The organism is Pseudomonas sp. GW821-FHT09A09, assembly GCF_059418405.1.
The window spans coordinates 57,672-104,932 of sequence record NZ_JBWKPU010000023.1 but is presented as its reverse complement, the minus strand read 5'-3'; the positions used below and the strand labels follow the sequence as shown (position 1 = coordinate 104,932).

Genomic DNA, 47,261 nt, shown 5'->3' with positions numbered 1-47,261 from the left:
CTCCTCGGTGTCGAGGACGGTCACTGGGCTTTAGCCTACGAGTACGACAACCAAAACCGCCTCACCGCCGAACACCAAGGGTGGGGCACCTTGCGTTATGGCTACGACGCCTGTGGCCAACTCCAGCACCTGCGCCTGCCCGACAACAACCGCCTGGTCTTCAATCATGCCAAAGGCGGCCACCTCGCCACCGTCGAACTCAATGGTGAAGTCCTCACCTCCCACCTGTTCAAAGCCGGCCAGGAACACCAACGCCAACAAGGCCAGCTCCTCAGCCACTACCACTACGACGACCAACAGCGCCTGCACGCCCACACCATCACCCAGCAGGAGCACCAGCTCTACGGACGCCACTACACCTACGACAAGTCCAGCAACCTCACCCGCCTGCTCGACACCCGCAAGGGCCAGCACGACTACACCTACGACCCACTGAACCGCCTCACCCGCGCCGACCACTCCCAGGACCTGCAAGAACGCTTCGCCCACGACCCGGCCGGCAACCTGCTCATGCAAAACCGCCCCGGCCCGGACATCGTCGCCGGTAACCGCTTGATGATCCAAGGCGACCGGCATTACGACTACGACGCCTTCGGGAACCTGATCCGTGAGCGACGTGGACGTGGGCACGCACTGGTCACTGAATACCGCTATGACTGCCAGCACCGGCTGATCGGAATCACGCAACCCAACGGGCAGACTGCTAGCTATCGCTATGACCCGTTTGGGAGGCGGATCAGCAAAACCGTTGACGGTATAACCACAGAGTTTTTCTGGCAGGGCGACAAGCTGATTGCCGAGCATCACAAAGACCGCCATCGCAGCTACCTCTACGAACCCGGTAGCTTCAGGCCCTTGGCTTTACTGGAAGGCTTTGGCCCCAAACAAACCAAGCCCTACCACTACCAACTCGACCACCTGGGCACCCCACAAGAACTCACCGCTCCCAACGGCGAAATCGTTTGGTCCGCCCATTACCGCGCCTACGGCGAAATCAGCCGCCTGGACGTCGGAAAAATCGACAACCCGCTGCGCTTCCAGGGCCAGTACTTCGATCAGGAAAGCGGGCTGCACTACAACCGGCATCGCTACTACAATCCGGATCTGGGTCGTTACCTGACACCGGACCCGGTGAAGCTGGCGGGTGGGATCAACGCGTACCAGTACGTGCCCAATCCTACGGGGTGGGTGGATCCGCTAGGTTTAAGCACATGTCCTGGAGGCGATGGCTGCAAGCCAAGCACCACAAATCAACCACCCACGGAAAGTGTTAATCACGGAGAACCTGCGCTACCGCAACTGACGCGTGGGCAGCGACAGGCAAGAATTGATGAGCTTGCTGAGGCTAACGCCTATAGGCGTCTAGACGAGCTTGAAAAGGCCACACCTGGTGCACACTTCTTGGAAAAACATGGTGCGCAAACAACACTCGAATCTCAGTACGAAAGGTTGCTGACAGCAAAAAACCCGACGACTGGAATTGTCGAGGTATACACCTCAGGCCCACATATAGGGGAGCCTAAATACCCACCTTCCGCAACTCATTACCTTAGCCATAGAGATCAATTAAATGCAATATACCGAGCACAGCTAATTTTTAGGAGAAAGGGCCATGTAGCGTCATTAAAACCAATGGACATGGGAAAAATTATTGGCGAAGGGTATTCCAAAGATGGAATGGAATACAGTCAACAGCGTAAAGCAAGAGTCATACTTAACAGCCACGGCAAACCTAAAACAGCCTATACAGAGCTATGAAAATGAAAGAAAAACCTAGTATGTCAATAATCCGCGGCCTACTGTTCACATATGACATAGAAAACACTGACGATCTAGAAAGAGAACGCTGCATATCCTCAAAAAACATAAATTCCGAAGCAGAGCTTATAGAGCTTTTCGACGAATTGACAAAACCGGAGTTTCTGTTGTACACAGAACCAGAGCAAGAATGGTTCATCGAATCAATCGAACATTTTTTGTCAACTGACAACAGCTTCGATGCAGTTTTCAAAACGATGACGACGTATTTTAGTGAGCCTGTAATTGACCAGAAAAAGTTCATGCAGACTCTTCTGAGTCGACTGAGACATTACAAAAGCTCTTGTTAGTTGAAAGAAAACGAGGTAAGCCCCTTTGGAATTGCAGTGTAGAATTCGAAGCCATTGCTCGCAACATGCATAGACCGCATATAACAACGCAAAACCCGTCAACGTGTTTGAGCACATCGAACAACGCTATATTATCGATGGGCACCATCGAGCTTCGGCAGCGAGACAAACGCACACCCCAGTCACTATAAAGCTGATCGAAAACTTGAAATCTTATAAAAGCTCGTATAACAGCGCTCAAGATGTCATAGACGAATCAAATGCAGTTGGACTCGACAGACTGGACAGGCCAAGAAGATGAAAAATAGAACGCTAGAAGACTTGATAAACGAATACATAAAACAAGTACAACAGGCAGCCGAGTTACTTGAGCATTCATTTGAAACTAAAGACATCCTAAAATTATGGTGGGCAAATAAAATCCCACGATGTGGCGTGCTTACTGATGGAGTGGAATACGAACTGCACGGAGTTGGCTGTAGCGTTTATCTTTCTGATATATGCATCGATTTCGACTATGGTCCTGGCGGGCGAGTTGATGGCTTCGACCCTTGGAGACTCTATATGTATGCATGCGAAACTCCACAACAGCATGAAAAATACACTGACATAAAGTTCCTAGAGCATGAGTTCAATGAATATCTAGAAAAGGGAAAGGTCAGAAAAATTGAAGGCTCCATGTCCAACTTGTATTTCATACAGCCTTGATTAAAAAACAACGCCCCATGATATTCCGTCTAGAAAAACAAAAAGATCTGACTCTTTCAGTATTGAGCGGCCCTGTGACAAGCAAACTCACCCGGCACAGAGCCACTCACCTAAATCAAATCCCCGCCAACGCCAAATCCATCGCAAAATACGTAAAAATCAAATCCGCCCCCGCGCGCTTGATCGATCCCAACGTCTCGCGCACCACCCGCGCTTCGTCAATCGCGCCCGCCTGGGCGCCGAACTTGATCATCGCGTACTCGCCGCTCACCTGGTACGCCGCCACCGGCAGGTGTGAGGCTTCGCGGATGTCGCGGATGATGTCGAGGTAGGCGCCGGCCGGCTTGACCATCAGTGCGTCCGCGCCTTCCTGTTCGTCCAGCAGCGATTCGCGCACGGCTTCGCGGCGGTTCATCGGGTTCATCTGGTAGCTTTTGCGATCGCCCTTGAGGGCGCTGCCGCCAGCTTCGCGGAACGGGCCGTAGAGGGCCGAGGCGAATTTGGTGGAGTAGGCCATGATCGGGATGTGGGTGAAGCCGGCGTCATCCAGTGCGCGGCGGATCGCCTGGACCTGGCCGTCCATGGCGGCGGACGGTGCGATGACATCGGCACCGGCGCGAGCGGCCGCCACGGCTTGTTTGCCGAGGTTGACCAGGGTTGCATCGTTGTCGACGTGGACGCCGTGCATCACGCCACAATGGCCGTGGTCGGTGTATTCGCAGAAGCAGGTGTCGGACATCACGACCATTTCCGGTACGGCGTCCTTGATGATCGAGGACATGCGTGAGACCAGGCCGCGTTCTTTCCAGGTGTCGCTGCCGCTGGCGTCCAGGTGGTGGGACACGCCGAAGGTCATGACCGACTTGATGCCGGCACGGGCATAACGCTCGATTTCGGCGGCGAGTTTTTTCTCAGGGATGCGCTGCACGCCCGGCATGCTGGTGATCGGTACGAAGTCGTCGATTTCTTCTTCGACGAAGATCGGCAGCACCAGGTCGTTCAGGGTGAACTCGGTTTCCTGGAACAAGCCACGCAGCTCCGGGGAGCGGCGCAGGCGGCGTGGGCGGGCTTGGGGGAACTGGCTGGTCATGGCTTTCCTGGCTTCCAAAACGGTAAAGGCATACATATTTGGGGCGAAAGCTTATGCCCCTAGGCCCCCACGGCACAAACGCGCGGGGACCAACAGTGTATTGCGAGGCCTGTAACAATGTATTGATCTAGAGCTGCAGGCGCCCGTCGATGCACACCGCAACCGCACCGCCCACCCATATTTCAGGGCCGTGGCGCTCGATGCGAATGCGCCCCGCCCGCCCCATTGCCGTGCCCTGGCTGACGACATAGCGCTCAGGCGCCAGGCCCTCCCCCAGCAGCCATTGGGCAACGCCCGCGTTCAGGCTGCCGGTGGCCGGGTCTTCCTGGGCGCCGTCACCGGCAATAAAGGCGCGCACTTCGAATTGCGCATCCACGGCATCGCGCACAGGGTCGCAGGCGGCGATCACGCCCACTGCCAGGCCCAGCAGTTGCGAGTAGTCTGGCTGTAAACCCAGCACCTGCTCGCGATCAGCCAGCATCAGCGCCAGCCAACCCGCGCCATTGTCGACCCACTGGCTGCGCAGGATCACTTCGGGCGCCAAACCCAACCCCAGGCGTACGCGCTCCAGCAACGGCGCCTCCACCGCGCCGGAACGTATCAGCGGCGGCGCGATAAAGGCCAGTTCATCCCCTTGGCGGCGGATACGCACCAGGCCGATTTCGCATTCCTGGATGATCTCTTCACCTTTGGGGATGCCCCCCGCCTGCAGCCACGCGTGGCAACTGCCCAGTGTGGGGTGGCCGGCGAACGGCAGCTCCTTGAGGGTGGTGAAAATTCGCACCCGGTAGTCGGCCTTCGGGTCACGCGGGGTCAGCAAAAACGTGGTTTCGCTGAGGTTGGTCCACTTGGCGAAATCGGCCATCTGTTGGTCAGTGAGGCTGTCGGCCCACAGCACCACCGCCAGCGGGTTGCCCTTGAGCGCGATGCGGCTAAAGACATCCAGCTGCTTGAAATCGAAGGTCGGCATGCGTCAACTCGGAATGTTCAGGCCACGGATCACGGCCGGGCGTGCGACAAAACCGTCCAGCGCACGCAGCACGTTGGGGAAATCAGCGATGCCCACCAAGTCGCCAGACTCATAGAAGCCGATCAGGTTGCGGATCCACGGGAAGGTGGCAATGTCGGCGATGCTGTAGTCATCACCCATGATCCAGGTGCGGCCCAGCAGGCGTTTTTCCAGCACATCCAGCAGGCGTCGGGATTCGGCGGCGTAGCGGTCGCGGGGGCGCTTGTCTTCGTAGGCCTTGCCGGCGAATTTGTTGAAAAAGCCCAATTGGCCAAACATCGGGCCGATACCGCCCATCTGGAACATCAGCCACTGGAGGGTTTCGTAGCGGGTGGCCGGGTCTTCGGACAGCAGTTGGCTGGTTTTTTCCGCCAGGTAAATCAGGATCGCGCCGGACTCGAACAGCGCCAACGGCTGCCCGCTCGGGCCATTGGGGTCGATGATCGCCGGGATCTTGTTGTTGGGGTTCAGGGACAGGAACTCGGGTGACAGTTGGTCCTGGGTCTCGAAACTGACTTTGTGCGCTTCATAGGGCAGGCCCAGTTCCTCGAGCATGATCGACACCTTGACGCCGTTGGGCGTGGGCAACGAATACAGCTGCAAACGTTCTGGGTGCTGGGCCGGCCATTTGCTGTTGATCGGGAAAGCGGCGAGTGCGTTCATCGGGAAATCCCTGGGCAGAAAGCCCCCATGATAGTCACCTGAGCGCCACTGTGCATGGGTCATCAATGCGCAACATACCCACGCTAATCTGCGGCGCAGGCGAACCAAAGCGTCAATGCGGACTCATACGTGCGCCCACACGGTGAAAGGAGACACCTCGTACAACGACAAGGAAAACCACAGCGGGCCCATCCGCCTTAATCCGAAGCACGAAGACTCGAACCTACAATGACAATCAAGCCTCTGTGCCTTGCGCAACGCCTCAAACGCTATACCTACATCTTGCCGTCGCTGCTGTTGCTGGGCGGCGCCATCGGGCTGACGCTCGAATCCCCGTTGAGCAAGGCCGAACAGGTGGACGGCGTGCAAACCCTGGTCTTCCTGCGCCACGGTGAAAAACCCAGCGGCGGCCTCGGCCAGCTCAACTGCCAGGGCCTGAACCGCGCGATGAACCTGGCCACCGTATTGCCGGAAAAATTCGGCAAGGCCAATTTCGTGTTTGCCGCCAACCCGACGCGCAATGTCGAGGAAGGCGAGAAGGACAATTCATACAGCTATATTCGCCCCCTGATGACCATCAGCCCCAGCGCCATCAAGCTGGGCCTGCCGGTGAACATCAAGTTCTCGGCAAATGACACCAGTGCCCTGGCCGACGAACTGGTGGAAGACAAGTATCACAACGCGATCATTTACACCGCCTGGTCACACGGCTACCTGCCGGAGCTGATCAACAAGGTGGCCAGTGAAGCCTCGGGCGAAAAGCACACGATTACCCAGGATTGGTCGGGCAGCGACTACGATACGCTGTACGTACTGACATTGACCTGGCACAACGGCAAGGCTTCGCTGCTGAGCCGCAACTACAAGCAAGGCCTGGACAACGGCGGCCAGAATTGCCCTGAACCCACCCAGGTCAGCGCCGAATTGTAATGGGCCGCACACTGAAAACGCCGCATTCTGACCAGCAGAATGCGGCGTTTTTTTATTGGCGGGCGGCGAGCAAGCGCTTGTGGCGGTTGCGTCGTGCGATGTTCAGGCACTCGATCACGGCGGAGAACGCCATGGCGGCATACACGTAGCCTTTTGGCACATGGGCGCCGAAGCCTTCGGCGATCAGCGTCATGCCGATCATGATCAAAAAGCCCAGGGCCAGCATGACCACGGTCGGGTTGTCGTTGATGAACTTGGCCAACGGCTCGGCCGCCACCAGCATCACGATCACCGACGTCACCACGGCAATGATCATGATCGGCAAGTGTTCGGTCATGCCAACAGCCGTGATGATGCTGTCGATGGAGAACACCAGGTCGAGCAACAGGATCTGCCCGATGGCCGCAGCAAAGCCGATCGCCACGACGTTGCCAGCACTGGTTTCTTTCTCTTCCGGCTCCGGGTCCATGCTGTGATGGATTTCGGTGGTCGCCTTCCAGACCAGGAACAGGCCACCGGCGATCAGGATCATGTCTTTCCACGAAAACGCCTGGCCGAAGATCTCGAACACCGGCGCCGTCAGTTGCACGATGAACGCGATGGTACTCAACAGGCCCAGGCGCAAGACCAACGCCATGCTGATACCGATGCGCCGGGCCTTGGCCCGATGCTTTTCCGGCAATTTGTTGGTGAGAATCGAGATAAAGATCAGGTTATCGATGCCCAGTACGATTTCCATGACGATCAAGGTCGCCAGTGCAACCCAGGCGGTGGGGCTGGCGGCCAGTTGTAAAAGGTAGTCCATAGGTCAGTCCTGACGTGGTAATGCTGGGGAATTAGGTTTCTTTGGTGTCGGAAGCGTCTTCGGCTTCTTTTTCCGGCTTCTCAGGCTTGATCAGCCCCTGGGTTGCTTCACTCAACGCCTGCTCGGCAGCCTTGTGGGTATCGTCGATCGCTTGCTTGGCCGATTCGGTCGCCTTGCCCAGCACTTGCTGGGCGCTCTTCTCAACCTGATCACAACCACTGACCACTACCAATGAAAGCGCAAGCAACGACGCGGCGCCCAGGGAATTGAGTTTCATGAAGTATTCCTCGTTAGAACCATTGGGTCCAAGTAGTGGCCCCTCGATAGCGAGGCATTCTATGCAGGCGAACACTTCAGGAAAATTCGTATTTTTCTCGCGTATACTTCGGTTTTCACGAAGTGATTGCCATCGTGCTCAATTACCGACAACTGCATTACTTCTGGGTCGTGGCCAAGACCGGCAGCATCGTGCGCGCCTGTGAGCAACTGAACCTCACGCCCCAGACCATCAGCGGGCAGATCAGCCTGCTCGAGCAAACCTTTGGCGTTGCATTGTTCCAACGTGTCGGCCGCCAGCTTGAACTGACCGAGGCCGGGCGCCAGGCCCTGCCCTACGCAGAGCAAATGTTCCAGACCGGCAACGAGCTGGAGGCGATGTTGCGCGCCCAGCCCAATGAACAGCAGATCCTGTTTCGCGTCGGCGTGGCGGATGTGGTGCCCAAATCCATCGTCTACCGGCTGATCGCCCCGACCATGGAGCTCAGTGAACCGATCCGCATCACCTGTCGTGAGGACAAACTCGAACGCTTGTTGGCCGACCTGGCGATCCAGCGCCTGGACCTGGTGATTTCCGACAGCCCCATGCCCTCTCACTTGGACATCAAGGGTTACAGCCAGAAACTGGGGGAATGCGGCATCAGCTTTTTCGCCACCCAGGCGTTGGCTGACCGGTACGGCGGCGATTTCCCACACTGTCTGCAGGGTGCGCCGCTGTTGATTCCTGGCGCAGAGACGGTAGTGCGCAGCCGTTTGCAGCGCTGGTTTGCAGAGCAGCAAATCCAGCCGAAGATCATCGGTGAATTCGACGACAGCGCGTTGATGCAGGCTTTCGGCCAATCCGGCAGCGGGATATTCATCGCCCCCAGCGTGATTGCCGATGAGGTAGTGCGCCAATACGGCGTGGCGCTGATTGGCCAGACCGACGCGGTGACCGAGTCGTTCTACGCGATCTCGGTGGAGCGCAAGGTCAAGCACCCCGGCATCGTGGCGATTACCGAAGGTGCTCGACGGGAGCTGTTTACCGCCCTGCCCTGACTACTCAGGCGCCCGCGGTGTCTGGTTGCCTGGCGGTCATCAGCCACAGGGCCAGCAGGATCGATACGAAGATAAACCCGGACGCCGCAAACCCCAGGCTACCCAGGCCCAGGTTGTCGATCACATGCCCGCCAACCATGGCGCCCAAGCCAATCCCCAGGTTGCCCCCGGCAATGTTCAACGACGCGGCAAACGCCGGCGCGTGGGGCGCGGCCTTCATCAAGCGCACGTGGCTGACCAGAAACATCGCGGCCTGGGTCACGCCCCACACCGCCATCGCAGCGGCCAGACCAAGGGTGGAGTGAATCGCGGGCACCAGCGCCACCATACCGGCAATCATGAACGCGCAGAACACCATCGACGCAATCAGAGGGTGACGATCCACCGCACGGCCGCCCAGCGCATTGCCGATCAGCCCGACAGCGCCAAAACCCATCAGGCACCAGCCCACCAGCGAGCCGTCGAACCCGGCCAGGCGCTCGAGGATGTCCGCCAGGTAGGTATAGGCGGTGAACATGCCACAGAACACCAGGATCGACAGCAGGATATGCCCCTGCATCAGCGGGCTGCGCAGGATCTTGAACTGCGCGCGCAAGGTCACTTGGTCGTTCTTCGGTTTCGTCACCGGCAGGTAGATGAACAGCAGCAAGGCCTTGGCCAAGGCCACCACGGCGAGGATCGCAAATGCGCTGCGCCAGCCGAACATGTCGGAAATCAGCGTGCCCACGGGAATGCCGAACACCGTGGCGCAGACAATGCCAAAACCGATCTTCTCGATGGCTCGCCCGGCGTATTCGGGACCGACGATGTCCACCGCCGTTTCACTGGCCAAGGCCCAGAACACTGGCAACCCCAGGGCCGGGATCAACCGCGCCAATGCCATTACCCAGATATTCGGCGCCAGCGCCGCCACGGTATTGGCTATGCCAAACAGGACCAGGATGACGATAAACAGTCGCTTGCGCTGGAATCGCGCGAAATACGCCGTGAGAAACGGGCCGAATGCCGCGACGGTAAACGCGAATAACGTCACCAGCAGCCCCGCCTGGGGCACGCTGACGTTCAGGTCCCGCGCAATAGAGGGCAGCAGGCCGACAATCACAAACTCTGTGGTCAGCACGGTAAAACCGGCAGCCGACAACAGCAGGATAGGGAACAACATGAAAACTCCAGAAACGACAACATCAACGACAACCCGAGGGTTCGCTGAAAGATAGAGTGATAAAGGGATGTCGAATCTTAACAGAGTGTGTCGAATGCAGCCCATGAAAAAGCCCGGTGGTGCCTGCTGGCACACACCGGGCTTCGACGCATCAAGGCTTAGAACGCGCCCATGTAGTCGCGTTTGCCCACTTCCACACCGTTGTGACGCAGCAAGGCGTACGCGGTGGTGACGTGGAAGAAGAACTGCGGCAGGCCGTAGGTCAGCAGGTAGGACTGGCCGCTGAAGCGCTTCTCTTTAGGAGTGCCTGGGCGGGTGATGATTTCGATGCCTTCCTTGCCGTCGATTTGCTCAGGCTGGATAGTGTCGACAAACGACAGCACCTTGGCGATCAGCGCCTGCAGGTCGGCGAAGGTCACTTCGCTGTCATCGTATTTAGGCACTTCGATCTCGGCCAGGCGCGCCGAAACGCCCTTGGCGAAGTCGACGGCGATCTGTACCTGGCGCACCAGCTGGAACATGTCCGGGAACAGACGCGCTTGCAGCAGGGCATTGGGCTCGATGTTCTTGGCAGTGGCGTGGGCTTCAGCTTTGGTCAACACACCGCTCAGGGCGGTGAGCATTTGCTTGAAGACCGGAATGGAAGCGGCGTACAGGGAAATAGTCATGGCAGTCTCATGGGTGATGGCACGGTTTGAACAGGCGACGATTATAGACCGGCCCGTCGCTTGTCTTTTATTTTTTCCGGCTTACGCTAGGCACTTCACTGCATAGGGAAAGCGCGATGACCGCCGAGCACGACACCGACACCCCTGAGCCGCGCCTGAACAGCACGGAAATCCGCATCCTGGGCTGCCTGATCGAGAAACAGGCGACCAACCCGGAAACCTACCCCCTGACCCTCAACGCCCTGGTGCTGGCCTGCAACCAGAAAACCAGCCGCGAGCCCGTGACCAACCTCAGCCAGGGCCAGGTCGGCCAGAGCCTGCGGGCGCTGGAAGGCCTGGGTTTTACCCGCTTGGTAATGGGCAGCCGTGCCGATCGCTGGGAGCATCGCGTGGACAAGGCGCTGGAACTGGTGCCGGCCCAGGTGATCCTGATCGGGCTGCTGTTCCTGCGCGGGCCGCAAACCGTCAACGAACTGCTGACCCGCAGCGGGCGCATGCATGACTTTGAAGATGCCGAGCAGGTGGTGCACCAGCTTGAGCGCTTGATTGCACGCGGGCTGGCGCTGCTGGTGCCGCGTCAGGCCGGGCAGCGGGAAGATCGCTACACCCATGCGCTGGGGGATCCGGCGGATATCGAGGCGATACTGTCTGCACGGGGGAATCCGGTGGAGCGTGGGACGGGGGGTGTTTCGGTCGAGCGCATCGAAGAGCTGGAAGCGCGGATTGCAGCGCTGGAAGAGCGCCTGGCCCAGCTGGAACAGGCCTGACGCTATCCAAAATGTAGGAGCTGGCTTGCCTGCGATAGCGGTGTTTCAGTCATAGATATCTAACCTGTTATATCGCTATCGCTGGCAAGCCAGCTCCCACAGGGGCTCTCCAGTGCCCGTTAACCTCGGGCAAAATCCACTGCCGCCTGGAACTGCTCCTGCGTCGGCCGCACCCCGGTATAGAGCACGAACTGCTCCAACGCCTGGATCGCAATCACCTCCAACCCGGCGACCACCCGCTTACCCTGGGCACGACCGCGCACGATCAACGGCGTTTCGGCGGGGATCGCCACCACATCAAACACAGTCTCTGCACGCTCAATCGCATCAGCCTCAAACGCCAGCGCGTCCGCCTCAGGCCCGCCGGTCATGCCGATCGGCGTGACGTTGATCAGCATCTGCGGGCGCAACTCGCCCAGCTCGGCCTGCCACTCATACCCCAGGTTCTGCGCCAGCGCGCGGCCCGCCACTTCGTTGCGCGCCACGATAACGCCATTGGCATACCCACCGTCCCGCAAGGCACTGGCCACGGCTTTGGCCATGCCACCGCTGCCGCGCAGGGCGAACGTCGATGCCTTGGGCACTGCGTGCTTCTTCAGCAGTTGCTCGATGGCGATGTAGTCGGTGTTGTAGGCCTTGAGGTGGCCGTCGGTGTTGACGATGGTGTTCAGGGAGTCGATGGCCTGGACCGACTCATCCAGTTCGTCCACCAGGGCAATGGCGGCTTCCTTGAACGGCATCGAAACCCCGCAACCGCGCACGCCCAGCGCCCGAATACCGCCGATCGCGCCGGGCAAATCCCGGCTGCTGAAAGCCTTATAGTAGAAGTTCAGACCCAGCTGTTCGTACAGGTGGTTATGGAAACGCAAGCCAAAATTCCCGGGACGCGCCGACAATGACATGCACAGTTGGGTGTCTTTGTTGGGGTGCATCTGCATGAATAACTCCTTTGAGTAAGCAAACCGGTACAGACCTTACACAACCTTTACCTATCGGCCGTGCTGTTTTTCAGAAATACGTTGTCTTAAAAGTATCCCCGCGACATTACTTGAGTCTATTGATTGCAGACCACAAGCGCAGGGGCTAACCGAGGAATGACCATGATTCGTAAAATCCCCAAGATCGCCTTGCTTATCGGCGCACTCGCTATGGCAGGCCAAGCCTCCGCCCACGGTGGTGGCTGGGGTGGCCCGGCCATATTGGGTGGTTTGATCGGCGCAGCCGTTGTCGGCTCCGTGGTGGCCAGCCAGTCCCAGCCGGTCTACGTGCAGCAACCCGTGTATGTGCAGCCGCAACCGGTCTATGCCGCGCCGCCACCGGTCTACTACGCACCGCCACCACCGGTGTATGTGCAACAACAGGTTTACTACCGCCCGGCGCCGGTCTACTACGGCCCACCGCGTGGTTATTACGGCCCTCCCCACGGCTACTATGGCCGCGGCTGGTAATACGTGAGTCGACACGACAGGAACAGGCCTCGCCCACACGCGGGGCCTTTTTTTTGCCTGCAAAGTCCGGATTCATCGTGCCAAGGTCGCTGTCAGAACAATGCCCGGGGCGTAATCGCACATGATTGATGGCAATGTCTACTTGCCCGGACACGGCTAGCACTGTCATGTTTGCGTCACGCAACAGTCTCACTATCGACCCTGTCCACCCAATAACAACTAAGGACGACCGACCATGCCCACGCAAAACCCGCACCGCACCGCTGGCCTGTGCACGTCCAGCAAGGTCTACAGCGCCCTGACCGAGCTCAAGCACCTCGAAGGCCACCGCAGCGCCAAATTCCTGGCCCTGCTGGCAGAAAACCTGGTGCGCAAGGGCCTGCTCAGTGAACAGGAAGTGGTGATCATGCTCGACCAGGTGGTGGATTGACGCCTGGCGTTGATGTCGACTATCGAGACAGGTGATTTTTCCCCGGGGCCGCAGCCCCGTAAGGTGACCTCCATAACGATTGGAGGTACGTATGCCCACTGCTCACATAATGTCCGTCATCGGCAGCGCCGTCCCCGCCCCTCTTCGGGAGCGTGGGCTACTGGCTTGCTGGTACGTGGTACGCGATGGCGAAACCATCAGCGGCCCAATCACGTCGCTGTCCGCCGCCGAAAAACAGCTGCAAACCGCCTCGAACTTCAGGCTTCACGCCTGATTACTACGGCAACGGCAGCTTGACCCGCGGTTTGCTTTCCACAAACAACGCCCAGCTCGACATGAACAACGCCGCCACCAACGGCCCGATCACAAACCCGTTCAGGCCAAACACCGACAGGCCGCCCAGGGTCGAGATCAGGATCAGGTAGTCCGGCATCTTGGTGTCCTTGCCCACCAGGATCGGCCGCAGCACGTTGTCCACCAGGCCAATCACAAACACCCCGAACAACCCCAGCACCACCCCCTGCCAGATCGAACCGCTTAACAGGAAGTAAGCGGCCACCGGCCCCCACACAATCCCTGCACCGACTGCCGGCAGCAGCGACAGAAACGCCATCAACACCGCCCAGAGCAACGCACTGGGGATGTCCAAAAACCAGAAGATCAAACCACCTAACGCGCCCTGGGTCACGGCCACCAATACGTTGCCCTTGACCGTGGCCCGCACCACCCGGTTGAACTTGAGCTGCAACCGGCGCTTCTGCGGCTCGGCCAGAGGCACCGCCGTGCGCACTTTGCGCACCAGTTCCGGGCCATCGCGCAGCAGGAAAAACAGCAAATACAGCATGATGAAAAAGCTCACCAGGAAATCAAACGTGCCCTGGCCAAAGCTGAACGCCTGGGACGCAAAGAACTGGCTGCCCTGCATCGCGCTCTTGACGATCTTCTCCCGCAAGCCTTCCAGGTTGCCCATGCCGAAGCGATCCAGCAGGTGCTGGAAGTACGGCGGCAAGATGTTCTTGAACTGCTCGATGTACCCCGCCACGTCCAATTTGCCGCTTTCGATGTTCTTGTAGAGTGTCGCGCCCTCCTGCACCAACAAAGCACTGGTGATGATCACCGGCAAAATGGCGATCACCAGGCACACCGTCAGGGTGGCCAGCGAGGTCAGGTTGCGGTTCCAGCCAAATTTCATGTGCAGCCGGCGTTGCATCGGCGCAAAGATGATGCCCAGGATCACCGCCCAGAACACTGCGCCGTAAAACGGCAGCAATATCCAGATAAAGGCGATGGTGACCAGGGCCAGCAGTAACAGCAGGGTCTTGAATTGCAGGTTGGTAGGGTTCATGTCCGGTCCATGTCAGAAAAACAGGACGCGTGTGTGCGCCCTGTTGTTTAGTCCGCGCCAGCAGCGGCGAGTGCCCTTGATCGACACCTACGTGCAATGTCGCCTTGCGAAACCCCGTGATGTGATGCCCACGCACACCTGATGTTCCATCACTGAACCGTGAGGCCTCACCATGCTTTTACATCTGTCGACCTGGTCTGAAATCGAGACATTCCTGCAGCGCAGCCGTACCATCGTCATCCCCATCGGCTCCAACGAACAGCACGGCCCCATCGGCCTGCTGGGCACCGACTGGATGTGCCCGCAGATCATTGCGCATCACGCCCAGGAATCCGCCGATATCCTGATCGCCCCCACTTTCAACATCGGCATGGCACAGCATCACCTCGGCTTTCCCGGCACCATCACGCTGCGCCCCTCGACCTTTATTGCCGCCATCGAAGACTGGACCCGCTCGCTGGTGGCACACGGCTTCGAGAAGATCTATTTCCTCAATGGCCACGGCGGCAATATCGCGTCGATTGAGGCCGCGTTTTCCCAGCTGTATGCCGAAGCCAGCTTCGCCAGGCGGCCTGCCGGGTTTGCCTTGAAACTGACGAACTGGTGGGACCTGGAAGGCGTGGGCGCACTGGCCAACCAGCAATTTCCTAGCGGGCATGGCATTCATGCCACACCGTCGGAAATCGCCGTGACGCAGTGGGCTTATCCAGACGCGATCAAGTCGGCAGAGTATTCGCCAAAAATCGCCAACTCTGGGCCGATCCGCGAGGCTCACGACTTCCGCTCGCGCTTCCCGGATGGCCGCATGGGCTCCGACCCGGGCCAGGCAACGCCGGAGAAAGGCCGCGAACTGGTCCTGCTCGCAGCCCTCGGGCTGGTCAAGGAGCTGGAGGCATTCAGTCGGGAAACGGCACCGTTCGGCGCGGCCAGCGGTTCGACTAACAACTGCTAACAGCACATAACTGGCCGTATCACCGGCAAGGCATCACCCTTGAGGCTCACCACCGTCAGCATTCAAGAGGGATGCCATCATGACCGAAGGGTATCGCGCCAGTTGCCTGTGCAAGGTTGATCGACTCGCCAATGAAGCGCTGCGCACCTTGATGGCGAATGTCGTCAACGGTGACCGCGGTGCTTCGCGGCGACTGTCCACCCAGGTCACGCCGCTGCTCAGCGCGTTTTATGAGGGTCAGGTGCAAGCGGGAAGAGTTCGCCCGGAACAGGTCGAGTACCTGGTCCAACGCGCCTTCAAGACACTCCTGGAAAACCGTGCCCACTACAACCCCGGTCTGCCCTTTCGCGCCTGGTTGCTGGATATCGCGCGCGGCACCTTGCTCAGCCATCTGCATGCCAACACCGTCGTCCCTCTGTTGAACCCGCCCGACATCCTGTGGGCTATCTGACCCCACCCCCAACGCCGCCAGCTTCCAGGACAGTCCATGTTGAGCATCGAAAAAGTTCTTTACTCCGGCCACACCCGCACCACCGGCGGTCGTGAGGGCACCGGCCAAAGCGATGATGGCCGGCTGCGGGTCAAACTGTCGCCGCCTGGGGCGCCCGGCAACGGCACCAACCCCGAGCAACTGTTCGCGGTGTGCTGGTCGGCCTCATTCCTGGGCGCCCTGCGCCACGCCTGCAACGCCCGCAAGATCAGTTTCCCGGCCATGGCGGCCGTGGACGCTCACGTTGATTTGTTGCACGGTGAGCAAGGCTTTTTCCTGCAAGCGCGCATCAACGTTTCATTGCCTGACATCGAAGCGGACACCGCCCAGCAATTGATCGAAGCCGCTCACCAGAACTGCCCTTACTCCAAAGCCACCCGTCGCAACATCGAGGTCAGCTTTACACTCGCCTGAAGGTGCGTCAGTCGATACCTACGTGCAATCGCCCTGCCCCGGGTGCTCTGTTTTGATGTGACACAACAACCAGACATCAGGGGACTCGCGCATGAAAAAACTGACCACAGCCGCCGGCGCACCGGTGGTCGACAACAACCACTCGCAGACTGCCGGCCCCCGCGGCCCCGTGTTGTTGCAGGACGTGTGGTTACTGGAAAAACTCGCCCACTTCGACCGCGAGGTGATTCCGGAGCGCCGCATGCACGCCAAGGGCTCCGGCGCGTTCGGCACGTTCACCGTCACCCATGACATCAGCCACTTCACCAAGGCCGACCTGTTCTCGCACATCGGCAAGACCACAGAAGTGTTCGTGCGTTTTTCCACAGTGGCGGGCGAGCGCGGGGCGGCGGATGCCGAGCGTGATATCCGCGGCTTTGCCATCAAGTTCTACACTGCCCAAGGCAACTGGGACCTGGTGGGCAATAACACCCCGGTGTTCTTCCTGCGCGACCCCTTGAAATTCCCCGACCTCAATCACGCGGTCAAACGCGACCCCCGCACCCACATGCGCAGCGCCCGCAATAATTGGGACTTCTGGACCCTGCTGCCCGAAGCCCTGCACCAGGTCACGATTGTGATGAGCGACCGAGGCGTGCCGCAGTCCTACCGGCACATGCATGGTTTCGGCAGCCATACGTTCAGCTTCATCAGCCCGGCAAACCAGCGATTCTGGGTGAAGTTCACCTGGAGAACCGAACAAGGCATCCACAACCTCACCGATGAACAAGCCAGCGCCGTGATCGGACAGGACCGCGAAAGCGCCCAACGCGACCTCTATACCAGCATCGAGGAGGGCCGCTTCCCACGGTGGAAGCTCTATGTGCAGGTCATGCCCGAGGCCGATGCAGCCCACTGCCCGATCAACCCCTTCGACCTGACCAAGGTCTGGCCACACCGGGATTACCCGCTGATCGAAGTGGGCCTGCTGGAGCTTAATCGCAACCCCGACAACTACTTCGCCGACGTCGAACAAGCCGCCTTCAACCCCGCCAACGTAGTGCCGGGCATCAGTTTCTCGCCGGACAAAATGCTCCAGGCGCGCCTGTTTGCCTACGGCGACGCACAGCGCTACCGCGTGGGCGTGAACCACCACCAGATCCCGGTGAATGCGCCGCGCTGCCCGGTCAACAGCTATCACCGCGACGGGCAGATGCGCACCGACGGTAACGCCGGCAGCATCCCGGGCTACGAGCCCAACAGCCAGGCCCAGTGGGCCGAACAAGCGGATTTTCGCGAGCCTCCGTTGGCCCTGCAAGGCAGCGCCGCGCACTGGAACCACCGGGAAGATGACGATTATTTCTCCCAGCCCGGTGCGCTGTTCCGCCTGATGAGTCCGGCGCAACAACAGCTGCTGTTTGCCAACACGGCACGCTCGATCCAGGGCGCCAGCGCCGACGCCAAGACACGTCATATCCAGCACTGCACCCTCGCCGATCCGGCGTACGGCGCAGGTGTTGCCCAAGCCATCGAACGACTGGGGTGAGCCACATGGAACTCAAGCCGCCGCGCTGGCCGCGCACCCTGACGCTGATCTATCTGGCCTGCCTGGTGATCGCACAGGGGCTGGCGTTCGCGATTGAAATCAGTGCGTTGGCCGAGTCACTGTGGCTGACGCCGTTATTGATGGTGCAACTGGCATTGCTGTTCGGCTGCCTTTGGCTGGGATTGCGCCCGTCGCCTCCTGACAACGCGCCGGCCGACGCGCCCGGCAACGGTTTGCAGGAGCGCCTGCAGTTACTGGCCGCGATCTCCCATGACCTGCAAACGCCGATCACCCGCATGAAACTGCGTGCCGAATTCATGGAAGAATCGGTGGAGCGGGACAAGCTGTGCAACGACCTGTGCGAGATGCAGCACCTGGTCCAGGAAGGCGTGGCCTATGCCCGCAGCCTGGACGGCACGGTCGAAGCCAGTTGTCGTGTGGACCTGCATTCGTTCCTCGACAGCCTGGTATTCGACTACCAGGATGTCGGGCAAAGCGTGGTACTCAGGGCGCAACTCGGCACCATTATCGACACCCGCCCCCATGCCCTGCGCCGGGTGCTGGTCAACCTGGTGGACAACGCGCTGAAGTTCGGCAGCGAGGTCACGGTCAACGTCGAACCCCTGGTAGACGAACGCCTGGTGATCCAGGTCCTTGACCGTGGCCCCGGCATTCCCGAAGCGCAGTTGCCCGAGGTGATCAAACCGTTCTACCGCCTGGATAACGCCCGCAGTCGCAGCACCAAAGGCACAGGTTTGGGCCTGGCGATCTCGCAACAACTGGCGCAGAGCCTGCAAGGCGCCTTGACCCTGTCCAACCGCGCTGGCGGGGGCCTGTGTGCGCAACTGGCGCTGCCACAATCAGTCGCCCCCCACAAACTCCCGCGGTGAGGCGCCCGTGGCCCGGCGAAACATCGCACTGAACGCGCTGGCACTCACATAACCCAACTCCCGGGCGATCCGGCCAACGGACTCGCCCTTTTCCAGACGCTCCAAGGCACAGACCAGACGCACCTGCTGCACCCACTGACGGTACGTCAGGCCAGTTTCCTTGAGGAACAGGCGGATCAACGTACGCGAACTGGCCCCCACCTTGTCGGCCCAGTATTCAACCCGATGGCTTTGCCCCGGAGCGTCAAGTATCGCGTTGCACACCGCCAGCAACCGGCGGTCCAGCGGCCAGGGAATCTGCAGCGGCAACGTACGTGCGGCGGCCAGTTCGCTCAGAATCAAGGCCACCACATGGGCATTGCGACCCTCCAGGCAGTACTCGATCGGCTCACTGGCCAGCACCAGGATCAGCTCGCGCAGTAACAACGAAACATCCACCACCCGACAGCTCCTCCCGAAGCGGGCGGCGGCATCGGCCTGGATGTAGATCGAGCGCATCTGCACCGATGTCAGCATCAATTGGTCATGCACTACTCCCGCCGGAATCCACAACGCGCGCTTGGGCGGCAAGAACCACAGGCTGCCATCGGCTTGCGCACGCATCACCCCACTGATCGCATACAACAACTGGCCATGGTGGTGGGTATGAGGCGGGTTGTATTCGCCGCTCGCCTGGTTGCGCACCAGCGCCGTCATGACGCGAGGCACGTCCTGGTAGTCGAGGTAATCCTCGCTGCGGCCGTTCAGGTCGGTGGGTGCGCCGACAGTGCGTGCGTCGTGCTTCATGGTGGCGCCTCAGGTTGTCACTTTGTCGATAGAAGCTGGCATTTGTCGGTTATTTTACATTGCTACGATCGCCCTGACTCCACGATTCAAGGGCACACCGATATGACCTCCACCGAGACCGACAAACACAGCCTGGCAGCCATCATCGGCCTGCTGGTGCTGTCCATCGCCTTACGTCCGGCGATCGTGTCCATGGGCCCGATCCTGCTGTTGATCCAGGATCACTATGACCTGAGCTTCACCCAGGCGGCGCTGCTGACTTCCATCCCGGATGTCTGCATGGGTGTCCTGGCGTTGCTGGCCCCAGACCTGAGCCGGCGCTTCGGCACCGACCGCTGTGTGATTGCCGCGCTGGTGTTGCTGGGGGCTGCGTGCCTGCTGCGCGCAGTGTCGCCGAGTGCCACGTACCTGCTGCTCAGCACCTTTTTGGTCAGTGTTGGCATTGCCATCGCCGGCGCCCTGATCGGCGGCTGGATCAAAGCGCATTTCCCCCACCGGCCCGCGTTTTTCATGGGTATTTATGCCGCAGGCCTCAGTGTAGGGGCTACCCTGTCTGCATTGCTGACCGCCCCCATTACCGAGCTTGCCCAGAGCTGGCGCGTGGGGGCCGGGGTGTGGAGCCTGTTGTGTATCACAGCCGTGATCAGTTGGCGGTGGATGGCCCGACGCTTTGCACGCAGCACCGCCAACGCCGGCTCACACCCCGCTCGCTCGGTACCGTTACCGTGGTGTAACCCCCAGGCCTGGTGGGTAGCGCTGTACTTCGGCGCCAGCCAGTTTGTGGTGTATGCCCTCTTCGCCTGGCTGGCGCCGGCGGCCACCGAGACCGCCGTGACGACCTTGCCCGCCGGAGCCCTGCTGGGCTTGTTTACCGCCGTGTTTGCGGTAGCCAGCGCCGGTGCTGGCATGATCCCAGGCAAAGCCCATGACCGTCGTGGCCTGTTGGCGCTGTGCACCCTGCTGGCCCTGCTGGGCACCGCCGGCATGGCGTTCGCTCCCGGCGCTTGGCCCACTCTGTATGTGCTGCTGGTGTCCACCGGCCTGGGCATGGCGTTCACCGTGGGTATGACGTTGCCCCTGGACAACGCCAACTCCCCGGCAGAAGCCGGCGCCTGGACCGTGTTCATGCTGTTTATCGGCTACCTGATTGCCGCACTCGGCCCGCTGAGCTTTGGCGCCCTGCGCGACTACACCGGCAACTACAACCTGGCTTACGCGATGCTCTTTGCCGTGCTGGTGTTGATGCTGTGCCTGACCCCCGTCCTCAAGCCCGCAACCCGCAGCGCAGTCGCCGCCCGCGAGATTGTCGCGACTTGAACGGAGCGTTAAAACACCTATCATGCTGAAACCCCCACCCCCCTGCCTTTTCGAGAGCGTGATGACCGTGGCGTCCGCCCCTGACGACCTGCACGACCCCGTGACGCTGTACTTTGCCTTCGGCCCGTTCCGTGTGATGCCTGCTGAGCGGTTGCTCACCTGCCAGGGCGTGGCCGTAGAGATCGGCGGCCGTGCCCTCGACCTGCTGATCGCCCTGCTCGAACGCCCGGGACGCGTGGTGTCCAAGCGCGAACTGATCAACCTGGTGTGGCCCGATATAGTCGTCGAAGAAGGCAGCCTGCGCTTTCACATGACCGGGTTGCGCCGCATCCTGGGGGATGGCGAAAACGGCGCACGCTACATCAATACCCAAGTGGGCGTGGGCTACGCCTTCGTCGCGCCGATCGAACGCTCGCCCCTCGCCCTACCCGCCCCGCACAAAACCAGACGCGTCACCAGCACCGTCGGCGGCCTGCCGCCGCGCCCAAGCCTGATCGGGCGCGACGTCGACGTGGCCCTGGTGATGGAACGCCTGCAGCCGCCCAAGCTGTTTACCATCGTCGGCCCCGGTGGCGTGGGCAAGACCAGCCTGGCGGTTGAGGTCGGCCACTGCCACGACGGGGAAGGCGCCGTGCATTTCGTCGATCTGGCCCAGGTTGAAGATGCCGACCTGGTGCCTTTCGCCCTCGCCAGTTCCCTGGGCATTGCGGTGCAAGCCGAAGAGCCGATGTTCGTGCTGCTCGCGCACCTGCACTCGCAGCAGTTGCTGCTGATCCTCGACAACTGCGAACACCTGGTGGACGCGGTCTGCGCCATCGTCGAGCAGATCCGGGACGCCGCCCCGGCGGTCGCGATCCTCGCCACCAGCCGCGAACCGCTGCGGGCCCGTGGTGAGCACGTGCACCGGCTCAGCCCGCTGGCGTTCCCTGCCGAGTTGCGGGATCTGAACGGCGAACAACTGCTCAGCTTTCCAGCCGTGCAACTGTTTGTCGAACGCATGTCGTCGAGCAATGCCGCCCTGGCCCTCGCGCCGGGCGATGCGCACCTGATTGCCGATATGTGCCAACGCCTGGAAGGCATGGCGCTGCCCATCGAACTGGCGGCGGTGCGTGTGGCCGTGCATGGCCTGCATGCCACCCACGCCCTGCTCGGCGAGCGCTTTTCCCTGGGCTGGGCCGGCCGGCGGACGGCCTCGCCCCGGCACCAGACCCTGCGCTCCATGCTCGATTGGAGCTACGACCTGCTGTCCACCGACGAACGCCTGGTGTTTGATCGCCTGGCGGTGTTTGTCGGGCCGTTTGGCCTCGACGGCGCTTCCCAGATCACCGCCGACGACTGGATCGACCCGATCACAGTGGCCGCCACCCTTGATGAGCTGGCCACCAAAGGGTTGGTCACGGTCAATCGCGACAGTTTTCCGGCCTCTTACCGCCTGCTGGAAATGACCCGTGCCTATGCCCGGGAAAAACTGCAGCTGCGCGGTCCCCAGGAAGTACACGCCCTGGCCTTTCGCCACGCGGCCTACCACGTGGAGCAACTCAAGCACCTGGGCGGCACCCCCCACCAGATCTTCGCCAGTTCGGCACGACTGGGCTGTCAGTTGGGCAATATTCGCAGTGCCCTGGAATGGAGCTTCGGCCCCCAGGGCGACCCCGGCCTGGCCTTGCCGCTGGCAGCCGCCAGTGCGCAGCTGTTCCTGCATTTTTCCCTGCTGGTGGAATGCCGCACCTGGTGCAACCGCGCCATTGAACTGCTGGAGCTCGGTTACTTCGGCACCCCAACCGAAATGGAACTGCAAGCCGCGCTGGGCCTGGTGCTGATGTTCACCAAAGGCAACAGCGCAACGGCGGAAAAAGCCTTGCTGCGCGCCTTGGACATTGCCGTGAACCTGGACGACCACGCCTCTCAACTGCGGCTGTTGGGGCGTTTGCAGATCTTCTATGAACGCATCGGCGACTTTGCCAGCTCACTGGCCTGGGCCGAACGTGCGGTGGAGGTCGGCGCGCAGATCGACCGACCCGAAGCTATTGCCGTGGCCGCCTCCCTGGCCGGCATTGCCTATCACCTGCTGGGCGACCAGACACGCGCACGCCAGGCACTGGAGCACTCGCTGCGCAACAGCTTGCCATCGGAGCGCAGCCTCACCATTCACTATGGTTTCGACCACCGCAACCGCACCGGCCTGGCCCTGGCCCGCGCGCTGTGGCTGATGGGGTTCCCCGATCAGGCCCGACTGGGCGCACAACAGGTCGAGGCGCAAGCCGCCACCCTCGACCATGCGGCCACCTACTGCATCGCGTTGGTGTGGACCCTGCAGATCTACATCTGGACCGGCGACCTGGAAAGGGCCGTCGACGGTCTGGAAACCTTCCGGTCTATCGCCCAGGCCAATGCATTCGGCCCGTATGTCGCGGCCGCCATGGGGATCGGCGCCGCCATCGATATTCGCAAAGGGCAACCGGGCGATGCCGTCAACGTGCTGGAAGAAACACTGGCACGTCTGCACACCATGCGTTACGAGTTACTGACCACAACCCTGGAAATGGCCCTGGTCGAAGGCCTGATCCTCGGCGGTCAGTTCGACAAGGCACGGGCGCAGGTCGAGGCCACCATTGCGCATTGCCGTCACAGCGGCGATGCGTTTGCCTTGCCCGAGCTGTTGCGTATCCAGGCCAGTATTCACGCCAGCCCCGAGGCCCTGCTGGAAGAATCCCTGGCACTGAGCCAACAACAGGGCTCACGCAGCTGGACGCTGCGCAGCGCGATGGACTTGGCTGCGCTGTGGCACAAACAAGGTCGCGGCATCGAGGCCCAACAGTTGCTGAACCAGTGCCGCGAGCAATTTTCAGAGGGATTCGACACCCAGGACTTGCGCCAGCTACAGGCACGCCTGGGTGAGGTTACGGCTTAGCCGCAGCACGCAAGGGGCGGAACGCCTCGCGCAACTCTTCGCTGAACAACTGCGGCTGTTCCCACGCGGCGAAGTGCCCGCCCTTGCTGACCTGGCTGTAGTAGGACAACGACGGATACGCGCGCTGCGCCCAGGTTTTCGGCGCCTGGTAGATCTCGTGGGGAAACACGGTGATGCCCACCGGCACCTTGATGGTGTCGGTCTTCTGCGCCGCGGCGCTGAAATTATTGTTGTTGTTTTCCCAGTAGAACCGTGAGGAGGACGCGCCGGTATTGGTCAGCCAGTACAGGCTGATGTCGTCGAGCATCTCATCACGGCTGAGCACGCGTTCGGGCTGGCCGTCACTGTCGGTCCAGGCAGCAAATTTCTCGTACATCCAGGCTGCCGTGCCGGCGGGCGAATCGGCCAGCAGGTAGCCGATGGTTTGCGGACGGGTCACCATCATCGCGCCATAGGCGGCGTTGCGCCCAAAGAAGGTACTCAGTGCGGTGTAAGCCGTGCGCTCGGCATCGGTCAGCGTGGCCGGGGCCGGTTCGCCGCTGTTGATCGGCTTGACCAGTTCCGGTGGCACGGTGGCCGGCATGTTCAGGTGGATCCCCAGCAGGCCGGGCGGCGACAGGCGGCCCAGCGCATCGGAGATCACCGAACCATGGTCTCCACCCTGGGACACATAGTGACGGTAGCCCAGGCGCTTCATCAGCACATCCCAGGCCTTGGCCACTCGGTCGGGGCCCCAGCCCAGCTCGGTGGGTTTGCCGGAAAAACCATGGCCGGGGATCGAGGGGATCACCACATCGAACGAGTCTTCGATGCGGCCACCATAGGCTACGGGGTCGGTGAGCGGGCCGATGGTCTTGAGGAACTCGAATTGTGACCCCGGCCAGCCGTGGGTCAGAATCAGCGGCATGGCATTGGGGTTGCGCGAGCGTACGTGAATGAACTGGATCTCCACGCCGTCAATGGTGGTGATGTACTCCGGCAACGCGTTGAGCCTGGCCTCGGCCTTGCGCCAGTCGTAGCCGTTACCCCAGTACTTGACCAGCGCCTGTACCTGGGCCAGTTGCACGCCTTGGGACGTGTCGTTGACCGTCTCTTTGTCGGGCCAGCGGGTGGCGGCGATACGTTTGTGCAGGTCGGCCAGTTGCGCCTCGTCCACGTGAATGCGGTAAGGGCGAATGGCATTGGAATCGGCCCAGGCACCTGCGCTACCGGCAAGCAGGGCAAGGCCGAACATTGAAAGCCGGCAACGCAGCCGGAAAAACGCGGACGAAGCAGCAAGCATGATGATTCTCCTGTGGGTCAGCAGGCCAAGACGGCCCATGCGGGAGCGATCAGACCACCGGGAGCACCCCGGGACGATTGCACGTAGGTGTCGGTCGATACCTATGTATGACTTGCCAGGGCACCCGGCGAATGCTGCCATTTGCAATCGATAACCGCGGGAACAGACCACCATGAATGAGCAGGCAATCAGCCAGGGCACCCACAGCATTGCGACGGCGCACGCAGCATGGGCCGTGATTGGATTGTGCATGTTGTTCAACGTGATCGATGGCCTGGATGCGATGGCCATGGCGTTCACGGTCAGCCGGGTGGCGGCGCAGTGGGCACTCAATGGCGCACAGGTCGGCCTGCTGCTCAGCGCCAGCCTGGTGGGCATGGCCTGTGGCTCACTGTTTGCGGCGCCGTTGGCCGACCGCCATGGGCGCAGGCCGGTGCTGCTCGCCAGTTTGCTGCTCAGCGGCGTGGCCATGCTGCTGTCGTTCTGGAGCCAGGGCCTGTGCAGCCTGGTGTGCTGGCGAGTACTCACCGGCATCGGCGTTGGCGCGGTGCTGGTGAGCGCCAATGTGCTGACCCATGAATACGCCCCGCCCCACCGGCGCGGCCTGGCAATCGCCTTGCAATCGGTGGCGTTTGCCTTGGGCGCGACCCTGGGTGGGGCACTGGCTCATGTGCTCAATGACAGCGTGGGTTGGCGCTACGTGTTCCTGGCCGGCGGCGGGCTGACCCTGATCGCCGGCTCGGCTGGCGTGCTGTGGCTGCGGGAGTCGCCGTCGCTGAAACCGGGCCGCCCTCGCCTGGCTTATCGGCATCTGTTCCAGCAGGGGCATTGGCGCTGGACCTTGTCGTTGGCAACGGTGTGTTTTTTGCTGATGTTCGGCTTTTACTTCGTGATGAGCTGGACCCCGATACTGCTGACCCAGGGCGGCTTCTCCGAACACCATGGCGTCACGGGCGGCCTGTTGCTCACGGTCGGCGGCATGCTCGGCGCCTTGTTGGTGGGGCTGGCGGCCAATCGGTGCGGCTGCCACCGGCTGTTGCTGGCCTGCCTGTTGCTGGAGGCCCTTCTGCTTCTACTGATGGTGACTGCCACGCGTAACCCGGCGCTGGCGGCGACGGCAGGTTTCGTGGCCGGGTTGTTGCTCTACGGGGCCATTGCGGCACTCTTCGTGATGGCGCCTCAGGCGTTTGCCACGCCGGTACGCACTCGCGGCGTGGGCCTGGTGCTGGCCACCGGACGGCTGGGGGCGATTGTGTCGCCGACCGTTGCCGGCGTGCTGCTCGACGCGCATTGGCGCCCTCAGGACCTGTTCACCTTCTATGCCGGCAGCCAGTTGCTGGCGGCCCTGCTGATCTGGCGCGGCTACCGTCCCATGCGCAGGCTTATTCCTGGGTCAGGATGATCAGCTTGCCGATGCTGCGCCGTGACTCGATATCCCGGTGGGCCTGGTGCGCCTGGGCCAAGGCATAGCGCTGGCCGACCTTGACCGTGAGCCGCCCGGTGCGCACCCAGGTAAACAGCTGCCGGGAATGCGCCAGCAGGGCTTCACGGGTGCGCACATGGTGCATGACTGAGGGATAGGTGAGCTTGATGCTACGCGGTGTGGCGAAGACATCGATGGGGGCCAGGGGGTTCATGAAGGGCCCGTACAACGCCAGGGTGCCAAAGTAATCCAGCAGGCGGACCGACTCGTCAAAGCCCTCGGCACCGGTGCCGTCGTACACCACGTTCACCGCGTGCTCACCGACCAGGCGCTCGACCTGACGGGCGATACCCCGGGCCCGGCCGATCACCACGTAATCGGCGCCGGCCGCCAGCACCGCGTCCACCTTGTCGGCATGGGAAACCCGGCCGATCACCTTGCCACCGAGCAACTTGATCATCTGCGTGAGCATCAACCCTACCCCACCGGCAGCAGCGTGGACAAAGGCAGTGTCGCCCTTCTGCACGGCATGCACCTGGAGCACCAGGTTGCTGGCCGTCAGGCCCTGCATCATCAGGCCTGCGGCGGTTTCGAAGCTGATATCGTCCGGCAGCGGTACCAACTGACTGACCGGGGCGACGACCTGCTCGGCATAGCTGCCGGGGACGTACTGCCAGGCCACGCGGTCGCCAACAGACAGCTCGGTGACACCCGGCCCCACCGCGGCAATCACCCCCGCGCCTTCCACGCCGGGGGTAAGGGGCAAGGGGTTGGCTTGCCCCAAGCCGCGCCGGATGCCGGTGTCCATAAAATTGACGCCAGCCGCCATGACCCGTACCAGCGCTTGCCCGAGCCCCGGCCGGCCCGGTGCAACGTCGTTCACCACCAATGCCTCAGGGCCTCCAAATGCGTTTACCACTACGGCTTTCATAGGTTTCACAGCCTGCAAGATCGTTCGACGCCGGACGGCGCCGAAACCTGCCGTCATGCTGGGCAGTGCATGTATCTGCGGCATGTCGGCAGGCAGGCTGTTTGAATGGCTGTGTAACGCAAACAGCCCGGGATACAGTGGCTTACATTCAGACCAGGTTGAGCACCACGTCGATATTGCCGCGTACCGCCTTGGAGTACGGGCAGGTCTGGTGGGCCGTCTCGATCAGCGCCAGCGCCACGTGGCGCTCCAACCCCGGCAGGCTGATATTCAAGCGCGCACGCAGGAAGTAGGCGTCGCCTTCGGTGCACAGATCCACCTCTGCATCGATCGCCACATCGGCCGGCAGCGCCACCTTCAAGGTGCGCGCCGCCAACCCCAGGGCACCGTCGAAGCAGGCAGACCAGCCAGCTGCGAACAGCTGCTCGGGGTTGGTGCCGCTGCCCTTGGAACCCGGCAGCGAATGCAGGATATCCAGGCGCCCGTCGTCGCTGCGCGAGGTGCCGCCATCGCGTGCGCCGGTGGTGTGGACTTTGGCGGTATAGAGTATTTTCTTGGCAGTCATGGAACAGCTCCAGAGGATGAGGGAATACGCATGCTAGATGCGTAGCGCCATCACAGCACGGCGCCGGGCCTGCCATCGATTACACGATGGTATCGCTCGCCCCTCGCCGGGCCGCCATGTGACACCTAAGTATGATGGGCGAGCGCCGCGCGACAGGGCATTCTCGTTACACGGCGCCTGTAGATAGAGAACCGGTATGTCGAATCAACTCAGCGTCGTCGATGCATTGCCTGGCGTGGCGTTCACCGCACAGAGCGATGGTCGTGCCGACTTCGTCAACCAGGGCTGGAACGCCTACACCGGGCGCAACTGCGCCGAGGCCCATGGCACCGGCTGGCATTCGGCCGTGCATCCGCAAGACCTGCCGGGCCTGATCGTGCACTGGAACGCGACGGTCTGCGGCGCCAAGGCCGTGGATATACACGCCCGCCTGCTGCGCTTCGATGGGGTGTACCGCTGGTGCGTCCTGCGCATGAACCCGCTGGCGCAGGACCAATGGTGCGGGCTGTTCACCGACATCGACGACTACCGAAGCGGCGCCACGCCTGCGCCAATCGATCTGGACCTGCGCACCATCATCGACTGCATCCCTGCGCTGGTGGCCTTGATGACCCCCGAGGGCGCCCTGGAATGTGTCAATTGCCACAACCTCGACTACCTGGGCGCCACCCTCGAAGAACTCCAGCAATGGACCGTGGGTGCAACCGTGCATCCCGACGACCTGCCCGGCGTGATCAACGCGTGGATGCACGCGGTGCGCACCGAAGAACCCTATCGCAATGAACTGCGCCTGCGTCGCGCCGACGGGGCCTACCACTGGTTTGCCGCCCGGGCGCTGCCGATGCGCGATGCCCAGGGCACCGTCACGCGCTGGGTGCTGATCAGCGTCGATATCGACGAACAAAAACGCGACAAGGCCCTGATCGCCCACGCACTGGCCGAAGTCAGCGCTTCGGAGGATCGCCTGAGCACCATCATCAACGCCATTCCCGGGTTTGTGTGGAGCGCGGCCCCCGACGGCAGTGTCGGCTTCGTCAACCAACGCTGGTGCGACTACACCGGCATGACCCTGGAGCAAGCCTGCGGCATCGGGTGGGCGCGCTCGGTACACCCCGACGACGCCGAGCACCTGGCCCGCTACTGGAACGCGCTGTTGCAGTCCGGCGAGGCCGGCGAGTACGAGGCACGCTTGCGACGCTTCGACGGCCACTACCGCTGGTTCCTGGTACGTGCCGTCCCCCAGCGTGACGAATGGGGTGCCGTGGTGCGCTGGTACGGCGAAAACACCGATATCGAAGACCGCAAGCAAGCCGAGATGCTTGCGGCCAGCATCGCCATCGAACGCCAGCAGTCGGAGGAAACCCTGGGCAAGGTGCGCTCGGAACTGGCGCACCTGGCCCGCGTGGCCAGCCTCAGCGCGGTCACGGCGTCCATAGCCCATGAGGTCAACCAGCCACTGGCCGGCATCATCACCAATGCCAGCACCTGCCTGCGCATGCTGGGCGCCGACCCGCCGAACGTGGCTGGCGCCCTGGAAACCGCTCGCCGCACCATCCGCGACGGCAACCGTGCCGCCGACGTAATCAACCGCCTGCGCGCCTTGTTTTCGAAGAAAAGCATCACCATCGAAGACGTCGACCTGAATGAGGCGGCGCGGGAAGTCATCGCCATGCTGCTGGGCGAATTGCAACGCAACGGTGTTGCGTTGCACCCGGACTTCACCGATGACCTGCCCACGGTCAGGGGTGATCGCGTGCAGTTGCAGCAGGTGATCCTCAACTTGATCCTCAATGCCACCGAGGCAATGAACACCATGACTGGCCGCGCGCGGTATCTGCACGTCAGCACCGGCCTGGACGCACACCAGGACGTTTACCTTGCCGTAAAGGACAACGGCAGCGGTTTCGAACCCCTGGATGCCGAGCGCCTGTTCAATGCGTTCTACACCACCAAGAGCGCGGGCATGGGCATTGGCCTGTCCATCAGCCGCTCCATCATCGAGCGGCATGCGGGCGTGCTCTCGGCCACGCTCAATGACGGGCCGGGCGCCACGTTCCAATTTACGATTCCACCGGCAGCGGGCCCGGCTGCCGAAGCGACCAGGGAGGGGAGTTGATGCAAAGGCCTTTACTCGTGGCCGTCGTCGATGATGACGAGTCAGTACGTGAATCCTTGCCGGACCTACTCAAGGAGTTCGGGTTTGCTGTCGAAGCGTTTTCGTCCGGCCAGGCATTTCTCGACTCGCCGTGTGTGGCGCTGACCCGCTGCCTGATTCTGGATGTGGCAATGCCGGGCATGTCTGGTCCGGACCTGCACGCAGCCCTCAAACGGCGCGGCCATGCCATTCCGGTGGTGTTCATCACCGCCCATGGTGATGCCGGCGACCGCCCTGGGCTGCTGGCCTCAGGCGCCGTGGATTGTCTGATGAAGCCCTTCAGCGAAGCACAATTGCTCAGGGCACTGAGTGCGGCCATTCCACTTGATTGAGCCCGCCCACCAAGGAGGTATCCTGATGCACTCAACCCACCTGATGGCCCATGAACGCAGAGCTGCGCCGATGACTGACACCTCTCCCATCGTGTTCGTGGTAGACGATGACATTTCCGTGCGCGAGTCTCTGGAACTGTTGATTCGCTACGCCCAATGGCAGCCGCGCCTGTTCGAGTCGGCCCAGGAGTTTCTCGCCCAACCGCGCACACAGGTGCCCAGTTGCCTGGTGCTGGACATCAACCTGCCCGACCTCAACGGCTTGGACCTGCAAGCTGCCATCGCCAACGAACGCCCCGACACGCCGATCATTTTCATCACCGGCTACGGCGACATCCCTCTCACCGTGCGCGCCATGAAAGCCGGGGCTGTGGAGTTCCTGACCAAGCCGTTCAATGACGATGTATTGCTCCAAGCCATCGCCGATGCCCTGCAGCGCAGCCGCGCCGCCCTGGCCCAGCAGGATCACCTGCGCCTTCTGCAAACTGCGTACGCCAGCCTGACGCCCCGGGAGCAGGAAGTGATGGCCATGGTGGTCGCCGGCCATATGAACAAGGTGATTGCAGCGGACCTGGATATCAGCGAGATCACGGTCAAGGCCCATCGCGGCAAAGCCATGCGAAAGATGAAGGCCCGCTCGTTGGCGGACCTGGTGAAGATGGCGGCCTTGCTGGCAACGCCGCTCAATTGACTCAGCCGGCGGTTTTGGCTTCCTGCAACAGCGACTGGATCATCTTTTCCTGCTCGTCATAACGGCCTTCGCCAAAGTGGGTGTAGCGCACTTGCCCCTTGGCGTCGACCAGGTAGTGGGCAGGCCAGTACTGGTTGTCGAAGCGGCGCCAGATCGCATAGTTGTTGTCGATGGCCACCGGGTAGGTGATACCCAGCTTGCGCACCTGGTCGCGCACGTTACCGATGATGCGTTCATAGCCGTATTCCGGGGTATGCACGCCGATCACCACCAGGCCGTCCTTTTCATACTTGCGCGCCCACTCTTTCACATACGGTAAGGTGTGCTGGCAGTTGATGCAGTCGTAGGTCCAAAAGTCCACCAAAACCACTTTGCCTTTGAGTGATTCACGGGTCAGCTCGGGGCCGTTGAGCCATTCCACCGCCCCGGCCAGAGAGGGCATGGCGCCCTGGCTGCTGGCTGCCAACGGCTCGGCCTTGACCTTGCTCACCACGTAATCCACCACCTTGGGCACGGTGTGCAGCACGCCTTGTTCGAGGCGGCTGACGCCTTCGGACGATGTCCCCGCCAACAGGGTTTTATCGGCGCCGGTCGAGATCACCAGCGCAGCGGCGAGCACCGCCCCCCCTGCCCCACGACGCAGCCAGCCGGTGACCGGGATCGACGCCTTGAGCCGGTTGACCAGGCCACGTCCGGCGAAGATCAAGGTGCCCAGGGACAGCGCACTGCCCAAGCCATACGCCAGCAGCAGCAGGCTGGTGCCCGCATTGGCGCCCTGCAGCATCGCGCCGCTGAGGATCACCCCCAGGATCGGCCCGGCGCACGGCGCCCACAGCAGGCCGGTGGCCACACCGATCAACAGCGACTTGAGCGGCCCGGACAGGGCCCGGGTGCCCGGGTCGATGCGGTTGCCCAGCAGCACGAACGGCCGCGCCAGCCAACTGCCCAGGCGTGCGCTGATCAGCGACAGTGCAAACAGCACCATCACGATGAGGGCCACATGGCGGCCGGTGTTGTTGGCCTGCACCACCCACGCGCTGCTGACCACCGCCAGGCTGGCGATCAGGGCAAAGGTCAGGACCATGCCGGCGAGGGTCAGCAGGATCGAGCGACGGCTGCGGTCGACGCCGGCGAACAGAAACGGCACCACCGGCAGGATACAAGGGCTGAGGACGGTCAGGATGCCGCCCAGGAACGCGATGAGTAGCATGGTTATCACCTTAGGGGTTGAGAGGACGACCGGTCAGGCCGTCTGGTTGTCCAGCGCCTGGCCCAGCGGCGTGCGGCGGCTGCCGTCCTCCACCAGCAGGTCATGGCCGGCCGGCTGATTCACCGGGGTCAGTTGGAAGCAGGTGCTGCATGGGGGGCTGGCTTTTTCCACAGCGGCATTGGCGTGTACGGCCGTGCCGGCAAGGGCGAAGGCGCTGGCGGTCAAAAAGCGGGTCAGGTGGTTCATGGCGGTGCTCCTGTATCAGGGAAAGAGGGAAAGGTGAGGTACTCAGTTATCGCCAACACAGCCGTCGCCGAACTTGAGGTAGTCCAGGACCTGGGTCTGGTCGTGGGAGTCCAGGTAGGTCATGCGGGCATTCACCACGCCGCAGGCGGGGCTGGCGTCCTGGGTCATCGACAGCACTTGCTTGACGTCCAGATGAGTGCCGTAGGTGTAGGTGTGTGCAACGGCGGTGGCTTCGGCACGGGCCGACAAGGTGCAGATGTTCAGGGCAGCAAACAGGCAGGCGGCGAAGATGGCTTTGGTGTTCATGGCGATGGGCTCCAGTGCTCGGGGTTGGAGGCGGTGTGCCTCGTTGGAAGCCATTAGAAGCCCGTGACGTATCGCGCCTGTGTCGAAAAAACCCGCGCAGTGATCGCTACGTATCCCAAGTGCCTGTCGATACACAGCGATACAAAAAGCCCGCAACACGACCTGGATCAATAAAACGCCTCTGCGCCTGGTCTACCCTCGCGCCTTTTTTGCGACCCACGCCCATGCCCCCAGTCATCGCCCCCGAACTGCTCGCCCCTGCCGGCACCCTGAAAAACATGCGCTACGCCTTCGCCTACGGGGCCGATGCGGTCTACGCTGGCCAGCCGCGCTACAGCCTGCGAGTGCGCAACAACGAGTTCGACCACGCCAACCTGGCGCTGGGCATCCAGGAAGCCCATGTGCTGGGCAAGCGTTTCTACGTGGTGGTGAACATCGCGCCGCACAACGCCAAGCTGAAGACCTTCCTCAAGGACCTGGCCCCGGTGATCGCCATGGGCCCGGACGCGCTGATCATGTCCGACCCGGGGCTGATCATGCTGGTGCGTCGGCACTTCCCGCAGATGCCGATTCACTTGTCGGTGCAGGCCAACACGGTGAACTGGGCCAGCGTGGAGTTCTGGCAGCAGCAAGGGATCTGCCGGGTGATCCTGTCGCGGGAGTTGTCACTGGAAGAGATCGGCGAAATCCGCCAGCAGGTACCGGCCATGGAGCTGGAAGTGTTTGTGCACGGTGCGTTGTGCATGGCTTATTCCGGGCGCTGCCTGCTCTCGGGCTACATGAACAAGCGCGACGCCAACCAGGGCACCTGCACCAATGCGTGTCGCTGGAAATACCAGGCTACCCCCGCGGTGGAAAACGCCACCGGAGATATCGTCCAGCAGGTTGAACCCACGCTGGGGATTGGCGCCCCCACCGACCAGGTCTTCCTGTTGCAGGAAGCCAACCGCCCGGACGAACAGATGCCGGCGTTCGAAGACGAACACGGCACCTACATCATGAACGCCAAGGACCTGCGTACCGTGCAGCATGTGGAGCGCCTGACCCACATGGGCGTGCATTCGCTGAAGATCGAAGGCCGCACCAAATCCCACTTCTATTGCGCACGCACCACCCAGGTGTATCGCCAGGCAATCGATGATGCGGTGGCCGGTCGCGCGTTCGATCGCACCCTGATGACCGACCTCGAGTCCCTGGCCCAACGCGGCTACACCGAAGGTTTCCTGCGCCGTCACGTACACGACGAATACCAGAACTACCAGAACGGCAGCTCGGTCTCCGAGCGCCAACAGTTCGTCGGCGAGTTGACTGGCGAACGCCGAGGCGAGTTGGCCGAGGTCAAGGTGAAGAACCGCTTCGCCGTGGGCAACCACCTGGAGTTGATGACTCCCACCGGCAATTTCCACTTTGACCTGACCACCCTGCACAACACCCGGGGCGAGGCTATCGAAGTGGCGCCGGGAGACGGGCACACGGTGTATGTGCCGCTCCCGACCACGATGGACCTGCGTTTCGGCCTGCTGATGCGCGACCTCTAGCGGGTCGCGGCGCAGAACCGGTGGATCGCCTCGCACGCCTTGCGCAACGCCTCGTCGTCCAAGGCATAGGCGATGCGCAAGTACGGCGCCAAGCCGAATGCGCTCCCGTGCACCACCGCCACATTGGCCTCATCGAGCAAGGCGTGGGCCACGTCTTCGTCGGTTTTCAGCAGCGTGCCAGCCGGCGAGGTGCGTCCCAACAAGCCTGCGCAAGAGGCAAAGGCGTAGAACGCGCCGGACGGGTTCGCGCACGTCAGCCCCGGCGTGGCGTTAAGCAGCGACACCACCAGATCACGACGGCGCTGGAACACCGCCCGCGAGGCCTGCACAAAGTCCTGCGGGCCGCTCAAGGCGGCGATCGCCGCGTGCTGGGAAATCGCACTGGCGCCCGAGGTCTGCTGGCCCTGGAGTTTTTCCATCGCCTCCAGCAACCAGCGCGGGCCGGTGGCAAAGCCGATGCGCCAGCCGGTCATGGCATAGGCCTTGGACACGCCGTTCATGGTCAGCACCCGCGGGGCCAGGCGCGGCTCGACCTGGGCCAGGGTGTAGAAACGCTGGTTGTCGAACAGCAGGTGTTCGTAGATGTCGTCCGCCAGTACCAGCACCTGTGGGTGTTTGAGCAACACCTCGGCCAACCCTTGCAGCTCCTGCAGGCTGTACACCGCCCCCGTGGGATTGGACGGCGAGTTGAGGATAAGCCAGCGGGTGTTCGGCGTGATCGCCTCGTCGAGGGCCGCAGGCGTCAGCTTGAAGCCGTCTTCGGCGCCGCACGCCAGCACCTTCGCCGTACCGCCGCACAGTTCGACCATCTCCGGGTAACTGACCCAGTACGGCGCGGGCACGATCACCTCATCGCCTTCATTGAGGGTGGCGGCCAGGGCGTTGTAGATCACGTGCTTGCCGCCATTGCTGACCAGCGTGTCCTGCCAGGTGACGTCCAGGCCGTTTTCGTGGCGGAACTTCTCGGCCACCGCTTCTCGCAACGCACGCACGCCGGCCACCTGGGTGTAACGCGTATGGCCGTCGCGGATCGCATCGATGCCCGCCTGGCGGATATGCGCCGGGGTGTCGAAATCCGGCTCGCCGGCGCACAGCGAGATGATCTTCGCCCCCTGGGCGCGGCGCTCGGCCACGCGGTCGATGATGCGGTACGTGGCGGACGGCTGGGCCTGGGCCAGGCGCTTGTTCAGGATAGTCACGAAGGCTTCCTCTGCAGGGTGTGATAACCCAGGGACGCCCGCGCTTCCTTGAGAGTCTTGCCCGCTTCGATCTGTGCGCGGATCTGCGCTTCCACGGCTTCGATCTGCCGCGCGACCTCCGCCACTTCGGCGGCACGGGCGCGGGGTACCACCAGCACGCCATTGGCGTCGGCCACCACGATGTCGCGGGCACACACACGGGTCTCGCTAATGGCCACCGGTTGATTCACCGACAGCACTTCCACACGGTCCTTGCCAGTGCGCATGTAGCGGCCCCGGGTGAACAGCGGGTAGCCGTCGCCCAAGGCCTTGCTCACGTCGCGGCACACGCCGTCGATCACGGTGCCCGCAATCCCGCGAGCCCCGGCGTACTGGGTCATGATGTCGCCCCACACCGTGCAGTCGGTACGGCCGGCGTTCGCGATCACCACCACGTCACCGGGTTGCACATCTTCGATAAAGTCCCCCACCGAACCCGGTGGCGTGTTGGCAGGCACGTACTGCACGGTGAACGCCGGGCCCACTACGGTGCCGTGGTAGTTATCCAGCGGGGCAATGCCCAGGCACTGGCCGGGGATGCCGAGTTTGTCCATGGCGTCGGAAACGCCAGGGGTGTCGAGGCCTGCAAACAGGGCGACTAACTGTTGATCGTTCATCGGGCAGGCTCCACGCGGATGGCTTCGAATTGGCTGTCATGCATCACATCGGCGACCGAACGGCCGCTGCGTACCGCCTCGACCATGCCGGCTTCACGGGCGGCGATGCGCTCGCTCAGGTCGAGTACCTGTTCGATCACAGCGGCGGGGATGAACACGCTGCCGCAGCGGTCGGCGATCACGTAGTCGTCTTCCGACACCGCCACACCGCCGACGCGCAGGGTCACGCCGGAATCCACCTGCACCACACGGTTGCGGGCGCTGATCATGGTCACGCCACGGCCGTACACCGGGTAGCCAATGGAGGCGCTGCCGTCGATGTCACGGCTGAAACCGTCGATCACCGAGCCGCGGATCTTCTTGGCCACAGCAGCGTTGGCGATGATGTCGCCCCAGCAGGAAATGCCTTCGATGCCGCCGGCAATCACCAGCACGCGGTCGTCGGTGGTGATCGCGTCGATCACTGGCGAGATCAGGTGCACGCCAGGCGCCGCGTCGGTCTTGGGCGCCAGCTTGACCGTGCTGGCGCGGCCCACCACCTTGGGGCAGTCCCACAGCGGGCGAATGCCGACCACGGCGCCCGGCAGTTGCAGGAAGTCCAGGGCGTCGGAGACGGTGTTGGTGTCGAGTTCAGCCAGGCGCTGAAGCGGGTCGGGAAGCGGCATAAGATGAGCCCCTGTTGTGGTTGGGGCTCAAGTCTCACTGAGGGGCTGTGATAGGTATATTCGTATTAACGTTAGGCCAACATACGCCAAAGCTATGGTTGATCAGATGCGGAACTGCCCCACCAACTGCCCCAGACGCTGGCCAAGATCGGCCAGGCTGCGGGAGGTCTGGGCGCCCAACTGAGTCTCATCGGCCACGCTGTCCACCGCCACGGCAATCTGGTGCACGCTGCGGTTGATCTCTTCGGCCACGGCGGTCTGCTCCTCGGCGGCGCTGGCGATCTGTGCGTTCATCGAATTGATGGTGCCGATCAGCTGCGCCATGGTGTCCAGGGACGCCCCGGCTTCGTTGGCCTGGGCCGAGGTACCGTCACCGGCATCGCTGGAGCGGCGCATAGCGTCCACCGCCGCCTCGGTGCCTTTTTGCAGGCGGTCGATCATGCCCTGGATTTCCTGGGTGCTGGTCTGGGTGCGGCTGGCCAGCGCGCGCACTTCGTCGGCCACCACCGCAAACCCGCGCCCGGCCTCCCCTGCCCGCGCGGCTTCAATGGCAGCGTTGAGCGCCAGCAGGTTGGTCTGCTCGGCAATCGAGCGGATCACCCCCAGCACGCTGACGATCGACGACACGTCCTGCTGCAGGCTGTCGAGGGACACGCCGCTGCTGCGGATGTCGCTCACCAGCGCATGGATCTGCGCGATGCTGCCATCCACCACGCGCTTGGCGGCCTGGCCTTCGGCATCGGTCTGTTGCGCGGCCACGGCAGCGCCCTGGGCACTGCGCGCCACTTCGTGGGCGGCCGACGACATCTGGTTGATCGCGGTGGCGACCTGGTCGGTCTCGTGGCGCTGGCGCTCCATGGCCTGCTCGGAGCGCTGGGCCTGGTCGGACACCTGGCTCACCAGGCCGGTGAGTTGCGAGGTCATCTCGGTGATCTGGCGCACCAGGCCGTGGATCTTGTCGACAAAGCGGTTGAACGCGCCGGCCAGGTCACCCAACTCATCCTGGCTGGTAATGGCCAGGCGACGGGTCAGGTCGCCTTCGCCAGCGGCGATGTCGTCGAGGTTGGCTTTCATCAGGTTCAGCGGACGCAAAATGGTGTTGGCCACCACCATACCCACGGCGGCAATCACCAGCAGCACTACCACGGCCACGCCGAGGATGCTCAGCAACACGCCTTCCATGCGCTTCTCAACCTTGGCCTCGACCACCGCCACCTGGGCTTCGATGCCGTCGAGGTTTACCGACGTACCGATCACCATGTCCCACTTGGGCAGGTATTCGGTGTAACCGAGCTTGGGCACCAGTTCGGTCTGCCCGGGCTGGGTCGAGCTGTATTGCAGGTAGTGGGTGCCGTCCTTGCCGACCTTGACCAGGTCGCGGTTGACGTAGACGCCGTTGGGGTCGCGGTTGTCCTTGAAGCTCTTGCCGACGCCGTCGGGGCTGTTGCCCTTGAACAGGCGGATGGTCTCGGAGTCGTAGCCGAAGAAGTAGCCGTCCTTGCCGTAGCTGGTATTCGACAAGAGCTTGACCACCTGCGCCCGCGCGGCGGTGTCGCCTGGGGCGGCGGCGTCGTAGAGCGGCTTGATGGTGGTCATCGCCACCTCGACATAACTTTGCAGGGTGGCCTTGGCGTCGTTGAGCAGGCGCTGGCGGGTTTCTTCCACCTCATTGCGCGCCTGGCCCTGGAGAATCCACACGGTGGTCAGGCTGATGACCACGGCAAACAGCAACACCGGCACGATAGCCAGGGACAGGACTTTGGCCTTGAGGCTCAGACGCATGGCTTTTCTCTCTTATTAGTGGCGACTATGAGAGGTTAACGGCCAGTGGGTGGATATCTGTAGGGGGTTGGGGTTGGAGGCTGGGTACATATCCATTTTTTGGTGATGGCTTGTATTGGTTCCGCTCTTACAGCGGGTCACTTTTGGAAAAGAGCCCGGAATGCCGGCCCAGCCAAAAGTAACCAAAAGGGCTCTTGCCCCAACACTCGGCACCTCGCCTAGGCTCGGTGTGCCCGTAATCCGACAGTGATTTGGGGGGCCGCTTCAGATCAAAATCAAAAGCAAGAGCACAGCGGCCTGACAGCCGGCTTGAGTGGTGTAGAGCAAAGGCAAAGGCAAACGGGGTCCACTGTAGGAGCCGGCTTGCCGGCGATGGTCGTTAACGATAAAGCAAAAAATCAGACAGAACGCGACACCCTGTGGGAGCTGGCTTGCCTGCGATGGCATCCACGCGGTGCACCTGTTTCACCGAGGTGCCTGCATCGCCGGCAAGCCGGCTCCTACAGGGGAATGCGGTCGGCTCTAAGGCCGCCGTGTCTGCTTTTGATTTTGATCTTAGGCGCCCCGTTTAACACGCTGGCCGAACGCAGGTTTGAATCCGTGGGTAACCCGGCAGGACGCCGGGTTAGCCGTTACCCAAACAATGGATATGTACTCAGTGCCCAATCAAAGCGTCATCGCCGCCAACCACCCAAATGCCAACAGCGGAATGTTGTAGTGCAAAAACGTAGGCACCACGGTGTCCCAGATGTGATGGTGCTGGCCGTCAATGTTCAAACCGGAGGTCGGGCCCAGAGTGGAGTCCGACGCCGGCGACCCCGCATCGCCCAACGCGCCGGCCGTACCGACGATGCACACAATGGCCAGCGGGCTGAAACCCAGCTGCACGCAAAGCGGCACAAAAATCGCGGCAAGGATCGGCACCGTGGAGAACGACGACCCAATACCCATGGTTACCAGCAACCCAACCAGCAACATCAGCAAGGCGCCGACGCCACGGCTGTGGCCGATGAACGCCGCCGAGGTTTCCACCAGCGAGCGCACGTCGCCCGTGGCCTTGAGCACTTCGGCGAAGCCTGAGGAGGCGATCATGATGAAGCCGATCATGGCCATCATCTTCATGCCTTCGGTGAACAGGTCGTCGGTCTCGCGCCAGCGCACGATGCCCGACACCGAGAAGATCAGGAAACCGGCCAGGGCGCCAATGATCATCGAGTCCAGCCACAGCTGAATGATGAACGCTGAGGCAATCGCCAGGCCGGCCACCAGCAGGGTCAGTGGGTTGTACTGCACGGCCACTTGCTCAACCCGCTCGATTTTCTCCAGGTCATACACGCGTTTCTTGCGATAGCTGACGAACACCGCCACCAGCAGGCCGACCACCATGCCCAACGCCGGCAACCCCATGGCGTGGGTGACGTTGACCTGGCTGATGTCCACCCCGCTCTTGGCCACGTTGGCCAGCAGGATCTGGTTGAGGAAGATATTGCCGAAGCCCACCGGCAGGAACATGTACGGGGTGATCAGGCCGAAGGTCATCACACAGGCAATGAGGCGGCGGTCCAGTTGCAGCTTGGTCAGCACGTACAGCAGCGGCGGCACCAGCAACGGGATAAACGCGATATGGATCGGCAGGATGTTCTGCGAGGCGATCGCCACCACCCAGAGCAGGCCGATCAACAGCCATTTGACGTGACTGCCACCCGTAGCTTCCTGGCGGTCCACCAGCATCAGCGCCTTGTCGGCCAGGGCGTGGGCCAGGCCGGATTTGGCAATGGCCACGGCGAACGCACCGAGCAAGGCGTAGGACAATGCCACAGTGGCGCCGCCGCCCAACCCGCCGTTGAAGGCCTTGAGCGTGGCCTCGATGCCCAAGCCGCCAGTGAGGCCGCCCACCAGGGCGCCGACGATGATGGCGATGACCACATGCACGCGGGACAAGCTGAGCACCAGCATGGTGCCGACCGCGGCAATGACTGCGTTAATCATGGTTACCTCAAGCAGAAACATAAAAAACAGGCAGGCCCGCGCCCAGGCGGCCATCGGGTGGCTGCCAGCGTGCAGGCTTGAAGGAGGTCTTATTAGAGGGCGCGCACTTTGCAGCAGGCGCGGCCGCATGTCAAAAAACGGCGCCGCTTTTGGGTTTAAATTGAACGTTTAAATAATAAAGAACCGAAAAACGCGGCCGATACAGAGACTCTCTGTGTTTTCAGGTTAAGGATGCGCCTCGATGTCTCTCAGACAGCTTTCCATTCAATGGAAAATCACCCTGCTCGCCGGCCTGTGCCTGCTGGGGATCGTGACCCTGCTGGTGGGTTTGTCGTTGTATCGCATGGAGCAGAGCTCGGAGCAGGTCAAGGCGTCCAGCATGCAGATGCTCGATCAAGCCGCCCAGGCGCGCATCGAAGCCCAGGGTGAAGCCCAGGGACTGGGCATTCGCCGTCAGTTCATGGACGCTTACCAATACGGCCACGGGTTTTCCCGCCAAGTGCTGTTTTTGCGTGAACAGGCCGAAAAACGCTTCCTGGATGCGTTCGACACCCGCGAAGACCTGACCCGCCAGGTCAAGTCGGCCCTGCAGGCCAACCCCGACTTGCTCGGCTTGTCCCTGGTGTTCGAAGCCAACGCCCTGGATGGCAAGGACGAGCTGTTCGCCAACCAGGCAGAGCTGGGCAGTAACGACAAGGGCCGCTTCGCCCTGTACTGGTCGCAGCCCACGCCCGGCAAACTGGAGTCGATGGCGCTGCCGGAAAGCGACATGGCCGACACCCGCGTCGGCCCCAGCGGTGAAAAGGCCAACGCCTGGTTCACCTGCCCGCGCACCACGCTCAAGCCCTGTGTGATCGAGCCGTACTTTTATGTGATCAACGGGCAGAACGTGCTGATGACCAGCATCGTGTTCCCGCTGATGGTCAACGGCAAAGTCATCGCTTCGCTGTCGGTGGACATCAACCTGAACAGCCTGCAGGCCGTGAGCCAACAGGCGAGCCAGAAGCTGTATGACGGCCAGACTCAAGTCAGCATCCTGAGCCCCACTGGCGTGCTCGCCGGCTACAGCCCGGACGCCAGCAAGCTCAGCCAGCGCCTGGACACGGTCGACACCGCCAGCGGTGCGCAATTGATCAGCGCCCTGGCCAGCAGCAACCAGATCCGCAGCCTGCGCACCGACCATCAGCTCAAAGTGCTGGCGCCGTTCGCGCCGATCCCGGACGGCAAGGCATGGGGCGTGTTGCTGGATGTGCCGGAGAAAGTCCTGGTGGCCCCGGCCGAAGCGCTGAAAACCCAACTGGATGCCGACAATGCCAAGGGCACCCTGCTGGAGCTGAGCCTGGGCCTGTTCGCGGCCGTGCTTGGCCTGATCCTGGTGTGGCTGATGGCGCGCAGCGTGACCCGGCCGATCCTCGGCGTGGCCAGCATGCTCGAAGACATCGCCAGCGGCGAAGGCGACCTCACCCGCCGCCTGGCCTACGACAAAAAGGACGAACTGGGGCAGTTGGCCGGCTGGTTCAACCGTTTCCTCGACAAGCTGCAACCGATCATTGCCGAGGTGAAGCGTTCGGTGCAGGACGCCCGTGGCACCGCTGACCAATCGGCGGCCATTGCCACTGAAACCAGTGCTGGCATGGAGCAGCAATATCGCCAGGTCGATCAAGTGGCCACCGCCTCCCACGAAATGAGCGCCACCGCCCAGGACGTCGCCCGCAGCGCCGCCCAGGCAGCCCAGGCCGCGCGCGATGCCGACCAATCGACCCGTGAAGGCCTGACCGTGATCGACCGCACCACCACCAACATTGGCAACCTGGCCGCCGACATGAGCACGGCCATGGCCCAGGTCGAAGGCTTGGCAGCCAACAGCGAGAAAATCGGTTCGGTGCTGGAAGTGATTCGCGGCATCGCCGAGCAGACCAACCTGCTGGCTCTCAACGCCGCCATCGAAGCGGCGCGTGCCGGTGAGGCCGGTCGCGGTTTTGCCGTGGTGGCCGATGAGGTGCGCAACCTGGCGCGCCGCACCCAGGAGTCGGTGGAAGAAACCCGCCTGGTGATTGAGCAACTGCAAAGCGGCACCGAAGACGTGGTGGGCGCCATGGGCAACAGCTATCGCCAGGCCCAGGGCAGCGTCGAGCAGGTCGGCCAGGCCGTGACCGCCCTGCGCCAGATCGGCGATGCGGTGACGGTGATCAGCGACATGAACCTGCAGATCGCCAGCGCCGCTGAAGAGCAGAGCGCGGTGGCCGAGGAGATCAACAGCAACGTGGCGACGATCCGGGATGTGACCGAGTCGTTGTCGGAACAGGCCAATGAATCGGCGCGGGTGAGCCAGGCGCTGAACAGCCTGGCGAATCAGCAGCAAGGGCTGATGGATCAATTCCGGGTGTAACGGATTGCCCTCGAATGGGGTGGCGATCCAATGTGGGAGCGGGCTTGCCCGCGATGCAGGCAACCCGGTGTGTCAGTCACACCTCTGTGATGCCATCGCAGGCAAGCCAGCTCCCACATTGTTAATCGGTGGCGTGTCAATTTTGTCGTTTGGGGAGTTCGATCAGGGCCTTCAAGCCGCCCAGTTCGCTTTCTTGCAGTTGGAGCACCCCGCCCCACACTTCGACGATATCGCGCACGATCCCCAAGCCCAAACCGTGGCCGTCGATCTGCTCGTCCAGGCGTGCGCCTCGGCTGAGCACCTGGTCGCGCTGGGTTTCGGGAATGCCGGGGCCATCGTCTTCAACGGCCACTAAGTAGTGCTGCGGCGTTTCGCTGATCGTCAGGCGCACGTCCGCATCTGCCCATTTGCAGGCGTTGTCCAGCAGGTTACCCAGCAGTTCCAGCAGATCCTCACGGTCCCAGGGCAGTTGCAGCCCAGGGGGCACGTGGTAGCTCAGGTCCAGGTGCTCGCCGTGGATCATGGTCAACGTGGCCAGCAATACGGGCAGTTCTTTTTCGCAGTCGAACAACGCGCCTGGCAGGGTTTCACCGGCCAGGCGCGCGCGATTGAGTTCGCGGTTGAGGCGCTGTTGCACCTGTTCCAGTTGATCGCGCAACAGTTTGCTCAGTTCGGGGTGGTCCTTGAGGGCCTCGCTTGAGGCTGCACTCAACAACACGGCGAGCGGGGTTTTCAGGGCATGGCCCAGGTTGCCCAGGGCATTGCGCGAGCGCTTGAGGCTGTCTTCGGTGTGGGCCAACAGGTGGTTGATCTGTGCCACCAACGGTTCCAGCTCCAGCGGCACCTGGGTGTCGAGTTGCGAGCGCTGGCCTTGTTGCAATTGGGCGATCTGTTCACGCGCGGTTTCCAGCGGGCGCAACGCACGGCGCACGGTAACCCGCTGCAAGACCAGCACCAGCAACAGCGCGGCCAGGCCGAGGATCAGGCCGACCCGACGCATCAGGCGGAAGCTCTCCCGCACGGGCGTGTAGTCCTGCGCCACGCTGATCGAGATCAACTGGCCATAGCGCTTATAGTCCGCGCGCAGCACCAGCAGTTGCTGGCCTTCCGGCCCCAATTGCAGGTTGCCTTTGAGCCCGGTCTCGGGCAGGCGGGGCAGTTCCTGGTCCCATAGCGAACGGGAGCGCCAGTGGGTATCGGCAAAATCAATGCGAAAGTAATGCCCGGAAAACGGCCGTTGGTAGGCCGGCGACAAGCGCTGCTCATCCAACTGCACACCGCCTGCCCCACGCACCAGCGCCACCAGCAGGTTCTCGGCGTCGTTGCGCAACCCTGCTTCCAGGTAGCGCTGCAACCCCGCTTCGAACAGCCACAGGCTGGTTTGCGCCAGCACCACGCCGACGACCACCATCACACTGATCAACCCCAGGCTGAGGCGCCGTTGAATCGACCTCATGCGGGGCTGGCGCCAAACAGATAACCCTGGCCACGCCGGGTTTCGATCACGCTGCGGCCCAGCTTGCGGCGCAAGTGGTTGACGTGGACTTCCAGCACGTTGGAATCGCGCTCGGTCTCGCCGTCATACAGGTGCTCGGCCAGGTGGCTTTTCGACAGGATTTGTTCGGGATGCAGCATGAAATAGCGCAGCAGGCGAAATTCAGCGGCGGTCAGCTGGATCTCCTCGCCATCACGCAACACGCATTGACGACCCTCATCCAGGTGCAACCCGGCCGCCTGCAAGGTGGGCTGGTTGGCCCGGCCATGGGAGCGGCGCAACAGCGCCTGGATACGCAGGTAGAGTTCTTCGGGGTGAAATGGCTTGCTCAGGTAATCGTCAGCGCCGGCCTTGAGCCCTTCGATGCGTTCGGCCCAGGAGTCCCGGGCGGTAAGAATCAACACCGGCGTGGCCAAGGCGGCGATGCGCCATTGCGCCAGCACCTCAAGCCCTGGCAGGCCGGGCAAGCCGAGGTCGAGGATGATCAGGTCGTAGGGTTCACTGCGGCCTTGATAGACCGCGTCGCGACCATCGGCCAGCCAGTCGACGGCATAGCCCTGGCGCTGCAGGCCGGCCAGCAGTTCATCGGCCAGAGGCACGTTGTCTTCCACCAGGAGCAGGCGCATCAGTCGTCTTCCTTATCTTTGAGCAGCTCGCCGGTGCTGGCATTCAGCTCGATTTCACGCACCACGCCGTCGGCGGTCAACAGTTCGATTTCATAGATATAGCGCACCGGCCGGTCGTCGTGTTCTTCCAGCTCGGCGTCCAGCAACTTGGACCCAGGGTAGCGCTCGAACGCCGGCCCCAACAAATCTTCCAGGGGCGCGATGACCCCCTTTTGGCGCAGGCGCAACGCTTCGTCCTGCCCGAGGTCATGGGCCGCCAGGCCTGAGCTGATCAGCAGTAACACCAGCGCCACTCGACCGCCCGTGCGTCGATATACCTTCATTACCCATCCTGTTGTTCCTTGACGTCGCCACGTTAGCCGTCGCAACTTAACTGAAACTGAATTGCCACCATGGCAATTGCCGATAGTCCATTTCCCCAACTGTTGTGCGAGATTTCTTATACTGATCCGCTCGCTTCAATTGAGACTGGTATGACTGCCATCCACATCAAGTTTCCCGCATTGACCCTCAAGGCCGGCAAACGCGCCTTTACGCGCATTCGTGAGCAAGGCCTCAAACCGGCCGATGTCGGCATCCTACCCGGTGCGGCCGGCGGCCCCAAGGCCTTGGGTATCCAGGGCCTGGACCTGGCGCTGTTCGGCGACTGGCTGCCACGCATGCCGCGCGAGCGCGCGTTGATCGGCGCGTCCATCGGCTCCTGGCGGTTTGCCAGCGCCTGCTTGCCCGACCCGGTGCAAGGTCTGCTCGACCTCGGCCGCCTGTACAACGAACAAAGCTTCGCCAAAGGCGTGACCATGGCCGAAGTCAGCCGCAGTTGCCAGCGCATGCTCGACGACTTGCTCGCCGGCCGTGATGCGCGGGTGCTAGACAACCCCGACTATCGCCTGAACATCATGGTGGTCAAAAGCCACGGGCTGCTCGCCGATGACCACCGTGGCCGCCTCGGGTTGGGCCTGTCGTCAGTGATCGCCGACAACCTGCGGGGCCGCGCGCGGCTGTCGCGGCATTTCGAACGGCTGATCATCCACGACCCGCGCCAGGCACCACCAGTGCATCCGTTGCAGGATTTCCCGTCGCGCTTCCTCGACCTGGAATTGGGTAACCTGCGCCAGGCGCTGCTGGCCTCGGGTTCGATCCCCATGGTGATGCAAGGCGTGCGCGACCTGCCGGGCGCGGGCGCAGGCACCTACCGCGACGGCGGCCTGCTGGACTACCACCTCGACCTGCCCTACCACGGCGACGACATCGTGCTGTACCCGCACTTTACCGACCGGGTCATCCCCGGCTGGTTCGACAAAGGCCTACCGTGGCGGCGCAGCAATCAACAGGGTTTGCAGGATGTGTTGCTACTCGCTCCGTCCAAGGATTACCTGGCCCGCCTGCCCCACGGCAAACTGCCGGACCGCAGCGACTTCAAGCGTTTCATGGGCGATGACCCGAGCCGTAACAAGTACTGGCAAACCGCGATGAGCGAGAGCCGGCGCTTGGGGGATGAGTTTCTGGAATTAGCGGACAACAACCAATTGGGCGAACGACTCCAGCCCCTGTAGGAGCCCGGCTTGCCGGCGATGGGCGTTCACGCGGGATACCTGAATAAACACGGCGCCTACGGAGGGACGGTATGCGCGGTGTGGGATCAAGCTGTTAAACTCGCCGCCTGCCAGATACCTGACCGAGCTGAAAATACTGTGGAAATCTTCAAAGAGTTTACCTTCGAGTCCGCCCACCGCCTGCCCCACGTACCGGAAGGCCACAAATGCGGGCGCCTGCATGGGCATTCGTTCAAGGTGGCGATCCACCTGAGCGGTGACCTGGATCCCCATACCGGCTGGATTCGCGACTTCTCGGAGATCAAGGCGATTTTCAAGCCGCTCTACGAACGCCTCGACCACAACTACCTCAACGACATTCCCGGCCTGGAAAACCCCACCAGCGAAGTGCTGGCCAAGTGGATCTGGAATGAGCTCAAGCCCCTGCTGCCGGAACTCAGTGCGATCCGCATCCACGAGACCTGCACCAGTGGTTGCATCTATCGCGGCGAGTAAG

Annotated in this window: 45 protein-coding genes and 3 pseudogenes; 24 read left to right on the top strand and 24 right to left on the bottom strand. The window is 62.1% G+C overall.

Features of this window, described 5'->3' with window-relative positions:
- Both AC07OV_RS20105 and AC07OV_RS20100 read left to right on the top strand, forming a co-directional pair.
- Positions 1-1,758, top strand: a 1,758-nt coding sequence (locus AC07OV_RS20105) for an RHS repeat domain-containing protein (protein ID WP_495092837.1), incomplete at its 5' end; no start/stop codon positions are given.
- Positions 1,759-2,405: 647 nt separating this feature from the next.
- Entirely contained in the window at positions 2,406-2,816 is a 411-nt protein-coding gene (locus AC07OV_RS20100; RefSeq protein ID WP_495092836.1) for a DUF6896 domain-containing protein, read from the top strand.
- Positions 2,817-2,931: 115 nt separating this feature from the next.
- Here the strand turns inward: AC07OV_RS20100 and hemB are convergent, their stop codons facing one another.
- The 3 genes from hemB to AC07OV_RS20085 all read right to left on the bottom strand — a co-directional run bounded on the left by hemB (position 2,932) and on the right by AC07OV_RS20085 (position 5,578).
- Entirely contained in the window at positions 2,932-3,906 is a 975-nt protein-coding gene (gene hemB / locus AC07OV_RS20095; protein ID WP_176997546.1) for a porphobilinogen synthase, read from the bottom strand.
- Positions 3,907-4,033: 127 nt separating this feature from the next.
- On the bottom strand, positions 4,034-4,876 hold the full coding sequence (locus tag AC07OV_RS20090; protein ID WP_495092835.1) for a PhzF family phenazine biosynthesis protein: 843 nt from the start codon (positions 4,874-4,876) through the stop codon (positions 4,034-4,036).
- Between the two features lie 3 nt (positions 4,877-4,879).
- On the bottom strand, positions 4,880-5,578 hold the full coding sequence (locus AC07OV_RS20085; protein ID WP_176997544.1) for a glutathione S-transferase N-terminal domain-containing protein: 699 nt from the start codon (positions 5,576-5,578) through the stop codon (positions 4,880-4,882).
- A gap of 228 nt (positions 5,579-5,806) precedes the next feature.
- Here AC07OV_RS20085 and AC07OV_RS20080 point away from each other — a divergent pair, with 228 nt between their 5' ends.
- Positions 5,807-6,508 (top strand): histidine phosphatase family protein, encoded by a 702-nt coding sequence (locus AC07OV_RS20080; protein ID WP_176997543.1) that lies wholly within the window; start codon positions 5,807-5,809, stop codon positions 6,506-6,508.
- Between the two features lie 52 nt (positions 6,509-6,560).
- On the opposite strand, the gene AC07OV_RS20075 is transcribed toward AC07OV_RS20080, so the two are convergent.
- Complete coding sequence (locus tag AC07OV_RS20075; protein WP_176997542.1) at positions 6,561-7,313, bottom strand: TerC family protein; 753 nt, start codon at positions 7,311-7,313, stop codon at positions 6,561-6,563.
- A 31-nt stretch (positions 7,314-7,344) separates the two neighbouring features.
- The gene (locus AC07OV_RS20070; protein WP_178925604.1) at positions 7,345-7,590 is read right to left on the bottom strand and encodes a hypothetical protein; all 246 of its coding nucleotides are present in this window, start codon (positions 7,588-7,590) and stop codon (positions 7,345-7,347) included.
- A 134-nt stretch (positions 7,591-7,724) separates the two neighbouring features.
- Here AC07OV_RS20070 and nhaR point away from each other — a divergent pair, with 134 nt between their 5' ends.
- Positions 7,725-8,627, top strand: coding sequence for a transcriptional activator NhaR (nhaR, locus tag AC07OV_RS20065; protein ID WP_176997540.1), 903 nt, complete (start codon positions 7,725-7,727; stop codon positions 8,625-8,627).
- Between the two features lie 4 nt (positions 8,628-8,631).
- On the opposite strand, the gene AC07OV_RS20060 is transcribed toward nhaR, so the two are convergent.
- Entirely contained in the window at positions 8,632-9,789 is a 1,158-nt protein-coding gene (locus AC07OV_RS20060; protein ID WP_495092834.1) for an MFS transporter, read from the bottom strand.
- Positions 9,790-9,947: 158 nt separating this feature from the next.
- Positions 9,948-10,457, bottom strand: coding sequence for a DUF1993 domain-containing protein (locus AC07OV_RS20055; RefSeq protein ID WP_176997538.1), 510 nt, complete (start codon positions 10,455-10,457; stop codon positions 9,948-9,950).
- Between the two features lie 116 nt (positions 10,458-10,573).
- Between AC07OV_RS20055 and AC07OV_RS20050 the strand changes: the two genes are divergently transcribed.
- Positions 10,574-11,224 (top strand): YceH family protein, encoded by a 651-nt coding sequence (locus AC07OV_RS20050; protein WP_494998860.1) that lies wholly within the window; start codon positions 10,574-10,576, stop codon positions 11,222-11,224.
- 119 nt (positions 11,225-11,343) lie between these two features.
- Here the strand turns inward: AC07OV_RS20050 and AC07OV_RS20045 are convergent, their stop codons facing one another.
- On the bottom strand, positions 11,344-12,162 hold the full coding sequence (locus AC07OV_RS20045; protein WP_495092833.1) for a shikimate 5-dehydrogenase: 819 nt from the start codon (positions 12,160-12,162) through the stop codon (positions 11,344-11,346).
- Between the two features lie 156 nt (positions 12,163-12,318).
- Between AC07OV_RS20045 and AC07OV_RS20040 the strand changes: the two genes are divergently transcribed.
- From AC07OV_RS20040 to AC07OV_RS20030, 3 genes are all read left to right on the top strand, one after another.
- Positions 12,319-12,672: a hypothetical protein gene (locus AC07OV_RS20040; RefSeq protein WP_078741781.1), complete on the top strand. Its 354-nt coding sequence runs from the start codon at positions 12,319-12,321 to the stop codon at positions 12,670-12,672.
- 235 nt (positions 12,673-12,907) lie between these two features.
- Positions 12,908-13,102 (top strand): hypothetical protein, encoded by a 195-nt coding sequence (locus tag AC07OV_RS20035; RefSeq protein ID WP_071483469.1) that lies wholly within the window; start codon positions 12,908-12,910, stop codon positions 13,100-13,102.
- Between the two features lie 91 nt (positions 13,103-13,193).
- Positions 13,194-13,376 carry a hypothetical protein gene (locus tag AC07OV_RS20030; RefSeq protein WP_495092832.1) on the top strand — a complete coding sequence of 61 codons (183 nt, stop codon included), beginning with the start codon at positions 13,194-13,196 and terminating at the stop codon, positions 13,374-13,376.
- A gap of 3 nt (positions 13,377-13,379) precedes the next feature.
- On the opposite strand, the gene AC07OV_RS20025 is transcribed toward AC07OV_RS20030, so the two are convergent.
- Positions 13,380-14,447, bottom strand: coding sequence for an AI-2E family transporter (locus AC07OV_RS20025; protein ID WP_176997534.1), 1,068 nt, complete (start codon positions 14,445-14,447; stop codon positions 13,380-13,382).
- A 172-nt stretch (positions 14,448-14,619) separates the two neighbouring features.
- Here AC07OV_RS20025 and AC07OV_RS20020 point away from each other — a divergent pair, with 172 nt between their 5' ends.
- The 5 genes and pseudogenes from AC07OV_RS20020 to AC07OV_RS20000 all read left to right on the top strand — a co-directional run.
- Positions 14,620-15,399 (top strand): creatininase family protein, encoded by a 780-nt coding sequence (locus AC07OV_RS20020; protein ID WP_495092831.1) that lies wholly within the window; start codon positions 14,620-14,622, stop codon positions 15,397-15,399.
- Positions 15,400-15,478: 79 nt separating this feature from the next.
- On the top strand, positions 15,479-15,850 hold the full coding sequence (locus AC07OV_RS20015; protein ID WP_494998863.1) for a sigma factor: 372 nt from the start codon (positions 15,479-15,481) through the stop codon (positions 15,848-15,850).
- A gap of 36 nt (positions 15,851-15,886) precedes the next feature.
- Positions 15,887-16,303 (top strand): organic hydroperoxide resistance protein, encoded by a 417-nt coding sequence (locus tag AC07OV_RS20010; RefSeq protein WP_494998864.1) that lies wholly within the window; start codon positions 15,887-15,889, stop codon positions 16,301-16,303.
- A gap of 91 nt (positions 16,304-16,394) precedes the next feature.
- Positions 16,395-17,828 carry a catalase gene (locus AC07OV_RS20005; protein WP_176997530.1) on the top strand — a complete coding sequence of 478 codons (1,434 nt, stop codon included), beginning with the start codon at positions 16,395-16,397 and terminating at the stop codon, positions 17,826-17,828.
- Positions 17,829-17,878: 50 nt separating this feature from the next.
- Positions 17,879-18,718: pseudogene (locus tag AC07OV_RS20000) on the top strand (sensor histidine kinase); the annotation flags it as partial.
- Here the strand turns inward: AC07OV_RS20000 and AC07OV_RS19995 are convergent.
- Positions 18,689-19,504 carry an AraC family transcriptional regulator gene (locus AC07OV_RS19995; protein WP_495092830.1) on the bottom strand — a complete coding sequence of 272 codons (816 nt, stop codon included), beginning with the start codon at positions 19,502-19,504 and terminating at the stop codon, positions 18,689-18,691. The pseudogene AC07OV_RS20000 and the gene AC07OV_RS19995 sit on opposite strands and share 30 nt — an antisense overlap.
- A gap of 102 nt (positions 19,505-19,606) precedes the next feature.
- Between AC07OV_RS19995 and AC07OV_RS19990 the strand changes: the two genes are divergently transcribed.
- Both AC07OV_RS19990 and AC07OV_RS19985 read left to right on the top strand, forming a co-directional pair.
- The gene (locus AC07OV_RS19990; protein WP_494998867.1) at positions 19,607-20,821 is read left to right on the top strand and encodes an MFS transporter; all 1,215 of its coding nucleotides are present in this window, start codon (positions 19,607-19,609) and stop codon (positions 20,819-20,821) included.
- A gap of 67 nt (positions 20,822-20,888) precedes the next feature.
- The gene (locus AC07OV_RS19985; RefSeq protein WP_495092838.1) at positions 20,889-23,732 is read left to right on the top strand and encodes an ATP-binding protein; all 2,844 of its coding nucleotides are present in this window, start codon (positions 20,889-20,891) and stop codon (positions 23,730-23,732) included.
- Here AC07OV_RS19985 and AC07OV_RS19980 read toward each other — a convergent pair.
- Positions 23,722-25,014, bottom strand: a complete 1,293-nt coding sequence (locus tag AC07OV_RS19980) for an epoxide hydrolase family protein (RefSeq protein ID WP_176997526.1) — start codon at positions 25,012-25,014, stop codon at positions 23,722-23,724. The two genes, AC07OV_RS19985 and AC07OV_RS19980, sit on opposite strands and share 11 nt — an antisense overlap.
- 172 nt (positions 25,015-25,186) lie before the next feature.
- Here AC07OV_RS19980 and AC07OV_RS19975 point away from each other — a divergent pair, with 172 nt between their 5' ends.
- Complete coding sequence (locus tag AC07OV_RS19975) at positions 25,187-26,416, top strand: MFS transporter (protein WP_494998868.1); 1,230 nt, start codon at positions 25,187-25,189, stop codon at positions 26,414-26,416.
- Here AC07OV_RS19975 and AC07OV_RS19970 read toward each other — a convergent pair.
- Together AC07OV_RS19970 and AC07OV_RS19965 are read right to left on the bottom strand one after the other, a co-directional pair.
- Positions 26,397-27,368, bottom strand: a complete 972-nt coding sequence (locus AC07OV_RS19970) for a quinone oxidoreductase family protein (protein WP_176997524.1) — start codon at positions 27,366-27,368, stop codon at positions 26,397-26,399. The genes AC07OV_RS19975 and AC07OV_RS19970 overlap by 20 nt on opposite strands.
- A gap of 148 nt (positions 27,369-27,516) precedes the next feature.
- The gene (locus tag AC07OV_RS19965; RefSeq protein WP_494998869.1) at positions 27,517-27,933 is read right to left on the bottom strand and encodes an organic hydroperoxide resistance protein; all 417 of its coding nucleotides are present in this window, start codon (positions 27,931-27,933) and stop codon (positions 27,517-27,519) included.
- A 196-nt stretch (positions 27,934-28,129) separates the two neighbouring features.
- Here AC07OV_RS19965 and AC07OV_RS19960 point away from each other — a divergent pair, with 196 nt between their 5' ends.
- Genes AC07OV_RS19960 through AC07OV_RS19950 form a run of 3 tightly spaced genes read left to right on the top strand, consistent with a single transcriptional unit; the run spans position 28,130 to position 31,111 of the window.
- On the top strand, positions 28,130-30,049 hold the full coding sequence (locus AC07OV_RS19960) for a PAS domain-containing protein (protein WP_176997522.1): 1,920 nt from the start codon (positions 28,130-28,132) through the stop codon (positions 30,047-30,049).
- Positions 30,049-30,420 carry a response regulator transcription factor gene (locus tag AC07OV_RS19955; RefSeq protein WP_176997521.1) on the top strand — a complete coding sequence of 124 codons (372 nt, stop codon included), beginning with the start codon at positions 30,049-30,051 and terminating at the stop codon, positions 30,418-30,420. The genes AC07OV_RS19960 and AC07OV_RS19955 overlap by 1 nt, the downstream gene beginning before the upstream one ends.
- A 25-nt stretch (positions 30,421-30,445) precedes the next feature.
- Positions 30,446-31,111, top strand: coding sequence for a response regulator transcription factor (locus tag AC07OV_RS19950; protein WP_494998870.1), 666 nt, complete (start codon positions 30,446-30,448; stop codon positions 31,109-31,111).
- Position 31,112: 1 nt separating this feature from the next.
- On the opposite strand, the gene AC07OV_RS19945 is transcribed toward AC07OV_RS19950, so the two are convergent.
- Genes AC07OV_RS19945 through AC07OV_RS19935 form a run of 3 tightly spaced genes read right to left on the bottom strand, consistent with a single transcriptional unit; the run spans position 31,113 to position 32,873 of the window.
- A complete protein-coding gene (locus AC07OV_RS19945; protein WP_495092829.1) occupies positions 31,113-32,321 on the bottom strand; it encodes a cytochrome c biogenesis protein DipZ in 1,209 nt (402 codons plus the stop codon).
- Positions 32,322-32,354: 33 nt separating this feature from the next.
- Positions 32,355-32,567 (bottom strand): hypothetical protein, encoded by a 213-nt coding sequence (locus AC07OV_RS19940; protein WP_176997519.1) that lies wholly within the window; start codon positions 32,565-32,567, stop codon positions 32,355-32,357.
- Between the two features lie 42 nt (positions 32,568-32,609).
- Positions 32,610-32,873 carry a DUF2790 domain-containing protein gene (locus AC07OV_RS19935; protein ID WP_176997518.1) on the bottom strand — a complete coding sequence of 88 codons (264 nt, stop codon included), beginning with the start codon at positions 32,871-32,873 and terminating at the stop codon, positions 32,610-32,612.
- A 224-nt stretch (positions 32,874-33,097) separates the two neighbouring features.
- Here AC07OV_RS19935 and trhP point away from each other — a divergent pair, with 224 nt between their 5' ends.
- On the top strand, positions 33,098-34,411 hold the full coding sequence (gene trhP, locus AC07OV_RS19930) for a prephenate-dependent tRNA uridine(34) hydroxylase TrhP (RefSeq protein WP_495092828.1): 1,314 nt from the start codon (positions 33,098-33,100) through the stop codon (positions 34,409-34,411).
- Here trhP and AC07OV_RS19925 read toward each other — a convergent pair.
- The 5 genes from AC07OV_RS19925 to AC07OV_RS19905 all read right to left on the bottom strand — a co-directional run bounded on the left by AC07OV_RS19925 (position 34,408) and on the right by AC07OV_RS19905 (position 40,699).
- Positions 34,408-35,610 (bottom strand): pyridoxal phosphate-dependent aminotransferase, encoded by a 1,203-nt coding sequence (locus AC07OV_RS19925; protein WP_494998872.1) that lies wholly within the window; start codon positions 35,608-35,610, stop codon positions 34,408-34,410. The genes trhP and AC07OV_RS19925 overlap by 4 nt on opposite strands.
- A complete protein-coding gene (locus AC07OV_RS19920) occupies positions 35,607-36,266 on the bottom strand; it encodes an RraA family protein (RefSeq protein WP_494998873.1) in 660 nt (219 codons plus the stop codon). Before AC07OV_RS19920 ends, AC07OV_RS19925 begins: the two co-directional genes overlap by 4 nt.
- The gene (locus AC07OV_RS19915) at positions 36,263-36,931 is read right to left on the bottom strand and encodes an RraA family protein (protein ID WP_176997514.1); all 669 of its coding nucleotides are present in this window, start codon (positions 36,929-36,931) and stop codon (positions 36,263-36,265) included. The genes AC07OV_RS19920 and AC07OV_RS19915 overlap by 4 nt, the downstream gene beginning before the upstream one ends.
- Positions 36,932-37,033: 102 nt before the next feature.
- Positions 37,034-38,713 carry a methyl-accepting chemotaxis protein CtpM gene (gene ctpM, locus AC07OV_RS19910; protein WP_494998874.1) on the bottom strand — a complete coding sequence of 560 codons (1,680 nt, stop codon included), beginning with the start codon at positions 38,711-38,713 and terminating at the stop codon, positions 37,034-37,036.
- 666 nt (positions 38,714-39,379) lie between these two features.
- Positions 39,380-40,699 carry a Na+/H+ antiporter family protein gene (locus AC07OV_RS19905; protein WP_164487975.1) on the bottom strand — a complete coding sequence of 440 codons (1,320 nt, stop codon included), beginning with the start codon at positions 40,697-40,699 and terminating at the stop codon, positions 39,380-39,382.
- 244 nt (positions 40,700-40,943) lie between these two features.
- Here AC07OV_RS19905 and AC07OV_RS19900 point away from each other — a divergent pair.
- Both AC07OV_RS19900 and AC07OV_RS19895 read left to right on the top strand, forming a co-directional pair.
- Positions 40,944-42,233, top strand: a pseudogene (locus tag AC07OV_RS19900) (methyl-accepting chemotaxis protein); the annotation flags it as partial.
- 348 nt (positions 42,234-42,581) lie between these two features.
- Positions 42,582-43,091: pseudogene (locus AC07OV_RS19895) on the top strand (methyl-accepting chemotaxis protein); the annotation flags it as partial.
- Between the two features lie 136 nt (positions 43,092-43,227).
- Here AC07OV_RS19895 and AC07OV_RS19890 read toward each other — a convergent pair.
- Genes AC07OV_RS19890 through AC07OV_RS19880 form a run of 3 tightly spaced genes read right to left on the bottom strand, consistent with a single transcriptional unit; the run spans position 43,228 to position 45,535 of the window.
- On the bottom strand, positions 43,228-44,547 hold the full coding sequence (locus AC07OV_RS19890; protein ID WP_494997039.1) for a sensor histidine kinase: 1,320 nt from the start codon (positions 44,545-44,547) through the stop codon (positions 43,228-43,230).
- A complete protein-coding gene (locus AC07OV_RS19885; RefSeq protein ID WP_494997038.1) occupies positions 44,544-45,212 on the bottom strand; it encodes a response regulator transcription factor in 669 nt (222 codons plus the stop codon). The genes AC07OV_RS19890 and AC07OV_RS19885 overlap by 4 nt, the downstream gene beginning before the upstream one ends.
- A complete protein-coding gene (locus AC07OV_RS19880; protein WP_176999311.1) occupies positions 45,212-45,535 on the bottom strand; it encodes a PepSY domain-containing protein in 324 nt (107 codons plus the stop codon). Before AC07OV_RS19880 ends, AC07OV_RS19885 begins: the two co-directional genes overlap by 1 nt.
- Positions 45,536-45,685: 150 nt before the next feature.
- Between AC07OV_RS19880 and AC07OV_RS19875 the strand changes: the two genes are divergently transcribed.
- Together AC07OV_RS19875 and queD are read left to right on the top strand one after the other, a co-directional pair.
- Positions 45,686-46,765, top strand: a complete 1,080-nt coding sequence (locus AC07OV_RS19875) for a patatin-like phospholipase domain-containing protein (protein ID WP_176999312.1) — start codon at positions 45,686-45,688, stop codon at positions 46,763-46,765.
- A gap of 138 nt (positions 46,766-46,903) precedes the next feature.
- A complete protein-coding gene (gene queD / locus AC07OV_RS19870; protein WP_003190259.1) occupies positions 46,904-47,260 on the top strand; it encodes a 6-carboxytetrahydropterin synthase QueD in 357 nt (118 codons plus the stop codon).
- Position 47,261: the final 1 nt, after the last annotated feature.

Coding starts and splice junctions, on each gene's coding strand:
- AC07OV_RS20100 (WP_495092836.1), top strand. CDS start 2,406: ATGAAAAATAGAACGCTAGAAGACTTGATAAACGAATACATAAAACAA.
- hemB (WP_176997546.1), bottom strand. CDS start 3,906: ATGACCAGCCAGTTCCCCCAAGCCCGCCCACGCCGCCTGCGCCGCTCC.
- AC07OV_RS20090 (WP_495092835.1), bottom strand. CDS start 4,876: ATGCCGACCTTCGATTTCAAGCAGCTGGATGTCTTTAGCCGCATCGCG.
- AC07OV_RS20085 (WP_176997544.1), bottom strand. CDS start 5,578: ATGAACGCACTCGCCGCTTTCCCGATCAACAGCAAATGGCCGGCCCAG.
- AC07OV_RS20080 (WP_176997543.1), top strand. CDS start 5,807: ATGACAATCAAGCCTCTGTGCCTTGCGCAACGCCTCAAACGCTATACC.
- AC07OV_RS20075 (WP_176997542.1), bottom strand. CDS start 7,313: ATGGACTACCTTTTACAACTGGCCGCCAGCCCCACCGCCTGGGTTGCA.
- AC07OV_RS20070 (WP_178925604.1), bottom strand. CDS start 7,590: ATGAAACTCAATTCCCTGGGCGCCGCGTCGTTGCTTGCGCTTTCATTG.
- AC07OV_RS20060 (WP_495092834.1), bottom strand. CDS start 9,789: ATGTTGTTCCCTATCCTGCTGTTGTCGGCTGCCGGTTTTACCGTGCTG.
- AC07OV_RS20055 (WP_176997538.1), bottom strand. CDS start 10,457: ATGACTATTTCCCTGTACGCCGCTTCCATTCCGGTCTTCAAGCAAATG.
- AC07OV_RS20050 (WP_494998860.1), top strand. CDS start 10,574: ATGACCGCCGAGCACGACACCGACACCCCTGAGCCGCGCCTGAACAGC.
- AC07OV_RS20045 (WP_495092833.1), bottom strand. CDS start 12,162: ATGCAGATGCACCCCAACAAAGACACCCAACTGTGCATGTCATTGTCG.
- AC07OV_RS20040 (WP_078741781.1), top strand. CDS start 12,319: ATGACCATGATTCGTAAAATCCCCAAGATCGCCTTGCTTATCGGCGCA.
- AC07OV_RS20035 (WP_071483469.1), top strand. CDS start 12,908: ATGCCCACGCAAAACCCGCACCGCACCGCTGGCCTGTGCACGTCCAGC.
- AC07OV_RS20030 (WP_495092832.1), top strand. CDS start 13,194: ATGCCCACTGCTCACATAATGTCCGTCATCGGCAGCGCCGTCCCCGCC.
- AC07OV_RS20025 (WP_176997534.1), bottom strand. CDS start 14,447: ATGAACCCTACCAACCTGCAATTCAAGACCCTGCTGTTACTGCTGGCC.
- AC07OV_RS20020 (WP_495092831.1), top strand. CDS start 14,620: ATGCTTTTACATCTGTCGACCTGGTCTGAAATCGAGACATTCCTGCAG.
- AC07OV_RS20015 (WP_494998863.1), top strand. CDS start 15,479: ATGACCGAAGGGTATCGCGCCAGTTGCCTGTGCAAGGTTGATCGACTC.
- AC07OV_RS20010 (WP_494998864.1), top strand. CDS start 15,887: ATGTTGAGCATCGAAAAAGTTCTTTACTCCGGCCACACCCGCACCACC.
- AC07OV_RS20005 (WP_176997530.1), top strand. CDS start 16,395: ATGAAAAAACTGACCACAGCCGCCGGCGCACCGGTGGTCGACAACAAC.
- AC07OV_RS19995 (WP_495092830.1), bottom strand. CDS start 19,504: ATGAAGCACGACGCACGCACTGTCGGCGCACCCACCGACCTGAACGGC.
- AC07OV_RS19990 (WP_494998867.1), top strand. CDS start 19,607: ATGACCTCCACCGAGACCGACAAACACAGCCTGGCAGCCATCATCGGC.
- AC07OV_RS19980 (WP_176997526.1), bottom strand. CDS start 25,014: ATGCTTGCTGCTTCGTCCGCGTTTTTCCGGCTGCGTTGCCGGCTTTCA.
- AC07OV_RS19975 (WP_494998868.1), top strand. CDS start 25,187: ATGAATGAGCAGGCAATCAGCCAGGGCACCCACAGCATTGCGACGGCG.
- AC07OV_RS19970 (WP_176997524.1), bottom strand. CDS start 27,368: ATGAAAGCCGTAGTGGTAAACGCATTTGGAGGCCCTGAGGCATTGGTG.
- AC07OV_RS19965 (WP_494998869.1), bottom strand. CDS start 27,933: ATGACTGCCAAGAAAATACTCTATACCGCCAAAGTCCACACCACCGGC.
- AC07OV_RS19960 (WP_176997522.1), top strand. CDS start 28,130: ATGTCGAATCAACTCAGCGTCGTCGATGCATTGCCTGGCGTGGCGTTC.
- AC07OV_RS19955 (WP_176997521.1), top strand. CDS start 30,049: ATGCAAAGGCCTTTACTCGTGGCCGTCGTCGATGATGACGAGTCAGTA.
- AC07OV_RS19950 (WP_494998870.1), top strand. CDS start 30,446: ATGCACTCAACCCACCTGATGGCCCATGAACGCAGAGCTGCGCCGATG.
- AC07OV_RS19945 (WP_495092829.1), bottom strand. CDS start 32,321: ATGCTACTCATCGCGTTCCTGGGCGGCATCCTGACCGTCCTCAGCCCT.
- AC07OV_RS19940 (WP_176997519.1), bottom strand. CDS start 32,567: ATGAACCACCTGACCCGCTTTTTGACCGCCAGCGCCTTCGCCCTTGCC.
- AC07OV_RS19935 (WP_176997518.1), bottom strand. CDS start 32,873: ATGAACACCAAAGCCATCTTCGCCGCCTGCCTGTTTGCTGCCCTGAAC.
- trhP (WP_495092828.1), top strand. CDS start 33,098: ATGCCCCCAGTCATCGCCCCCGAACTGCTCGCCCCTGCCGGCACCCTG.
- AC07OV_RS19920 (WP_494998873.1), bottom strand. CDS start 36,266: ATGAACGATCAACAGTTAGTCGCCCTGTTTGCAGGCCTCGACACCCCT.
- AC07OV_RS19915 (WP_176997514.1), bottom strand. CDS start 36,931: ATGCCGCTTCCCGACCCGCTTCAGCGCCTGGCTGAACTCGACACCAAC.
- ctpM (WP_494998874.1), bottom strand. CDS start 38,713: ATGCGTCTGAGCCTCAAGGCCAAAGTCCTGTCCCTGGCTATCGTGCCG.
- AC07OV_RS19890 (WP_494997039.1), bottom strand. CDS start 44,547: ATGAGGTCGATTCAACGGCGCCTCAGCCTGGGGTTGATCAGTGTGATG.
- AC07OV_RS19885 (WP_494997038.1), bottom strand. CDS start 45,212: ATGCGCCTGCTCCTGGTGGAAGACAACGTGCCTCTGGCCGATGAACTG.
- AC07OV_RS19880 (WP_176999311.1), bottom strand. CDS start 45,535: ATGAAGGTATATCGACGCACGGGCGGTCGAGTGGCGCTGGTGTTACTG.
- AC07OV_RS19875 (WP_176999312.1), top strand. CDS start 45,686: ATGACTGCCATCCACATCAAGTTTCCCGCATTGACCCTCAAGGCCGGC.